We start from the raw sequence: 57671 nt of genomic DNA, 5'->3' as shown, positions 1-57671 counted from the left end.
TATACTCAGGCTGAGATAAGGGAAGCGGACGAGTATGCAAAGAGTCTCGGTCTTGAGCTTCGTCCTTACATTCAGACCCTTGCCCACATAAATCAGATAGTCGACTACGCCGATTATATTGATTACATCGATCTTGAGGATATTTTGCTGGCGGGGGATCCGCGGACGGAGCGACTTCTTGACCATATCCTCTCTACAGTTTCCAAGACCTATTCCACGCGAAAAGTGAATATCGGAATGGATGAAGCCCACATGGTGGGGCTCGGAAAATATCTCGACCTTCACGGATATCAGAACCGCGTCGAGATATTACTCCAGCACCTCGATATGGTGGTTAAGCTATGTAAAAAGCATGGACTTCAGCCGCAGATGTGGAGCGATATGTTTTTCAGACTTTTATCACAGGGTGGTTATGGCGCGGAGGATGAGGAGTCTGCTAAGAAGCTGACGGAAAGCTTTGCAAAAGAGGTGAAGATCCCTGAGGGACTGGAGCTGGTTTATTGGGATTATTATAGTACAGCACCCGACCACTACAAGAGGATCCTTGCTCAGCACAAGGTGATGACAGACAACATTTCCTTTGCAGGCGGTGCATGGCGCTGGATGGGATTTACGCCCTACAATGATTACAGCATTCACGCTACACAAGCAGCTATAAACGCATGCCTTGAAATGGATGTGGATTCCTGCGTTATGACAATGTGGGGAGATGACGGGGCAGAGTGCAGCATGTATGCTGTTTTACTTGTTCTGTACGAGGCAGCAAGGCTTGGCGGAAAACTCCCGGATAAAGGAGCCCCGGAGGAACTTTTCGAAAACGTAACTGGCTACACCACCGAGGATTTCATGCTTCTTGATATCGCGAACCCTGGCAGCAGGGGAGAGAAACGAAACCAGCTATCGAAGATACTTTTGTTCAACGATCCGCTTCTTGGAATATATGACAGCCTTGTTCCATATGCTGTTTCGGATTATTATAATAGAGCTGCAGATAAGCTTTTTGCAGTTATGAAAAATGGCAGCAGAAGGTTTGACCAGGTTTTCGAAATGCAGGCGCAGCTTTGCAGCGTCCTTTCTTTGAAGGCAGACCTTGGAATAAGACTTAGAGACGCATATCAAAATAGGAAAACAGACACTCTGACAGATATCTGTAATAACGTCATTCCTGAACTTATTAAAAGACTTGACGCTTTTTATGAAGCATTTAAGAGTCAGTGGATGCTGGAAAATAAGTCCTTCGGCTTCGAGGTGCAGACCATAAGAATCGGCGGACTGAAGCAGAGGCTGATCGACATTCAAAGTTATCTTGAGGATTATTTAAGCGGAAAGCTGCAGATCATAGAAGAGCTTGAAACCAAGGCACTACCAGTGGGCTATGCACTTCATGGTGAAAGTATTGATTCACCTGAATATAACAGATATCAGAAGCTTGCCACCACCTCCAGACTGACCTGGTGATAAGAATATGAATAGTAGAAATAAGCGACCTGCATCAAAGCAGATCGCTTAATTTTTTACCATAGAAAAAGTCTTTTTCCATTTCATAGAACTCTGTCCACATGTTAAGAGTCCTGCATTTGTCCTTGCGTTCGCATTCATTGGTATCTGTTTCAAGACAGACCACCGGAGAGAAGGTGCCTTCCATTAACTCAATTATCTCACCGACGGAATAATCACCGGGGTCCCGTAAAAGCTTGTAGCCGCCGTGTTTTCCGCTTGCTCCTATAATAAGTCCTCCCTTAACCATTTCCTTGGCAATGATCTCCAGATACTTTTTGGAAATAACCTGTCTCTCTGCAATATCTTTAAGAGGTATATAAACATCGCTGTTCTGCTGGGCCAGATCAATCATGACTCTGAGCGCATATCTTCCTTTTGTTGAAAACATAAATCTCCTCCTTATACATTTGACCTTTATATAAATAATAAGTTATAAGGCATATTCCTGTGGATTATGCTTTGCTTATAGCAGGTGAAAACTAAAGCTTATAATAAAACATATTGACATAGTAGGTAAATAGATTGTATCATCATTTTCAACAAAAGCAAGCAGCAAAAAGCAAACGCAAACTGCAAAAGCTTTAAGCCAAAAAATAATTGGTAAAAGAGAGGAGAATTTTACTATGAAAAAGAATCTACTTACAAAAATGGGAACACTTGTTATATCAGGAGCGCTTATCGCATCTTCACTTGCAGGTTGCGGAGCAAAGGCTGAGTCATCTGACAGTGCATCAGCAGACACAACAATCGCAGAGGAAGAGACAGCAACAGCAGATGCTGCTGAAGAAACAAGCGAAGCTACAGAAGATGCAACAGAGGATACAGCAAAGGTTTACAGAACACTTGATGAGATCAAGGAGAGCGGAACAATCAACATCGGAGTATTTTCAGATAAGAGTCCCTTCGGTTACGTTGATGAAAACGGTGAGTACGCAGGCTACGACGTATACTTCGCAGAGAAGATCGGTGAGGACCTTGGCGTAGATATCAACTACGTGTCAACAGAGGCAGCTAACAGAATCGAGTACCTCCAGACCGGTAAGGTAGACATCATTCTTGCTAACTTCACTGTTACTGAGGAGAGAGCTCAGGAGGTTGACTTCGCACTTCCTTATATGAACGTAGCACTTGGCGTTGTATCACCTTCAGACAAAGTGGTTGAGAGCCTTGACGATGTTACAGCTGATGATCAGATCATCGTAATTTCAGGAACAACAGCTGAGACATATCTTGAGAAAAACTACCCCGATATCAAGCTTCAGAAGTATGATGCATACGCAGAGGCTAAGACAGCCTTCGAAAACGGCAACGGTGTTGCATGGGCTAACGACAATACAGAGGTTATAGCATTTTCACTTGAGAACGAGGGCTACACTGTAGGAATTCCTTCACTGGGTGATGCAGACACAATCGCACCTGCAGTAACAAAGGGCAATGAGACACTTCTTACATGGCTCAACGATGAGATTGAGACAATCGGTAACGACAACTTCTTCCACAAGGATTACGAGGCAACACTTCTTGATACTTACGGTGCAGATTATGAGAACACTCTTGTAGTAGAGGGTGGCAAGGCAGAGTAATCATGGATTTAAACGTGCTTAAATCATACATACCACTATATAACGAGGCACTACTCCTTACTGTTAAAATAGGCTTTATCGGTATCCTGACAGCTTTCGCCATAGGGCTGTCAGGGGCCTGGGCCATCTACTTTAAGATTCCGTTTGTGAAAAAGGTGCTGACAATTTACATAGAGCTTTTCAGAAACACTCCGCTGCTGGTTCAGCTTTTCTTTATCTACTTTGCACTTCCAAAGCTTGGACTAAAAATATCAGCGGAGCTTTGTGGCATCTTAGGACTTGGTCTCATCGGCGGAGCCTATATGATAGAGACCTTTAGAAGCGGTCTTGAGTCCATAGATAAGGTTCAGAGTGAAAGCGCTCTTTCTCTTGGGATGACGGAAGGCCAGGTCTTTTTTGACATAATACTTCCTCAGGCGTTCTCGGTAAGCATGCCGGGAATCATGGCTAACGTTATATTCCTTCTTAAGGAAACTTCAGTATTTTCGACGATCAGCCTGATGGATCTTATGTTCACAGCCAAGGATCTCATAGGAATGTATGCAAAGACAATTGAATGTCTGTTTTTACTTGTGGTTTATTACCTGATAATGCTGCTTCCTGTATCAATACTTGGATCGATCATAGAGAGGAGAGTGCGATATGCAGAGTTTGGGGATTGATGTGCTTTTTAAAGGCACCAATATGATAAGGCTCCTGAAGGGACGCTGGGTGTCGGTGGAGATAAGCCTGATATCGGTTGCCATAAGTATTGTTCTAGGACTTATCGTGGGAGTGCTTATGACAGCGAAGAACAGGATTATACGACTTTTCTTCAGAGTATATCTTGAGATAGTCAGGATAATGCCTCAGATGGTACTTTTATTCATTGTCTATTTCGGAACGACCAGAGTGTTTGGTATGAACATTTCTGCGGAGCTTTCCGCGATCATAGTTTTCGTTTTCTGGGGAACTGCAGAGATGGGAGACCTGGTAAGGGGATCTATAAAAAGCATACCAAGAATTCAGTATGATTCAGCATATGCGCTTGGCATGGATAAATTTCAGGTGCATTTTTTCATAATATTTCCGCAGACAATAAGACGACTTATTCCGCTATCCATAAACCTCGTCACAAGAATGGTTAAGACCACTTCACTTGTGATGATGATCGGAATCGTTGAGGTTTTGAAGGTGGCGCAGCAGATAATCGAGGCCAACAGAAAAGCTTCTCCCAATGCAGCATTTGGGATTTTCGCAGTTGTGTTTTTGTTATATTTCCTGGTTTGCTGGCCGATCAGCAGATTTGCAGTAAAGCTTGAGAAAAGGTGGGCGTAAGATGAGCGAGCTCGTTAAAGTAAAACATTTACATAAAGAATTCGGTAACAACGTAGTACTTAAGGACATAAATCTCTCCGTGAAAAAAGGAGAGGTCGTGGTTATTATAGGTCCTTCCGGCTGCGGTAAAAGTACATTCTTAAGGTGCCTGAACGGTCTTGAGGAGATTCAGGGCGGAGTTGTGACGGTGGATGGACTTCCCGTTGAGCCTGATAAAAAGGACATCAGTAACATTAGGCAGAAAATCGGGATGGTTTTCCAGTCCTACGATCTTTTCCCGCATAAGACGGTTCTCGAAAATACGATACTGGCGCCGATAAAGGTCCAGAAGAGAATAAAGGATGATGCCATAAGAGAGTCATTGGAGCTTCTTGATAAGGTGGGACTTGCAGATAAAAAGGACTACTATCCAAGACAGCTCTCCGGCGGGCAAAAGCAGAGAGTTGCAATAGTGAGGGCGCTTCTCATGCATCCTGATGTTCTTCTTTTTGATGAGGTGACGGCAGCCCTTGATCCGGAGATGGTTCATGAGGTGCTTCAGACCATGCTGGAGCTTGCAAAGTCAGGTTCGACCATGATAATTGTTACACACGAGATGGCCTTTGCAAAAGCAGTGGCAGACAGAATCGTATTTTTTGACAAGGGAGAAATTGTTGAGGAAACGAGGGATGTTAAGGAATTCTTTGAGGAGCCAAAGACGGAGAGGGCGAAGAGATTTTTGAAGACCTTTGCGTATGAGTGATTCTCCTTGCCCTCCCCTCGGGGCGCCCATCGTCCGGGAGACGATGGTTTTGCGCGGACGGAATCGCCTGATGAGGGGATGGCCCATTTAGTGAACTAAGTCACTCAGCTTCTTTCCAAAGAAAAAATCATGCTCTATCTGGGCAAATTCCTTCCACATAGGAAGGGTAGGACAGGATTCCACACGAGGACAATCCTCGGCATCGGGAAGAAGGCATGCTATAGGAGCTATGGGGCCTTCCATAATTTCAATAATTTCACCGACAGTATATTCTTCAGGGGATCTGGTAAGGGCATAGCCGCCATGCTTTCCGCTTGTAGCAGAAATCAGCTTTGCTTTTACCAGGTCCTTTGCAATTATTTCCAGATATTTTTTTGAAACGCCTATTCTCTCGGCGGTGTCTTTTAACGGTACAAGCTCTTCAGAATGCTGCTGCGCCAGGTCTATCATGATTCTGAGAGCATATCTTCCTTTTGTTGAAAACATAGTAACCTCCGTGGATTTTTTTTTCGAATACTTGCTAATTATTACTTCGACCGCCTTAAATGGTGGTTATGGAATTGTATTCACCTATTATTCTATAGGGTAAGTGTAAAAGAAACAATGTGTATTTTTCACAATTCGAACTGGTTATATAAAAAGTATTGAAATTGACTATATTTATATAATCAGAGATGCTGTATAGTGGCACATAAGTTATTAAAAACAACAGGAGACATATATATAAGGTATGAAGGTTGCAGCAATTAATGATTTATCAGGATTTGGAAAGTGCTCGCTTATAGCTGATATTTCAGTTCTGTCGTCTATGGGAGTAGAGGTCAATCCGGTGCCGACGGCACTCTTTACGGCACAGACAGGTTTCCATTCATTTTACATGCATGATACTAAGGACATGGTAAGGCATTGCGCAGAGGAATGGAAGAAGATGGAGGCGGAGTTTGATGGAATCCTGACAGGTTACATTCCCTACGAAAGAGAAGCAGATTACGTTCTTGATTTTGTGGAGACATTCAACAAAAAGGAAACAGTTTTGCTGGTGGATCCGGTCATGGGAGACAGAGGAGAGTGTTATTCAAACTATTCCTACGGACTACTATCCAGGATAAAAAAGATGGTATCGATGGCAGATATTATCACTCCGAATCTCACAGAGTTGTGCATACTTGCAGGAGTCGATGCTGCGCAGATTGTTCGGGATACAGCTAAAGGAAATCATCTTAAGAAAATCGAGAACATAGCAAATAAAGTTAGAGCACATGATAAGCAGAGCGTGGTAGTTACAGGCATTTTTATAGAGAATGACAAGCTGTGCAATATGGTGGTCCATGAAGGTGGAACAAACATAATAGAATGCAGCTACAACGGACGGGGGTATTCCGGAACAGGAGATCTGTTTGCAGCATCGCTTCTCGGAAATGTCCTGAATGGGAAAAACATAACGGATGCCGTTTCAGACACTACTGAGTTTATAAACAAAGCAATATCAGCAACAATGGAAGAGGACGGAAATTATGGAACCGGGTTTGAGAAGATTCTGAGGAATTCAAATTTTTGAGCCTGAGAATTTCTGCAGATGTGATACTTCTAAGACAAAACAGTCATGGCTTATCTCATGACAAAACATAAGGAGGAGAGACACTATGAAAAAAGACAACATTAACTCAAAGACAAGACTTATGGCCTACACAGGAGTTCTTGCGGCACTTACCACCATTTTCACTGCGTACATTTTCCATATACCGGTTGGCGTAAATGGCGGATATGTACACTTTGGTGACACCGTGATTTACCTGGCAGCAGCACTGCTTCCTACGCCTTATGCGATGCTGGTTGGCGCAGTTGGTGGAGGACTTGCGGATCTTCTTACAGCTCCCATGTGGACTATAGCAACCGTGATTATTAAGATGCTGATAGTGCTGCCGTTTACAAGTCGCAAGTCATCACTTCTTAATAAGCGCAATATAGCCGCTCCGATCATTTCCTTTTTCATTTCTGCGACCGGATATTACATAGCAGAGATGTTGCTTTTCGGAACAAAAACAGCCATCCTCTCAGCCTTTGCGGGAAGCTTTGTTCAGTCAGGAGGAAGTGCACTGTTTTTCTATATAGCTGCGGTAGCTTTTGATGGAGTTGGTGTTAAGAAGACAATCTTTGAATATTGAGTTTTAACCGGAGGAGAATGAGAAAATGGCAGACATTTTATATACATACAAGAATTCAGTGTATGCAAACATAACAAACAAATGCAATTGCAGATGCACCTTTTGCATACGATTTCAGAAGGATGGAGTAGGAAGCTCCGATACACTGTGGCACCAGGTAAATCCTTCTAAGGAAGAGGTGCTTGATGCGATAAGAAATTATGATTTTACAGGATTTGATGAGCTTGTGTTTTGCGGATATGGGGAGCCAACCTGTGAGCTGGACATTCTATTGGATGCAGCAAAATTAGCTAAGGAGGAGAAGTCACTTAAGACCCGCCTCAACACCAACGGACTTGGCAATGAGCAGAACGGAAGAAACATAGTTCCTGAGCTTGCAAAAGTAATTGACAGTGTATCAATCAGTCTTAATGCTCCTGATTCTGTGAAATATCAGGAAGTCACAAGACCTCAGTATGAAAGCGGTTTTGAAAAGATGATTGATTTTGCTACCAAATGCAAGAAGCAGATAAAGGATGTAAAGTGGTCAATCGTCGATGTTCTGCCGGAGGAAGACATTGAGAAATGCAGGCAGCTATCTGAAGATACCGGCGTGGAGCTTAGGATACGACACTTTAGTAAATAAATTCATGGACACTCAGTAATCATCATGATAAGTTCACGAGTGTCAAAAATAGATACGTGGACACTAGATAACTAATCAGATAGGTTATCGAGTGTCCATTTTGCTTTGTGAGAAATAGAAGGCACACATGTTAAATTTACTCGGATAAAGTGATTATATTCACCCATTGACAAGGTAGGTGAATAGAGATATCCTTTTAAACAATTGCGAAGACAGATGGACATGCAAGCACGGTCGCCTGGCATATGCTTTTGCGGTGAATAAAGGTTTTACGGCAAGGTAAAACTAAAACTTATATTTGCCTATAAGATTAGTATGCTTTACGCGAAAGACAATGTACCGCATAATCTGTATAAATTTAGAGCAGAGAGCAACAAGCTCAATCTCTATAGGCTTTTTAGATAAGAGGAGAGATGACTATGGAAAAGGATGATGAAAAGATCTGGGAAGAAATCAAAAAGCAGGTTTCGGAAGTAAAGTATGGAACGGTTCTTATAACGGTACACGATGGCAGGATCGTGCAGCTTGAAAAAAGCACAAAGGTTAGATTCTAAAAAGACGCTGTCCGGCAGCGTTTGTCTATAAGGGAGATTATTCATATGGCTAGATCAATTGAAGAACTTGAGAAAAACCACCCTTGCTTTGGTGGATGCAAATTTAATGCGGGAAGAATTCATCTTCCGGTGAGTCCCGGCTGTAACATAGCCTGCAGATTCTGTGACAGAAGCATAAACGATGTGGAGCAGCGACCGGGAGTTACATCTAAAGTAATATCCCCTGATGAAGCAAATGATTTCATAGGAAAGGCAATAGAACTTGTACCGAGTATCAAGGTTGCAGGAATTGCAGGACCGGGAGATACACTGGCAACCGACTATGCGCTTCAAACCTTTGAAAAAATCGGCGAGGCACATCCGGAGCTTCTTAAATGTATGAGTACCAATGGTTTACTTCTAAATGAGAGAGCACAGGAAGTCATAGATGCAGGTGTTGATACTCTTACGGTTACGGTTAACGCAGTAGATCCGGAGATTGAGGCTAAGCTCAATGATTACATCATCTATCACGGTGAGAAGATCGAAGGAGTAGAGGCAGCGAAGATTCTTATTGAAAATCAGTTAAAGGGAATCAAAAAGGTTGCTGATGCGGGAGTCACAATAAAAATCAACACAGTTCTTGTTCCCGGAATCAACGATCATCACATTAGTGAGATCGCAAAAACGGTAAAGGAAGCAGGGGCTATCATCTACAACATCATTCCTCTTATTCCTCAGCATAAGCTTAAAGATATTGAAAGACCTACCTGCGAACTTCTTGAAAAGGCCAGAGAGGATGCAGAGCAGTACATCAAGGTATTCAGGCACTGCGCTCATTGCCGTGCAGATGCTGTGGGAGTTCCGGGAGTATCCGAATACAGCAAGCTTGTTTATCAGAACAGACTGAATGTCAGAAGCACCTTTTCACATGGATAAAAAGTGAGGTTCATCAATGGGAAACGCAGTATATCGCGTGGCAATTGCATCTACGGATAACAGATATGTTGATCAGCATTTTGGAAGAGCGGAGAGCTTTCTCATCGTAGATGTGGATAAGGACGGCAACTACGAAGAGATAGAGCAGAGATTTGTTATTCCTGTCTGCAACGGTGGAAGTCATGATAACGAAAAATTAAAAAAAGGCGTTGAAGCGCTTCTTGATTGCAACTTTGTACTTGCAGCGAAAATCGGACCGGGCGCTTCCTACGAGCTAAAGGATCACGGCATTGCATCCTTTGAAATGCCGGGAGAAGTCGGAGACTCGCTTTACAGGCTGGACGGATATATAAAACTGCTGGAAGAGATGGGCGGAGTACTGGCATAGAGATTTTGAAGACAGAGCATCTGCAAAATTTTGAAAACCGCGTACTGAAACATTGAGAGGTTGTTGTATGGGGAAATATGATTTTGACAAAGTAATCGACAGAAAAGGAACAGCCAGTCTGAAATTCGACTTTGGAATGCAGCGAATGGGCAGAACCGACCTGCTTCCACTGTGGGTTGCGGATATGGATTTTAAGCTTCCCGATGAAATCATAAGTGATCTCAGAAAGCGTGTAGATCATGGAATTTTCGGATATACGGATCCATGTGAAGAGTATCACGAAGCTGTATACAAATGGTTTAAGGATCGGCATGGTCTGGAGATTAAAAAGGACTGGACTACGGTTGTTCCGGGAGTGGTTTATTCCATTGCCATGGCAATAAAGGCTTATACATATGAGGGAGACAGCGTGATAATTCAGGAGCCTGTCTACTATCCCTTTAAGGAAACAATTCTTCTAAATAAAAGAAAGTGTATAAACAACCAGCTCGTAAACAGAGACGGACATTATGAAATCGATTTTGATGATTTTGAAAAGAAGGTAAAGGAAAACAATGTAAAGCTCTTCCTTCTGTGCAGTCCGCATAACCCTGTAGGAAGAGTGTGGAAAAAAGAGGAGCTGAAAAAGCTTGGTGATATCTGCCTTAAATACAATGTGATCATTTTTTCGGATGAGATACACGCGGACTTCATTTATCCGGGATATAAGCATATATCATTTCTAAAGCTTGGCGAGAAGTACATTAAAAATCTTGTGATTGGAACATCTCCCAGCAAGACCTTCAATATGGCAGGACTTCAGGTTGCTAATATCCTGATTCCGGATAAGACATTGAGAGATGCGTTCAGAAGAGAGAATGAAGCAGCCGGTTACAGTCAGCCCAATGCGATGGGACTTGCCGCTACAATATCCTGCTTCAGGAAGGGCGGAGAATGGGTTGATGAATTAAAAGAATATCTCACCGGGAACCTTGCATTCGTAAGAGATTACCTTGAGAAAAATCTTCCTGAGGTCAAGCTCATCGAACCTGAAGGGACATATCTTATATGGCTCGATTTTTCAGAGGTGACAGATGACTATCACGATTTAAAGCACCTCGTAGTTGATGAAGCAAAGCTCTGGCTGGACGGTGGAATAATCTTCGGAAAAGAGACAGCCCTGTTTGAAAGAATAAATATAGCAAGTCCGCGAGTTGTGATAAGGACAGCGCTTGATAGCCTGCACAGGGCTATAGAAGCAAGAAAAGAATAACAAAAAGACTGACCTAAGAAAACCACAGCAAGTAGTAGCCAATTAGGTCGAAGGTCGGAGGAGTAAGTTATGGATTGCAATGGATGCAATAAATGTACAGAAGTGCATTGCAGCATAGATACAAAGTGTCAGCAGCTGGACAGAAATCTTATGGATCAGTGGGGAGCCATAAGCTTTCCAATATATCAGACAGCTACCTTTGCGCATCCGGGTCTGGGGGAGAGCACCGGATACGACTACACAAGAATGCAGAATCCGACAAGAAAGCAGCTGGAATCGATAGTTGCATATCTTGAAAACGGAAAAGACGCAATGGCCTTTGCCAGTGGAATGGCAGCCATAGCAGCCGTCATGGAGCTGTTTAAGCCCGGAGATCATTTCATCATCGATTCGGATCTCTACGGCGGAAGCATAAGACTTTTCAACGAGATAAGTAAAAAAAATGGTCTTACATATTCAGCGGCCAATCTTAGCAGCGATGATGTGACACCTTTTATAAATGAAAATACAAAAGCGATATATCTTGAGACTCCGACCAATCCGATGATGAATGTAACGGATCTTGAAAAGCTTTCGAAGATAGCGAAGGAAAAGGGACTGCTTTTAATAGTTGATAACACCTTCCTTTCACCGTATTTTCAGAATCCACTGGATTTCGGAGCAGACATAGTTGTTCATTCGGGAACAAAATTCCTGGGAGGACATCACGACACGATAGGCGGTTTCCTTGTTGTAAAGGACGAGGAGCTGGATGAAAAACTGAGGTTTATCTATAAGACAACAGGCGCAGGGCTTAGCCCATTTGACAGCTGGCTGATTCTTAGAGGAATAAGAACGCTTGCGGTAAGACTTGAGAGAGCCCAGCAAAACGCTCTGGCCCTTGCAAAGTATTTACAGACAAACATGCATGTGACAAGGGTGATCTATCCCGGACTTCCGGAGCACCCAGGCTACGACATCATGAAAAAACAGGCAAGAGGCTTTGGTGCGATGGTTACCTTCGAAGTGGATTCGGTAGAGTTTGCACACTCAATACTAAACAACGTGCAGCTCATATATTTTGCGGAGAGCCTTGGAGGAACAGAGACACTTATAACCTATCCGGTGACACAGACGCATGCGGATGTTCCAAAGGACGTTCTTGAAAAGAACGGAATAAACGACAGAGTCTTAAGACTTTCAGTCGGAATAGAAGGAATTGCAGATCTTATCTGTGAGTTTAACAGAGTATTTGCGATAGCCGAAGAAGAAGCGAATTAAGAAAATTCAACATAAAGAAAGAGGAGATGAAAAAAATGGCAGAACTGAGACAAATTGCAATCTATGGAAAAGGTGGAATCGGTAAGTCCACAACAACACAGAACCTGACAGCAGGACTTGTTGAGCACGGGAAAAAAGTAATGGTTGTAGGATGCGACCCTAAGGCTGATTCAACAAGACTTTTACTTGGTGGTCTTGCACAGAAAACTGTTCTCGACACCATAAGAGAAGAGGGTGAGGATATTGAGCTTGGCAGAATCATGAAGGAAGGCTTTGGCGGAACAAAGTGCGTAGAGTCCGGCGGACCTGAGCCCGGTGTAGGATGCGCAGGACGCGGAATTATCACTTCAATAAATATGCTCGAGAACCTGGGAGCATATACAGATGATCTTGATTATGTATTCTATGACGTACTCGGCGATGTAGTTTGTGGTGGTTTTGCAATGCCTATTCGTGAAGGTAAGGCAAAGGAAATTTATATTGTAGCTTCCGGTGAGATGATGGCTCTCTATGCAGCTAACAACATCTCAAAGGGTATTCAGAGATATGCAAGAACAGGCGGAGTAAGACTTGGCGGTATCATCTGCAACTCAAGAAACGTTGACAGAGAGCTTGATCTTCTCAGAGCATTTTCAAAAGAGCTTGGCACTAAGCTTCTCTACTTCGTACCCCGTGACAACGTGGTTCAGCATGCTGAGATTAATAAGAAGACAGTTATTGAGTATAAGCCTGATTCAAACCAGGCACAGGAATACAGAAACCTGGCACAGGCAGTAATTGAAAATAAAGACTTCGTTATTCCTACTCCCATGACCCAGGAGAGACTTGAAGAGATCCTTCTCGAGTATGGCATGATGGAGCTTTCAGACGACTACAAGATCTGATATTTGTTCTGTAAAGGAGCTACACAGGTGGCGGGGAGACCTGAGAACAAGGGTAAGAAGATCGTTGTAATCTTCCCTGATACAGGACTTCGCTATCTGTCAACGAACCTGTTTAACGTATAAAAAGAGATCAAGGAGTTTATATGTCATATTTGATAGCGGTGGCATCATCGGACGATGTGAATATTGATCTGACTTTTGGAGCTGCCGAAGGCTTTTCAATATACGAGGTGCAGGGGACAACTTTTGAAAAGAAGGAATACAGAGCTGTTCCGGTCATAGCCGATGAAGGGGCCACAGAAAATAACGAGAACTCCGGCAGTCCGGAAGGCAATGGTGATTGCTCTATAAAGAGTGGAGATGCCTGCGGCTCCGGGAAAGGCTGCGGAGATGGCAAGGGCTGCGGACATGGAGGAGAACCGCTTCCCAAGGTGGAGCTTATAAGTGACTGCAGAAGCCTTGTCTGCAAAAAGATTGGTTTTCAGGCTCAGAAGCAGCTGGAGAAAAAGCAGATATCAAGCTTTGATGTAGCTTGCGGCGTTACGGATGCACTTACCAAGATAACAGCTTATTTCGACAAGATTGATAATCACAAGCCATTTAGTCATAAGTAAAAGCTATAACAATGAAAAGTAAAGCTTATGTCTGGCAATCGGAATTACTTAGTTTTACTATAAACTAAGGCATGATATTATCCTATTAACAAATTTGAAGGGAGATACGAAACATGGCACAGATTAAAGAAAGTTCACTGGAACTTATTGGTAACACACCTATTCTTAAACTTAATGGATACAGCAAGAAAGCAGGAGTAACAAACGCTACACTTCTTGCAAAGCTCGAGTATTTGAATCCTGCCGGATCAGTTAAGGACAGAATCGCCCTTGCTATGATCGAAGAGGCAGAGAAGAGCGGAAAGCTTAAGCCCGGAGCAACAATTATTGAGCCTACATCAGGTAACACAGGAATCGGACTTGCAGCTGTAGCAGCAGCAAAGGGGTACAAGGCGATCCTCACACTTCCTGACACAATGAGTGTTGAAAGAAGAAACCTCCTTAAAGCTTACGGCGCAGAGCTGGTGCTCACTGAGGGAGCTAAAGGAATGAAGGGAGCTATTGCAAAGGCCGAGGAACTCGAGAAGGAAATCGAGGGAGCAATCATCCTTGGACAGTTTGTGAATCCTGCAAATCCTGCTGCACACAAGGCTACTACAGGTCCTGAGATCTGGGAGCAGACAGACGGAAAGGTTGATGTATTTATCGCAGGTGTAGGTACAGGCGGAACAATCACAGGTGTAGGCGAATACTTAAAGGAAAAGAATCCTGACGTAAAGATAATCGCAGTTGAGCCCGCAACAAGCCCCGTTCTTTCAAAGGGAACAGCAGGTGCCCACAAGATTCAGGGTATCGGCGCAGGCTTTGTACCGGATGTTCTTGATACAAAGATTTTTGATGAAGTAATCGCGATCGAAAATGAGGATGCCTTTACAGAGGGCAGAAAATTCGCTCTTTCAGAAGGAATACTTGTTGGTATATCCTCAGGAGCAGCTCTTAAGGCAGCAACAATCATAGCAGAGAGAGAAGAGTACAAGGGCAAGAACATAGTTGTTCTTCTTCCTGACTCAGGTGACAGATACCTTTCAACACCTCTTTTTGCAAATTAAAAAGCGAGGTTAACCGACCGGACAACCGGAGGTTCACTGATAGCACGGAATCATTTGCCGTGTTATTGGTGGACCTTATTTTTTTATAAAAAAGTAGGAAGAGAACTTATGGCAGAAATTTATTCAGGTGTAAGAGAAAGTAAAAAAGGCAGAGTTAACGATTATGGCGGAACAGGAAAAAAGGCTGAGGAAAGCTTTAGAAAGGGTTGCCTGAAGAAAGCGGACAGAAGCTTTGCACAGGGACTTCAGTGCCAGCAGATAAACAGTATGGCTGCACTTATGTCATTGGAGGATGCAGTTTTCATAGCACATTCACCGCAAGGATGCATAGGCTGCACATCCCTGGCAGTTGATATGTACCGTGTAGGTCAGGCCCACAGAGGTGTTAAGCACATTAAGAATCCTCACATAATCGTAACGAATCTTGATCAGAAGAGTGTTATTTTCGGAGGAGAAAAAAAGCTTCGCGACTCAGTGAATAAGGCAATTGAACGCTATGATCCAAAGCTGATATTCGTCTTTGCATCCTGTGCATCGGGAGTTATCGGAGATGATATTGATGCGATCTGTGCTGACCTTCAAAAAGATGCGGAAAAAGCGATAATTGTACCGATACACTGTGAAGGCTTTAAATCCAAGATATGTGCTTCAGGTTTTGATGCTGCTTTTATAGCTATCGAAAAATATATTTTGTCAAAGGAAAAGGTAGCTAAGAAGGATAACCTTGTTAATCTTTTTGCACCTGTATCCATAAGCTATGCAGACCAGAAAGAGATGGAGCGAATGCTGGGGCTTCTGGGAATAGAGACAAACTATATTCCCTTTTACAGCTCACTTGAAAAGATAAGAAAGATACCTTCGGCAGCAGCCTCCACCTCCATCTGTAAGGTATTTGCGGATGAATTCATGAAGGAGCTGGAGACTGTATATGATATTCCATATTCACATACGGTTATGCCAATCGGACTTAGAAACACGGATAAGTGGTTCAGAGGAATTGCAAAAGTAATGGGAAAGGAGAAAGAGGCTGATGAAATCATTGAAAAAGAGCATGAGAGAATTACTCCGCTTGTTAAGAAAATTCGTGACAGATTACAGGGAAAACGAGTCTTTATATGCGGTGGCACAGGCAGAAGCTTCGCGGCAGCAGCTCTTATTGATGACTTCGGTATGGAACTAGTCGGCCTTGAAACTCCTACTTATGATGACGACGCCCAGGTGGATATTGAATATCTGAATGGCATTCACAAGGACTTTGTGGTTGATATAGCCAATATGCAACCCTTCGAACAGGTGAATCTGATTCAGAAAATTAAGCCGGATGTTTTTATCGGCGTTCCGGAATGGGCTGCCAAATTAGGATTACCGACAACTCATGTGCTTGATATGAAGAGACCTACCATGGGCTATGACGGATTGATTTTCCTTGGTAACAAGATAGCAGATCAGTTGGAAAATCCGGGCTTTAATAAGAAGTTGTCAAGGCATGTGAAGCTTCCTTACAAAGAAAGCTGGTACAGCGAAGATGCTTTCAAATATATCGTGGGAGGTGAGGCAAATGTCTGAAATACTAGAGAATCCACGAGGGGGATGTGTACTTGCAGGAATAAATTCAGTACTCGGCGCAATAAATAAAGTTTGTCCTATATTACACTCCGGCCCCGGATGCTGCATGCAGACATGTGCTGCTGAGCAGGGACAGTCAGGTAACAAGAGCTCAGCCTTTGTATCAAGTGTATCCATTCCTTCCACCAACATGCTGGAGAGAGAAGTAGTATTCGGAGGTTTGAATAAACTTCGAACAACCATACAAGGTGCAATTGACATCATGGATGCCGATGCATTCTTTGTTCTTACAGGATGTACTGCAGGAATCATCGGAGATGATATTGTTTCCGTGACAGAGGAATACAGGAAAAAGGGCTATAAGGTATACCCTATCGATACTCCGGGATTTGCAGGTGACAGCAATCTTGGTTATGAAGTCATATGGAACAATCTGATCGATCAGGTCATTAAAGAGAATGTTCCCAAAGATGACAAGCTTGTAAACGTATTCGGAATTGTTCCCTACCATGATCCTTTCTGGAGCGGAAACCTTGAGGAGATATCAAGAATTCTGACAGGACTTGGACTTAAGGTTAATACATTCTTCACAGGACATCAGGGAATAGAAACAATTGAAAACTGCTCAGGCGCGGCACTTAATATCATCATAAATCCATGGCTCTTTAAGGGACCTGCCGTAAAATTCGAGGAGAAGTTTGGAGTAAAAAGTGTCCGATATCCTGGACTCCCGATTGGAGCAACTGATACGGAACGCTTTGTAAGACTTGTTGCAGAGGCTCTTCACTTTGATACTAAGCTGGTGAATGATTTCCTTGAAAAAGAAGAGGATTACGTATACAGCTATCTTGCGCAGTCAATCGGAGCTCTTAGCTGGAAGCGATTCGCTGTAGTAGGAGATGCTTCGAGTGTATGCGGAATTACAAGATATCTTGCCAATGATTACAGCTTTACTCCCAAGCTTGCGGTTATTTCCGAGCCTGTATATGGGGATGAAAACAAGAACAGGATAATAAGTGAAATAACAGGTCTTGAATACGCACAGCCTCCGAAGGTTGTGTTTACAGCAGACCAGTATGAAATCAACAAGGCACTTTTGGAGGAAGAGGAGCTGACACTCATTGTGGGAAGCAGTAATGAGCGTGAAGCAGCATCCTTAAAGGAAGTGCAGTGTATAGCTGCGACATTCCCGTTAAAGGACAGACTGATTTTTAACAGGGCAATAGCAGGATACAGAGGAAGTCTTACACTCACAGAGGATCTTTATGACAATCTGTAAAGGGCGCTGGAATGCCGCATGAGCGGCATTCTTTCATATATTTACGAAGAGGAGATGAAAAATGGCTATCAATTTAAACAACTCCAATGTTGCTACCAGAGAAAACCGTATTGGTTCTATCACCGGTTACATTGGTTCTTTGAAGGATCTGGCAACTCAGAGTGAATGCGGAACACTTAAGGGATGTTCACGCTGCTTTTCACAGTCCAGTTCCTGTTTGTCAAGCTGTGCACTTGGACAGCTGTCAGCTATAAGAGATATAGCGATAATACATCACGGTCCTGCCGGATGTTCTGTGGCAGCAGCCGGAACCTACTACCTTGATAAGGTTATGGCAAAAAAGCGTGGTGTTACAAATAACACAGTTTATGTCGGTACAGACATGAATGAAAATGACACGATTTTCGGTTCGACAGAGCAGCTTAAGAAAATCGTCCTTGAGGTTAATAAGAGATACAGTCCCAAGGCTATTTTCGTTACAAGCTCATGTGCAACAGGTATTATCGGTGAGGATATTGATAGCGTTGTTGAGGATATACGCGATCAGATAGATGTACCTGTGGTAGCTGTGCACTGTGAGGGCTTTAAGTCCAGAATCTGGGCAACCGGTTTTGATATATCAGACCATGCAGTACTTCAGTCTATCGTGCAGCCTCCGAGAGAAGGCGTTAAATCCAATAAGATTAACTTCAAGAATTTCTATGAGAGTGCAAGACCGGAGATCATAGAGATGTTTAAAAACTTCGATCTTGAACCCACCTTCCTGTACTGCAATTCTACAGTTGAAGAATTATCACATCTGTCTGAGGCTCTGGCTACAACCTGTATATGCGGAACCCTGGGTAACTACCTTGGAAATGCCCTTGAAGAAAAGTATGGCGTTCCCTATATAAGATCAATAAATCAGTGCGGTATTGTGGGCTTTGAGACATGGCTCAGAGAAATCGGAAGAGTAACCGGAAGAAGCGAGAAGATTGAGAAATATCTCGAGGAGCAGCGTGCAATTTACCTTCCTAAGATTGAGGAAGTGAAGAAGCAGCTTAAGGGACTTAAGGCTGTTCTTGGAATGGGCCCCGGTTATACATTCGAGGTTTCACGAGTTCTTAATGAGCTTGGAATCGAAGTGGTTTGGGCTCTTGCATGGCACTATGATAAAAAATACGATAATGGAGATGTTCCGCCTTCAATGAAGTATCTTCTCGACAATGATATTGATTTTGAAGCAAGCGTATCCGATCAGCAGAACTATGAGGTTATGAATATCCTTAATAAATATCAGCCTGACCTCTACCTCTCAAGACACCCCGGTTCAACAGTATGGGCTATAAAGAATGGTACACCTGCTGTCTATGTTGCTGATGAGTATATGATTTTCGGATATAAGCATACATTGGATTTTGCTTATTCAATTCTGGATAGTATACAGAACAGAAGCTTTGAGAAGAATCTTGCAAAGAGAACAAAGCTTCCATACACAGACTGGTGGTACAAGCAGAACGTAGGTGAGTTCCTTGTTCATGACAAGGCATAAGAGTAGGAGGCTAAATAGTAATGGCAAAATTATTGGACAAGCAAAGATATAAATGTGCGCTTGCTGCAATGCAGACAGTGCAGGCAATAGACAGAGCTATACCGGTTCTTCATTCAGGTCCGGGATGCGCTCAGAAGCTTTCAGACGGTACAGGCAGCAGTGGATATTTTTCACCAAACATTTTTCCCTGTACAAGTATCAATGAGAAAGATGTTGTATTCGGTGGTGTAAAAAAGCTCCATTCTACAATAGACAACGCCCTCAAGGTAATCGACGCAGATATGTATGTCGTACTTACGGGATGTATTCCTGAAATTGTGGGAGATGATTCAGGCGAGGTTGTTTCCGAATTTGCAGATGCGGATAAGCCTGTTATATATGCGCCTACAGCAGGATTTAAGGGAAACAATTACAAGGGACATGAGCAGGTTATTGATGCTATCATCGATCAGTATCTTGAAAAGCCTGAGGCAAGACAGAAAGGTCTTGTTAATATCTGGGCTGATGTTCCGTATCAGGATCTGTTCTGGCTTGGTAATCTAAGAGAGCTGGAGAAGCTCCTTGAGGAAATCGGACTTACTCCCAATACTATATTTGGCTATAACAGAGGAATTGATAACATCAATAAGATCCCTTATGCTGAGTTTAACCTTCTGGTATCCCCCTGGGTTTCTCTTAAGAATGTCAAGAAGATGGAGAAAAAACTGGGAATTCCTTACCTTCACTATAAGACACTTCCTGTCGGAGCTTTTGAAACAAGTAAGTTCTTGAGAGAGGTAGGAAAGTATGCAAATGTCGACGAAAAGAAGGTTGAAGAAGTAATCACAGAGCATGAGAAATACTACTATTATCTGATTGAACGTTATGCAGATCTTTTCCTGGAAAACCGTGTAATCAACAAGCAGTTCTCTGTTGTGGCTGATGCACAGTATACACTTGGTATCACTAAGTTTTTGACAAACGATCTGGGACTTATCCCTGCAAAGCAGTTTATCGTGGATGATACACCCAAGGAATACAGAGAGGCTATTGCTGAGGAGTTCAAGAACCTGAATTACGGTCTTGAAGCTGAGGCGGTATTTGAGACTGACGGCTACAAGATCCATGAAGCCATAAAGGAGCATGATTACCATGGCTATCCGCTTATTCTCGGTGGATATTACGATAAGGAAATCACGGATGACCTTAAGGGTAACTTCCTTAACATCTCATGGCCTGTAAAGGACAAGATCGTATTTGATGATTTCATTGTGGGATATACCGGTGGGATCAGACTTATTGAGGATATTTATACTGTAGCGTCCCAGAGATTTAACTGATTTATAATGTTTATGCCCTGCCGAAAATGGCAGGGCTTTTGTTATGTAAAGACTTAGTTGGTGATCAGCTTATATGATAATGAATTCTTATTGCTAACCATAATAACTACTTAATTGTGCAATGCAGCGACCAAGAGTATAGTCTTCTTAACAACAAAACAAGTTGCTGACTGGACAACCGGAGGCGAATGACTACTATCATTGGGTAGCTCATTTTCCTTCGGTTTTTTCAGTTTACGGGAATAAATGGTCAGCAAAATTTAAGGTGCAGTATATAGCTGCAAGAAGGAGGAGAAAATGAAGAAATTACAGGCTATCAAATTTATTACCGCAGGAGCAGCTACAATGGCAATGATGGCTGCACTTACAGGATGCCAAAGCTCAGCAGGCACAGGAGCTCAGGCAGCAAATACCACTGAGACAGAAGCAAAGGATGAAGTAGAAGTAAAGGATGAAGTAGAAGTAAAGGATGAAGCAACTGCAACAAGCGATTCAGCAGACGGAGAGGTTAAGACAGTTATTGTAGGATCCGGAATCAATTACAACCCCTTCTGCTACCTTGACGAAAATGGTGAAGCAGTTGGATATGAGTACGACGTACTTGCCAAGATAGATGAGCTTCTTCCTCAGTATGAATTTGAATATCAGTCAATGGCCTTTGATCAGCTGGTACTTTCACTTGAGGCAGGAAAAATAGATATAGCGGCACATCAGTATGAATATACGGATGAAAGAGCAGAGAAGTATCTTTTCTCAGGTGAGACCTATACATCATACATTACATACCTTGCAGTACCTGTAGACAGCGATGTGGACAGCCTTGAAGATCTTGCAGGTCAGAAGATAAGAACCGGCGGAAGAACAAGCGCAACAACTCAGATACTTACAAAGTGGAATGAAGAGCATCCCGGACAGGAAGTTGAACTTGTAACAGCTGAATCAAGCTCTGATGAAGAGGCCGCAGCAGCAATTAAGTCAGGCGCTGCAGCAGCAACTGTTCTTAAGAAGAGTGATGTAATAAAGCTTAATACTAACTTCAGTGATGACGGAAAAGACTTCATTAAATCAGTCGGAGAGCCTATAAACAATTCAAAGACCTACTATCTGTATCGCAAGGATGAGACAGAGCTTCAGGAAGCTATAGACGGTGCACTTAAGCAGCTTAAGGAAGACGGAACTCTTTCAGAGCTTGCTATCAAGTGGGTAGGATACGACGTAACTGAAGAGGAATAATGACTATGGGAAATTATTTTAGTATTGATAGATTTATAAATGTATTTCCTAAAATAATTTCAAATATATCGGTTAATTTCCATATAGTGTTTTGGTCAATGCTTTTTGGCACGATATTAGCAGTCTTGGTTGCAGTCTTAAGGCTTAAGAAAATTCCGGTAATAAGTCAGATTATAAGTGTTTATATCTCGTTCATGAGAGGAACGCCACTTCTGGTTCAGATGATGATCGCATTTTACGGGATTCCACTTTTGCTAGGATCACTTTTCCTGAATGTGTTTGGAATAAACCTGAATAGGATAGAACCGGTAATATTTGTGGAAATCGCGATTATATTGAATGAAGGAGCATTCCTCGGTGAAATATTCAGAGGGGCCATAACCTCTGTACCTTCCATTCAAACAGAAGCCGGATATTCAATTGGGATGACAGGAGCGCAAACTTTTAGCCGAATTGTGCTCCCCCAGGCTTTTAAGGTTGCACTGCCTCATTACGGTGTGGATCTGGTCGGAGTGTTTCAGAATACATCATTGGTATTTACACTCGGCGTAGTAGATGTTTTGGGAAAAGCAAAAACACTTGGTGCGGCTACAGGGCACACTTTGGAAGGATATATAGCAGCGACACTTGTTTATATTACCTTCAGTTTAATTTTGAAGGGTGCTTTTTTACTACTTGAGAAAAAACTGAAGTAAAGGGGAAAATATATGTCATTTAATGTATCAAGTTTTTTAGAATCCCTGATATCTGCTTTTAAATATGCACCTGTGACATTGGAATTGACTGCTATTACATTTGTAGTGAGCCTGATTTTGGGAACCTTTATTGCTACCATTAGGCATTACAGGGTTCCTGTATTATCACAGTTTTTTGCAATTTTTGTCACGATTTATATGGGGCTTCCGATGATGGTAGCCCTTATACTTTACAATCTGATCTTTATGACCTTTTACAATGATTTTGCAGAAGCTTTTCATATAAGCGTTCAGATAAGTGATATAAATCCTATTTTCATTGGCTTTTTTGCACTTATTCTTGGGACATCCTGCTCGATCAGTGAAAGCGTAAGAGGTGCATTCAGGGGAATTGACAAAACACAGTACGAAGCAGGTTATAGTATAGGCCTTACAAAATTTCAGACACTAAGGCGGATTATTTTCCCGCAGATGGTTCCGATACTTTTACCGGGAATGCAGAATTCACTGATCGGATTACTGAAGGCATCAAATCTGGTAAGTGCGATATCCGTAATAGAAATAATGACAGGGGCGCTTCTTCCGGCGCTGCTATATTACAGCTACCTGGAAGGGTACGTCGCAGCAGCTCTTGTTTACTGGATTATCGGTGCATGTATAGAATTACTTGCGGCAATTGCAGAGAAAAACTCCGGGAAATATTTGAAAAGAACAGTTGGTTAAAGCAATCTGATCGGTGGATCAGAGCCGGAGATAAGGAGTGATTACAGGGTGATAGAGTTAACTAGTGTAAAAAAATCGTTTGCAAAACAGGAAGTACTTAAGGACGTTTCACTAAGGGTTAATGATGGTGAAGTGGTGGTCATACTTGGCCCAAGCGGCTCGGGAAAGACAACGCTTCTTAGATGCATAAACTTTTTGGAACGTGCTGACAGTGGTCTTATGAATTTTGGGGGAAATGAGATAGATTTGCGGAAAACAAAGAAAAAAGAGATTTTGTATGTCAGAAGACATTCAGCATTTGTTTTCCAGAATTACGGACTTTTTGCACACAAGACAGCGATCCAGAACGTAATGGAGGGTCTTACACAGGTACAGAAGAAGTCAAAGGCTGACGCAACGAAAATTGCTGAGGATGCTCTTAGCTGGGTTGGACTACTTGATAAAAAGGATTATTATCCTTCACAGCTTTCAGGCGGACAACAGCAGAGAGTCGGAATCGCACGAGCCATTGCCTTAAAGCCTGATGTTATTCTCTTTGATGAACCAACCTCTGCGCTTGATCCTGAGCTTGTGGGCGAAACACTTGAGGTTATAAAGAAGGTTGCAAAGAGCGGAATCACAATGGTAGTTGTTACACACGAAATGTCCTTTGCGGAGGAAGTTGCTGACAGGGTAATCTTCATGGACGGTGGCGTTGTGGTAGAGGAAGGAAAGCCGGACGAGATATTCTATCGTCCGAAGGAGGAACGTACACGACAGTTTTTATCCAGGATCATGCCGGCGGATTCCTATGTAATCTAATAATTTTTAAGTCCAGGGAGCTTTTCGCAGCTCCCTTTTTCAATATCATTGATATGTTCTAACGGGAGAAAAAATGAAATATGACAGGAAATAGAAAACTGGTTAAGGAGATAATCATCCTTATCATACCGGCAATTATTGAATACTCGTTCCAGGCACTTGTCAATTATGCCGATTTTATTATGGTGGGGAAGCTTGGCATAGAGGCATCGGCAACTATAGGAATTACAAATGAAGTTACATTTCTTATAAAGGCAGGAGTAAATGCATTGGGTGTTGGTGTGCTTGCATATATGGCAAAAGAGATAGGCGCAGGAAACAGGGGAAAACTAAGGAATGCAACCCTGCATGCATATTTTCTTGCTTTAGTGGTGGGGATATTTACTACAGCTATCCCTCTTATCATTAGTCCGTACCTGCCGGTATTTCTTGGGGCTGCAGAAGATATAAGAAGACCTGCATCCATGTACTTTTCCATATGCTCATCCATGGGGGTTTTCTTTGCTTTTAATGTGACAGCAGGAAGCATAAGAAAAGCGGATAAGGATATGGTCACACCATTACTGGTTAATGGTTTTATAAACATTCTGAATGTAATACTTAACTGGTTTTTGATTTACCCTGACAAGATAATAAGCTTTTCGGGAATGGAAATAAATATCAGAAGAGGCAATTTGGGTGTTATGGGAGCAGCCTATGCAACTGCAATTGCCACTATGACAGGCGGAATCCTTATGCTGTTTTTCAATGAAAAGCATAAGGATACTGCGATGATAGCAAAGGCTGATATCAAGGACAATTTTCTGAGGGCTGAAGGAAAAGAAATTATAGGGAAGTATATTTTGGTTGGCGTACCTGCTTTTCTGACATCTGTAGTTACAAGCCTTGGGAGAGTCATTTTTACTGCTATGGTAGTTCCTCTCGGAACAGAAATATACGCTGCCCACTCTATTGCATTTACGGCCGAATCTGCTTTTTACATCCCTGCTGTCGGAATGGCCAGCGCTGTTGCATCCCTTTCCGGCAATGTAAGAGGTGAAGGAAATCTAAAAAAACTAAACAGGCAAACCAACATGGTCTGCGTGATTATTGTATTCATTATGATGATAGCAACAGGAATATTACTGATATGTGCCGATGGAATTATTTCATTTTTTACAAATGATGCAGGTGCACTTATTCTGGCGCCGAAGCTCCTGCGTATTGTTGCAATAAATGAGCCTATGTTCGGAATCTCCATAGTCATGCAATATGTATTTAATGGAATTGGGAAAACCAAGATTCCATTGGTGGTATCAGGATTTACGCAATGGTTTGTGAGAGTCCTGGGGGTATTTATATTTGTTCATGTATTAGGATTTGGAATAGAAATAGCGTGGATATGCATGATATCGGATAATATCCTTAGAGCAATACTGCTATATGGCTGGTATTGGGCAGATAATAGAAGGATATTGGCGTGATGAGCAGACTTGATTTTTTGCTACAATAGTAAACAAGGCGAAAACTGGAGGTGGAAATTGGGATTATCTTAGGATAAGGTATTAGCTAAAAAAGGTGTATAATAAAGATAAAAACAGATGTCGATGATTGTTTTTATAGGAGAAATGTTATGTGTAAAGTTGTTGACGTCAAAATTGGTAACAGACAAGTGAAAGTTGCTGATATAAAAAGAAAATATCTGGAAAACATAGCTGAGTCAGCAAAAGAGTGTTCTTTAATCGATAAGATAATATTGTTTGGGTCTAGCATTGAAGACAGATGTACAGAAGAATCTGATATAGATATAGCTGTTTTTGGAAGCCAGCCAAAAGGTAAAGCATTGACATCAAAGCAATTTATGCGATTTGCTGATAAACTCTCTGAGTTCGATGATTTTTTACAGAGCTATGACATTCTTTATTTTAAAACCGGAAAGGAAGATGATTCTGCGATACTTGCAGAAATAAGCAGAGGAGAGGTCTTGTATGTCAGGGAGTAGTTACTCATTAAATATGGGACAGATAAAAGCTGATTTGTTTATAGCTGGTTCAACAATTGATGAAGTAAAGAAGAGAACACCAAAAGAGGGAAAATATCTCAAAGGTCAGGCGGCGTACCATTTGCAGCAGGCCGCTGAAAAATTAATAAAGATACAGATTTATTATGCAGTTAAGCAACCTGATCAGAGAAAGCTATACAAGCATGCAATAAACGAGCTCCTTAACTATGCACGGTCGTTGGGAATAAGTATTATAGTTCCAAAGTATATTGAAGATAAGAAACTGGTGCTTTCTTCCTGGGAAGCTGATGGAAGGTATGACGTTCATATGACAGTTAAGATAACACAGCTTGAAAAAGCATATGAAGAAATAGAAAACTGGTGCGATGATTTACAGAAAAAGGGCTTCAAATAGTTATAGCAATGATGCGAAAATAGCATAAACTTGGCAGTATACATTTATTTGTGGATAGTATGCTGCCCTTTTTATCGATATAATTTTTAGTTGAGGGAGAAATTATTCATACTCCCGATGAATATGATTTTCCGGATTCTTTATATCAGGATCACTGGGAAAATGCTGAAGCATTTGGAGTTGTGGGCGATAACGATGAGCTTATGGCATGCATTGAAGTCTGTCCCGAAGAATGGTCAAACAGACTTAATGATATAGGGAGACGTGAAGTTAGAATTAATTTGGGTTATTTTTTCAATAGAGATGGAAAAAGATGGTGAGAGCTTGGATGTTTATATAGCGTGTAAGTAAGGTGGTGCTTATGGAAAGGAAATCTATTCTGATCAAAGATACAACAAGGGAAGATCGTGAACAAATAGTTAAGAACTCCCTTGATTGTGGTGGAGGATGTGAGAACTGCTCATCATGCTGGCTTGGTGGTGGTAGTCCCTGGGATATATATCAGGACTACATTGACGGCAAAAAAGAAATCCGTGAGATAAACATGGAGTACATGGAAAAATATCGCCAGGACAGACAGATTCATTGAGAGGATTTATGATTTATGGGAAGTGCACCGGAGATAAACAACTCTACAAGTGAAGAGCGAAGAGCATATATAAAAAAGCGTTTTCCATGCATTGCAGACTGCGATATGTGTGGCCTTTGCAAGGTTTTTCATGGAAAAGATGCTGAGACGGCTTATGCTGATTACATCGATGGAAGTAGAGATTTTATGGATGTGTCAGCTGACTATAAGTAATGGTGACTTTTGATCCGCGGAAATAGCATTAACTGGGCAGTATACATTTGATTGAAAGAAACATGAATCGGTACCGCGAGAATGGTTTTGGTCTGTGGGCTGTATGCTTGAAAGATACCGGAGTTAGAGGAGATAAGACTCAGAGGACTGAAGAAAAGAAAAAGTGATGGATAGAAATTTATTAGAAAATCATTATAAAAGAATACTCACAGACAACAAAGAGAGATTTTTGGAAGGCGGTGTCGGGGATGCTTTCCTTTCCAATGCAAAAAATGATAACAGGATGGCTCTGGTCGTTCTTATACGGATTACATCTGAGATAGCGGGCAAGATAAATAAATGTATATCTGAATTACGTGATATAGAGCCGGATTTGTATTATTACCCATGTGAGGATTTTCATATTACGGTCATGGATATCTTAAGAGGGGAAGAAGGCAGGGAGTTGCCACATAATCTGGATGATTACATAAAGTGTATCAGAGAATGCTGTTCGGAGATTGATCCTTTTAAAATCACCTTTGATGGCCTTGTGGCTAGTGATAATGCAATTATGGTAAAAGGCTATTACGATGAACAGTTATTAAGGTTTAGAGAAAGCTTGAGAAATTCACTTGCGGTTAACGGATTATCATTGGAAGAGAGATATAAAACAATTTCTTCGCATATAACAATTTCCAGACTTTATGATAAATATACAAATCCTACGGAGCTTATGGATTATATAGAAAAGCCACATTCATTTGGAGCGATGACAGTTAAAAATATGGAAATCTCGTATCATAACTGGTATGACACACGAAAACAGTTATTAAGCGTGGTGGAATTATGAGAAAAAAGAATGTTTGCCTGAGGCATATTTCAGAAGTTTTTTTTAATTATCATTGACTCTTCCCTTAGGGAACCCCTTAAGGTGGATTTATAAACAAGAAGGAGGTTCTGAAAATGGAGAAGAAAATGACATCCGGAGAAATGGCTAAGAAGGTGGGAGTTACACAAAAGGCGATACGCCTTTACGATGAAAAGGGACTCCTTAAACCAACTGAGTATTCTGAGGGCAATTATCGTTTATATGATGAGGCAGCGCTGCAGATTCTGGAAAAGATTGTTGCTCTGAAGCAGATAGGTTTTTCTCTTGAAGAAATTCGTGACAATTTAAAGAGTGGAGAGGCCAGCGATATTAAAGGTGCGCTGGAAATCCAGCTTCAGAAGATGGAGGAAAAGAAGTATCAGCTTGAGAAAATTACAGACGCAATTAAAAGAACTTTAGCTCGGGGGGAGGATCTTGATTGGGATGATGTCGCAGGTATTGTACAGTACGTGAGTGCAGATCAGTCTGCTGATGAACGTCACTGGGATGCGCTTAAACATACAAAAGGCGAACTTGACTGGTATGTGAGGATTTTTCAGTCGCTTGATCTTCATGAGGAAAATAGGGTTCTTGACCTGGGCTGTGGATATGCGAAGCTATGGAGAAACAACTGGACGGACATTCCAAAGGGAACAAAGATTTCAGGCTATGACATTCATGGAAGCTGGGCAGATGATTTTGCCGGGTTCATTCCTGATAACAAGGATAAATTACCTGAGGGCGTAGAGATAAGACTTGAATTTGCTGATCTGGAGGATGAGAAGACCTGGATTCAAATTGAAGAGAGCGGTGTTTATGATGTGGTTGTAGGCCATTATCTTGATTCTGAGATAAAGGATATAGAGGCAATTGTGAATCATGCCAGCAAAGTCGTAGCTGAGGATGGCCTTTTTTCCTTCAACGGTGGAAATGTTGCGAACTGGAACAATATCTTCAAGGATGTGCTTGAGGCAATTGGAGAAGATACATCATTCATAGATGAAACCATAGCCCGTCAAACGGAGAAACGAAATCAGTACATCGCTATGATGGAGAAGTATTTTGCAAGGGTGGAATCAGTTCTTTTACCTAACTTCTGGCATTATACTGAGCCAAAAGAAATCGTGGCGAAGATGAAGGACTATTACAAAGGCCAGGATAAGACCATCGAAGGATACGAGGAAAAGCTCCTTTCATATTTCAAGGACAAGATTGAAAAAGATGGCGAGTTTGTACTTGAGGCAAGAAGCCAGTTCTGGCACTGCTATAAGAAATATAGCTTCAGTTGAATAAAATTCCCACTTGTTTTCTTCTCCTATGAATAATAAAATTTTTAGAAAGAAATTTTAAGGAATGGGAGAGAAACATGGCACAGAGAACAGATATTCACAAGGTACTAATAATCGGCTCAGGCCCCATTGTTATCGGACAGGCTTGCGAATTTGACTATTCAGGAACCCAGGCGTGCAAGGCTCTCAGAAGTCTTGGCTATGAGATTGTTCTTGTTAATTCCAATCCCGCTACGATCATGACTGATCCGGAGATGGCTGACAGGACTTATATTGAGCCTTTAAATGTGGACCGCGTTGCGGCTGTAATTGAAAAAGAAAGACCGGATGCCCTTTTGCCCAATTTGGGAGGACAGTCTGGTCTTAATTTATGCGCGGAATTATATAAGGCCGGTGTACTTGATAAGTACGGTGTTAAGGTTATAGGTGTTCAGGTTGACGCTATCGAGCGAGGTGAGGACAGAACCGAGTTCAAAAAGACCATGGACATGCTGGGCATAGAGATGGCAAGATCCAAGGCCTGCTACAGCGTAGAGGAAGCTCTGGCTGAGGCGGATGAGCTTGGATATCCCGTGGTATTAAGACCCGCTTATACAATGGGCGGCGCAGGTGGCGGCCTTGTTTATAACAAGGAAGAGCTGCAGACAGTCTGTGCCAGAGGTCTTGCTGCTTCAATCATCCATCAGGTTCTCGTTGAGGAGTCAATCCTTGGCTGGGAGGAGCTTGAGCTTGAAGTAGTAAGAGATAAGGATAATAACATGATCACCGTATGCTTCATTGAGAATGTTGATCCTGTAGGTGTTCACACAGGAGACTCCTTCTGTACTGCACCCATGCTCACAATAGATGAAAAGCTCCAGGAGGAGCTGCAGCGTCAGGCCTATAAGATCGTTGAGCATATCGGTGTCATCGGCGGAACCAACGTACAGTTCGCTCATGACCCCAAGACCGGAAGAATCGTTGTTATCGAGATCAATCCCCGTACCTCAAGATCCTCTGCCCTTGCAAGTAAGGCAACAGGCTTCCCAATCGCACTTGTATCAGCTAAGCTTGCTACAGGTCTTACTCTTGCTGAGCTTACTGATTCAAAGTTCGGAACTCTTGATAAGTATGTTCCCAACGGAGACTATGTGGTAGTTAAGTTTGCACGCTGGGCGTTCGAGAAGTTCCACGGAGTAGAGGATAAGCTCGGAACGCAAATGAGAGCCGTTGGTGAAGTAATGTCCATCGGTAAGAACTTCAAGGAGGCCTTCCAGAAGGCTATAAGATCCCTTGAGAAGGGAAGATACGGTCTTGGTAATGTTAAGAAGTATGAGGAGATGGATAAGGACGACATTCTTCATCTTTTAAAGGATGCTTCCTCTGAGAGATATTTCCTTATATATGAAGCCTTCAAGAAGGGCGTTACCGTTGATGAGATATTCGATATTACCAAGGTTAAGCACTATTTCCTTAATGAGATAAAGGAGCTCGTAGACGAGGAGACAGCTATCGTCAAAGAATTTAAAGGCAGTGTTCCTACCAAAGAGGTTCTTCTTAAGGCAAAGGAGGACGGCTTTGCGGATAAGTATCTCTCAGGTCTTCTTGATGTATCTGAGGATGATATCAGAAATAAGAGAGACGAATTCGGACTCACTGAAAAGTGGGACGGCGTTCACGTATATGGAACAGACGGCGCTGCTTACTACTATTCAACCTATAAGGCAGATGCTAACCTTGAGAATCCCAAGGCTGACGGAGAAGCTGATGCTAAGAAGATAATGATCCTTGGCGGTGGTCCCAACAGAATAGGTCAGGGTATTGAGTTTGATTACTGCTGCGTACATGCAGCTCTTGCACTTAAAAAGCTTGGTTTTGAGACCATCATAGTAAACTGCAATCCCGAGACAGTTTCAACTGACTACGATACATCAGATACTCTGTACTTCGAGCCTCTGACCTTGGAGGATGTTCTTCAGATTTACAGAAAGGAAAAGCCCGTTGGAGTTATCGCACAGTTTGGCGGACAGACTCCTCTTAACCTTGCTGCAAAGCTTAAGGAAGAGGGCGTAAACATCCTTGGAACAACTCCTGAGGTTATCGATCTTGCTGAGGACAGAGACCAGTTCCGTATGATGATGGAGAAGCTTGGTATTCCCATGGCTGAGTCAGGAATGGCTTCTGATGTTGAAGGAGCTAAGGAGATAGCTGCAAGAATCGGCTACCCTGTAATGGTTCGCCCTTCCTTCGTCCTCGGCGGAAGAGGAATGGAGATCGTAAGGGATGAGGAGAGCATGGAAGGCTACATGAAGGCCGCTGTAGGTGTAACTCCTGACAGACCGATTTTGATAGACAGATTCCTTCACAATGCACTTGAGTGCGAAGCAGATGCAATAAGTGATGGTGAGAGAGCATTCGTTCCTGCGGTTATGGAGCATATCGAGCTTGCAGGTATTCACTCCGGTGATTCGGCATGTATTGTTCCATCAAAGCACATCTCAGAGAAGCACCTTAAGACTATCGAGGAATATACACGTAAGATCGCTGTAGAGATGAATGTCGTAGGACTTATGAACATGCAGTACGCTATCGAGGATGATACTGTTTACGTACTTGAAGCTAATCCCAGAGCATCCAGAACAGTACCGCTTGTATCAAAGGTCTGCGGAATTAAGATGGTACCTGTTGCGACAGATATTATTACTGCATCCCTCACAGGAAGACCGTCACCTGTACAGGAACTCATTGATGCAAAGAAGAATACAGAGCCTGAGTACTACGGTGTAAAAGAGGCTGTATTCCCCTTCAATATGTTCCCTGAGGTTGACCCTGTTCTCGGACCTGAAATGCGTTCTACAGGTGAGGTTTTAGGACTTGCAAAGACTCCCGGAGAAGCCTTCTTCAAGGCAGAGGAAGCAGCAAATGCAGCTCTTCCCCTTCAGGGTGCGGTTCTCATTTCTCTTAACGATGAGGATAAGCCCCACGCAGCAGAGCTGGCAGAGGCTTTCGCAAAGGAGGGCTTCAAGATCTACGCTACAGGTAAGACCTATGAGACCATAACCGGTGCCTGCATAGATGCAACCAGGATCCTTAAAAACTATGAGGGCGGAAGACCCAACGTTGAGGATCTTATAAAGAACGGCGATGTACAGCTTGTAATCAACACTCCTATCGGAAAAGGAGCAAAGTACGACGACGCCTACCTTCGCCGCGCAGCCATAAAGGCCCGCATCCCTTACATAACCACTGTTGCCGCAGCCAAGGCAGCAGCTCAGGGTATAAGCGAAGTCAAGAAGGGCGGCTGTGGAAACATCAAGTCTCTTCAGGAATATGCTTAAAAGCAAATAAAGTCTAAAAAACAAAATATAATGGGTGACTGATAAAAGAGTTACCGAAACACTATGAGTGATAGCTACATTTTATATGTGACTATCACTTTTGTGTATTTTACAGGTAAATGCTGATATTTCATAATAGAGATGTAAGAATTACAGAGCAGAAATATTAACGTAAAAACAAACAGATTTATATATTTAAACATTTTATTATGAGGTATGGATTATGGCAAATATACTTGCATTTGGGGATTCAAACACATGGGGACTTATCCCGGGCACCAAGGAGCGTTATCCCTGGGGAATAAGATGGACAAGTCTTGTTCAGGAGGAGCTCTCCGACGACAGAATTATTGAGAATGGCCTTTGTGGAAGGACCACGATTTTCGAGGATCAGCTAAGACCCTTCAGGAAAGGCTCTGATATACTTCCTCTTTTGATTGAGAGTAATTACCCTCTTGATGCGGCGATCATCATGCTTGGAACAAATGACTGTAAGAAGATTTTTAATGCAAACTCCCACACCATAGGAAAGGGGCTGGAGCTCTGCCTTGATGAGTTGGAGAAATACATATCTCCCAATAAAATCCTGGTGGTATCACCCATTAAGCTTGGAAGCGAAGTATACACTCCTGAAAAGGATCCTGAATTTGATAAGGATTCCATTGAGACCAGTAAAAATCTTAAGCGTGAATATGAGAAAATTGCAAAAAGAAGGGGTAACCAGTTCCTTGCTGCCTCTGATTTTGCAGATCCAAGTGCCGTTGATGATGAGCACATGGACGAGGAGGGACATAAGAATCTTTCAGCCGCCATTTTAAGTAAGCTTCAGGAGATGAAGAGTGCATAAATCCAGCAATTATCCTGCATATTTGTGATGCCTGCCGCGCTTGTTATAGATACGGAAAATAGATATAATGATATTGTTATATCAATAAGAATGTGGAGAGAATAATTATGCAGGATAAACTCATTGATCTTCAACACATCACAAAATCTTATGGTAGCTCAACAATACTCGATGATCTTAATTTGTACATCAGAGAGAATGAATTTGTCACACTTTTAGGACCTTCAGGCTGTGGAAAGACAACCACCCTGAGGATAATCGGAGGTTTCGAAACTCCTGATTCCGGATCTGTAATTTTTCAGGGGAATGATATCACTTCTTTGTCTCCGAATAAGAGAGAAGTCAACACTGTATTCCAAAAGTATGCACTTTTCCCGCACATGACCATTGCGGAGAATATCGCTTTTGGACTAAAAATCCATAAAAAATCCACATCGTATATCAATGACAAAATTAAATATGCGCTAAAGCTTGTTAATATGGAGGGCTTTGGAGACAGAATGCCTGATTCTTTGTCCGGAGGTCAGCAGCAGCGAATTGCCATAGCAAGAGCTATTGTGAATGAGCCCAAGGTTCTTCTGTTGGATGAGCCTCTTGGAGCGCTGGATCTAAAGCTGAGGCAGGACATGCAGTACGAGCTGATAAGGCTTAAGAATGAGCTTGGCATAACCTTTGTATATGTTACCCATGATCAGGAGGAAGCCCTCACTATGTCTGACACCATCGTGGTCATGAATCAGGGCTATATTCAGCAGATCGGAACTCCGACAGATATATACAATGAACCTCAGAATACCTTTGTTGCGGACTTTATAGGCGATTCCAATATCCTTGAAGGCATCATGATAAGGGATAAGCTTGTAGAGATTCTTGGCGCCAAATTCGACTGCGTAGATACGGGCTTTGGAGAGAACAACCCTGTGGACGTAGTTATAAGACCTGAGGACATAGACCTCATAGAGCCTGAAAAGGGAACCATAGAGGGCATCGTTACCGATGTTATCTTTAAAGGCGTCCATTACGAGATGTGCGTAATGGCAAGAGGCTTTGAATTTGTAGTTCACTCCACCGATTCCTTCAGTGTGGATTCAAGAGTTGGAATCCATGTGGATCCCTTTGACATTCAGATCATGCATAAGCCTGAGTCTGATGATGAGAAAGCTGTGGAAATATATGAATAATAAATACACCAGATATGTAGCAGCTCCTTATCTTATCTGGAGCGTGGGTTTTATAATCATTCCGCTTTGTCTTGTCCTGTACTATGCCTTTACCAATGCAGATGGGGCATTCACCATTGATAATGTGGCGGATATTATTTCCTATGTAAACATAAAGGCACTGCTTCTTTCCGTTGCCTTTTCTTTGGCTTCGACCCTTTTGTGCCTGCTTATTGCCTATCCGCTGGCAGTTGTGCTTTCGTCTGTTATCAGTACCAACTCATCTATACTGTCCCTTTTGTTCATTCTTCCCATGTGGATGAATTCACTTCTTAGAACCTATGCGTGGCAGAACATCCTTGAGAGAAAAGGCGTTATAAACGGCTTCCTTACAGCTCTGAATCTGCCGCCTCTTTATATCATCAATAAGCCACCGGCTATACTTCTCGGTATGGTCTATGACTTTTTGCCCTTTATGATACTTCCTGTCTATAACTCAGTTTCGAGAATAGACAAGGATCTTATTAATGCTGCAAGGGATTTGGGAGCAGGCTATCGGGATATCTTTTTCCGTGTAATCTGGCCCCTCAGCCTTCCGGGAGTAATCTCCGGCATCACGATGGTATTCGTACCCAGTCTTACCACCTTCGTCATTTCGGATATTCTGGGAGGAGGAAAAATCCTTCTCATCGGTAATGTAATAGAGCAGCTCTTTACCCAGGATTCAGACTGGAACGCGGGAGCGGGACTGTCTGCGGTGCTTATGATCTTCATTGTTATCAGTATGGTGATCACCTCTAAGTATGACAAGGAGGACATAAGATGAAGAAAACTCTTGGACATATCTATCTGACACTTGTACTGATCTTCCTGTATGCTCCTATTGCCACACTCATGATCCTTTCCTTTAATTCCAGTAAATCCCGTGCCCGTTTTGGAGGATTTACCCTCGCGTGGTATCAGAGCCTTTTTGAAAATGAAGAAGTCATGAATGCCTTCAGGACAACAATAATACTGGCGTTTTTATCTGCATTTATCGCAACAGTCCTGGGAACGGCTGCCTGCACAGGTATGGTAGCGATGAGAAAAAGGAGCAGAAACATAATTATGGGAATAACCAATATCCCCATGCTGAACGCCGACATCGTTACGGGTGTCAGCCTTATGCTTCTGTTTATAGCTGCAAGAGCGACCATGGGATTTACCACAGTCCTCTTTGCACATATCACCTTCAATATTCCCTATGTAATCCTGTCTGTAATGCCAAGGTACAGGGAGCTTAATGCAAGCGTTTACGAGGCTGCGCTGGATCTTGGAGCAAAGCCTTTATATGCCTTTTTCAAGGTTGTGCTTCCTGATCTTATGAGCGCGATCGTATCGGGATTTGTAATGAGCTTTACCATGTCACTTGATGACTTCATCATTACCCATTTCACTCAGGGACCCGGATTTGATACCCTTTCCACCAAGATATATTCCGAGATTAAAAAGGGTATAAATCCTGAAATGTATGCACTTTCTACGCTGATGTTCCTGACTATCCTTATTCTGCTGTTTCTGGTTAATTACAAGCCCTGGAGCAAGCAGTCTGTAGGAGAAATAAAGATCAGGACCAGAAAAGAGATCGTGGTAGGTTCCGGAAGGAGAGGTGCGGTATGAAAAGATTCGTTTCCCTTCTTTGTGTGCTTTCCTGCATGACTTCTCTTTATGGATGTGCGCTGAATAATGATGCAGGTAATTCTGATAATGTCGTATATATCTATAACTGGGGTGAATACATTGATCCGGAGGTCCTCACTATATTCACGGAGGAAACCGGTATCGAGGTGGTCTACGATGAGTTTGAGACCAATGAGATCATGTTTCCCAAGATCAAGGCCGGTGCTGTGAAATACGATCTGGTGTGCCCCTCTGATTATATGATCAAAAAGATGATAGATAATGATCTTCTTCAGGAAATCGATTTTAATAATGTGCCAAACTATGTGAATATCGGAGATGACTACTGGAAGCTGGCAGAGGACTATGATCCAGGGAACCGCTTCTCGATGCCCTATGTATTTGGAACAATCGGGATTCTTTATAACAAGAATATGGTTAAGGAAAAGGTCGACTCCTGGGACATTCTCTGGGATCCCAAATACAAGGACGAGATTTTGATGCAGGATTCCGTCAGGGATGCTTTCATGGTGGCGGAAATGAAGCTTGGATATTCCATAAACACTACAGATGAAGATGAGCTCCAGGAGTCTAAGGAGCTCCTTCAGAAGCAAAAGGAACTGGTTCAGGCCTATGTGGTTGACCAGGTTCGTGACAAGATGATAGGAAACGAGGCGGCCCTTGGGGTAATCTATTCCGGAGAGGCTATTTTTACCCAGCGTGAAAACCCTGACCTTGAGTACGTAATCCCTAAAGAGGGAACGAATTTCTGGATGGATTCATGGGTTATTCCGAAGAATGCAAAGCATAAGGAAAATGCGGAGAAATTCCTGAATTTCCTGGCAAGAGCGGATATCGCATGTATGAATTTTGATTATATCACCTATTCAACACCCAATACGGCTGCGAGAGAACTGGTTGAGGACGAAGATATAAAAAATTCACCGATAGCCTTCCCGGATTTATCAAAATATCACCTGGAGATTTATGTCAGTCTCGGGGAAAAGGCAGATCGCCATTTAAGTGATCTTTGGAGAGAAGTAAAGTCATATTAAAAAGGCTGTAATTGTATATTGTAAACATGATTTATGGTATAATTATCTAAACGAATAGAGACGAAAAATGATTATCTATAAGAAGAGATGTTATTAAAAAAATTCTAATGCAGGAGGTAATTGACATGGCTATTATAGATAAGATTTTCGGGGAGCACACTGACGTGTACAAATCCCCTTCAGAGGACGAGCTGCAGATGGAACAGACCGGAACCAAGGAGAAGAAGCCGAAGGCTGAGATTTCCGAACAGGATACGGTTAAATTTACAGAGCATGACAGATTTTGGGAGGGAATGAGGTAAGCTCTATAAGTTATCATTAGTGAATAAGTCAGCCTGTCATAGACGGGATTTATGAATGTTATTTTTAACACGTTGACACTGTAGTGTGACAGTGCTATGATTCTTTCAAGATTTATATTAAGATAGAGGTTGCGTATTTTATCAGTACGGATTCTGATGCGACAGGCGCAGGTGAGGAGTTTGGAAAGGACAATACGCCGAAGGATGAGCTTTCCTGTAGGGCTTGTACCTGGGCATACAGTTAAGAGCTGTATGACTGTCATCGTAAGATGGGGAGCTATCGGGCTAATTTGATCAATGATGATTTTTAAAGCTAACTCTCCGTGCGATGAGTTAGCTTTAGTTTTGTGGGGTATAAAACAAAAAAGGAGACAGTTTTATGGCAGTTTTTAAGGGAGCAGGTGTTGCCATTGCGACACCATTTAATGAAGATGGATCAGTTAATTATGAGGAGTTCAAGAGACTGATTGATTTCCAGATCGACAATGGAACAGATGCCATTATTGTATGCGGAACCACCGGTGAGAGTGCTACCATGTCAGAAGAGGAGCACATGGAGGTTTCAAGATTCTGTATTGAATATGTAAATAAGAGAGTACCTGTAATTGCAGGTGCAGGTTCTAACTGTACCAAGACAGCAATTGACCTTTCTGTCGATGCAGCTAAGGCTGGTGCTGATGGAATTCTTTCAGTTACTCCTTACTATAACAAAGCTACTCAGGACGGACTTGTTCAGCACTTCACAGCTATTGCCAAGGCAGTGGATGTTCCGATCATTCTTTATAATGTTCCCAGCCGCACAGGCTGCAATATCCAGCCTGCTACAGCAGCCAAGCTTTGCAAGGAAGTTGACAATATCGTTGGTATCAAGGATGCTGCAGGTAACCTTGCTCAGACAGCCAAGATGATGCAGCTCGCTGACGGTGCCATCGACCTATACTCAGGTGAGGACGGACTTGTAGTTCCGATCATGTCACTTGGCGGAATCGGTGTTATCTCAGTTCTTTCAAACGTAGCACCTAAGGAAACTCATGAGATGTGCCAGAAGGCTCTTGACGGAGACTTCACAGGGGCAGCAGCTATCCAGCTCAAAGCACTTCCTCTTATCGATGCACTTTTCTCAGAGGTTAATCCTATCCCTGTTAAGGCAGCTCTGGAGATGATTGGCTTTAAGGCAGGCCCGCTTCGTCTTCCTCTTACAACAATGACTGAGGCTAACAGAGTGGTACTCGAGAAAGAGCTTAAGAAATTTCTTGGAAAGTAAAATATAAATGATCCTTATTCGGAAGGCTTGGGTAATTTAAGCCTTCTCCCTTTGGGAGAAGGTGTCAGAGAAGCTGACGGATGAGGGGAGAGGACTTGGTATGATTAAAGCTATTATGCACGGCTGCAATGGCCGTATGGGACACGTAATTGTAGACCTTGCATCCGGTGATGACAAGATCGAGATCGTAGCAGGAGTTGATGCTTACGGTGATAACACCTACAGCTTCCCTGTTTTCGATTCTATTGAGAAATGTGACGTAGCTGCTGATGTTGTAATTGATTTTTCCAATGCATCAGCTGTAGATAACCTTCTTGAAGTATGCGCTTCAAAGAATCTCCCGGTAGTTCTTTGCACAACAGGTCTTTCAGATGAGCAGCTTGCTAAGGTTAAGAGCACTTCTGAGAAGGTGGCAGTTCTTAAATCCGCCAACATGTCAGTAGGTATCAACATGCTTATGAAGGTGCTTAAGGAGATATCACCTGTACTCGATGCTGCAGGCTTTGATATCGAGATTGTTGAGAAGCACCACAATCAGAAGCTTGATGCTCCCAGCGGAACAGCGCTTGCTCTTGCTGACAGCGTAAATGATTCTCTTTCAGAAAAGTGTGAGTACGTATACGACAGAAGCACAAGACGTGAGAAACGTCCCAAGAAGGAGATAGGTATCTCCGCAGTTCGCGGTGGCACAATTGTTGGTGACCACGACGTTATTTTTGCCGGAACAGATGAGGTTATAACTCTTTCACACAGAGCATATTCCAGATCCGTTTTTGCAAAGGGAGCCATCGAAGCAGCTAAGTTCCTTGCAGGGAAAGACGCGGGCCTTTATGATATGAGCAGTGTAATAGAATGATAAAAAACTGCCTTCTCCCTTTGGGAGAGGGTGTCAGCGAAGCTGACGGATGAGGGAATATGAGACTTAGACCCTGTATAGACATTCACAACGGACAGGTTAAACAGATAGTTGGCAGTAGCCTTAGAGACATGGGGGACTCCGCAACGGAGAACTTCGTGTCTACTCAGGACGCTGCTTTTTTTGCACGCATGTATAAGGAAAAGGGCCTTCACGGAGGGCATATCATAGTCCTTAATGCTGCTGACAGCCCTTATTATGAGGCATCGGTTAACCAGGCTCTGTCCGCACTTAGAGAGACTCCGGGATTCCTTCAGGTAGGAGGCGGAATCACAGCTGAAAATGCCTGGAAATTCCTTGACGCCGGTGCATCCCATGTCGTCGTAACAAGCTATGTATTTAAGGATGGCAGGGTGAATTATGACAATCTTCAAAAGCTCCTTAACGAAGTTGGTAAGGAACACCTGGTTCTTGATCTGTCCTGTAGGAAGGGCGTAGTTGTAGCAGGTGAAGGTGCCTTAAGCCATGATGCAGACAAATATTACATTGTTACCGACAGATGGCAGAAGATGACTGATGTGGAGGTGAATATGGATACTCTTGATGAATTATCCTCATACTGCGATGAATTTCTTGTTCATGCGGTGGACGTAGAGGGTAAGCAATCGGGAATTGAAGCAGAGCTTGCAACCCTTCTTGGTAGCTGGGCAAAGCTTCCTATCACCTATGCCGGCGGAGTTCACAGCTTTGATGATCTAAAGCTCCTTAGAGAATGCGCTGACGGCAGACTTGATGTGACAGTTGGCAGCGCTCTGGAAATATTCGGAGGTGCCATGTCAATTGATGAGATATCTGAGTACTGCCGCGTTCATGAGTGATTTTTATCTGAGAAATACAGAATAAAAGGGCTATTCTTTTTTTATATTTATTTAATTTATAATGTCGCCTTTTACCTTTATAATTCGTATATAGGTATATAGAGGTAAATAAAAACATCCAGTGTTTTTTATAAAGGAGGCAATTATATGGGTACTAATAAATTAAACGATGATGCTAATCTTGATGAATTAAAAGCAAAAGAGAAACTTGATGGACTTGCTTTAAATGATGATGAGCTTGATGATGTATCAGGTGGACAGATTGTTAATATGGCTAGGGGTATCAACGTGGTCAGAAATAGAAAGCAGCAGATTTTGTCTACAAATGGGAAAAATCTATAATAATCAGAAGGACTGTCACCTATGACGGTCCTTTTTATTGCAGTAAAAAACAGCCAGAGCGATGCTCTGGCTGTTTTGCACATCTGGTTTAAAGTGAGAATCTTGCAACGAAATCCTGAAGCTCCTGAGCGTTCTGTGCAAGTCTGTCGGAGGCCTCTGCAACCTCGTGGGTTGATGCGGTCTGCTGCTCGGATGCAGCGGATACGTTCTGGGTCTCATCAGCTACGCTGACACTCATTTCTTCAATCTTCTGGATGTTGTTAGCAATAGTAGTAGTTCCACCGGAGAGCTGATCTACGATCTCGCTCATGCGGGCACTCTGCTCGGATACGGAATGAACCTTGCTGACGATTTCATTGAAGGTGTTACCGGCTTCATTAACAACCTGGGAGCCTTCAATAACGCTCTGAGCACCTTCACGCATGGATTCAACGGCTTCTTCGGAACTTTTTGTAATGTCTTCAATAAGAACGGTGATATTGTTTGCAGCTTCGTTGGACTGATCTGCCAGCTTACTGATCTCACTTGCAACTACGGCGAAGCCTTTACCCATTTCACCGGCCCTTGCAGCCTCGATTGATGCATTCAGTGAGAGGAGGTTGGTCTGGCTTGCGATTTCTGCGATAGTATCAACGAAGGAATCAATATTCTTAAGCTTGTCGCCAAGACCTTCAACCATTGTAGCTGTATTCTCAACGGAATCCTTGATGGTTTCCATCATTGTGGTTGCGCGTGTCATGTCAGCTGCACCCTTGGTTGCTGCTTCATTTGTTGCGTTGATCATGTCACTGGAAGCAACGATTGCATGCTGGAATTCTTCCATGTTGCTTACAAATGCCTGAGTCTCATCACTTGCTCCTGAAACTGCTGTAATCTGACCACTGCAGGAATTAGCAACGTTTGTACAGGAGTTTGCAACCATTTCGCTTGCCTGTGCTGACTGTGAAGCACTTGCTGAAAGCTCTTCTGATGCGGAAGCAACATAAGCGGTTGTATCTGAAATCTTACCCATAAGTTCACGGATGTTATGGTGAAGGGTATCAAGGGCTTCGGCAATAAGACCAATCTCGTTCTTGCTCTTTGTAAGAGGACGAATCTTGCGCATAGATTCGTTGTCGCTGAAATCGCTGTTGGACATCTTTCCCATTTCTTCTGCGATGAGGATAATGGGCTTTGTGATTCTCTTACCAATGTAGTATGCTACGATAAGACCGATAACGCACATTACAACAAGTACGATAATAGATTTAAGGATACTGTTGTTAAGTGCCTTTGCTGCATGCTCTGAATACTCAGCTTCAAGTGCATCAATATGATCTACCCATACGCCTGTACCCATAACCCAGTCAAAAGGCTGGTAGTAAGCTGTGTAGTTGATCTTAGGAAGAGGCTCGGTTTCATTTGGCTTTGCAAACATAAGCTCTGTATATCCACCGCCGTCCTGCATACCATTTTTGATCATTTCCTGAATGAACTTGGTACCATTGGGGTCTACTGAATCCCATCTGGACTGTCCCTCAGTATCACGGCCAAGAAGAACTACGTTTATACCTGTAGAAGTATCTACCCAGAAATAGCCGGATCCATCGTTATATTTCAGGTCTCTTATGATGTCAGCAGCTTCCTTCATGGCTTCTTCTTTTGTCATAAGGCCTGCTTCGTATCTGGAATTCATGATAGCGCATACACTCATGGCTTCCTGAGTCTCATTCTTGAGTTCAGTCTTGATATCTTGAAGGAGTCTTTCTCTATACTGAGTTGTCTGTTCTTTAGTTGTAGCAATAGTGCTATTGATGGTGAAAAGTTCGACAATTAAACCTGTAAGAATTACAGCACCGCCGATGGCAATTAAAAGCGAATACAATAAAGACATATTTCTGGTAGGTCTGCCCATTTGTTATCCCTCCTCTGTGACGGATATGTTTTTTGATTGTACACATCTAAATATATCATTGAGGGATATGGAATAACAATTAATAGAGTATTAAAATTTAGTAAAGATAGTAGGATAGAAGAGGAGTAGTGCGCGACGCTCAAAAAACCCATCCGTTACCGGATGGGTTCGTTGATTAATCATTTGTACACTTGCTGATTCTATATATTAAGAATAAGGCACATTGTATTCTTGATTAAATGTTTGCCGTTAATCAAAGCTTGTTAACGTTAACGGCCTGAGGTCCTTTTTCACCCTGGATTACATCGTAATCAACTGCAGCGCCTTCGTCGAGAGACTTGAAGCCCTCCATGTTGAGTCCTGAATAATGTACGAATACATCATTGCCTGCCTCATCAGAAATGAAGCCGTAACCCTTCTGGTTGTTGAACCACTTAACTGTACCCTTGTTCATAGCTTACCTCCACTAAAAAATAAAAAATAGTTCTTATCGTCAAACGAGTACATCAATTGACGATATGTTGTATTAAAACAACATAATTAGGATATCACAATGAGTGTTAAAAGTAAAGGAATTATTAAAATATTCGCGAAAAAAATCACAATTTATCTAAGCTTTTACCGCATCCCTTTACTTTAATTGTTTAGTGTGCTAAAATATGAAAGCTAAGAAATGAAATTGACGAAATATAGTACATATTATACCTTGTTTTATTTCATTTCTTGCAAGACTTGGGGGCGTATTTATTCTTTCGAAACTATGGAGGGTAACATGAACAAGAAAATTCGTACAGAAGCGGTGGATCATTTATTTGAGGCCATTCTGTCACTTAGCGATAAGGAAGAGTGCTATAGCTTTTTTGAGGATCTCTGCACAGTGAATGAACTTATGTCTCTTTCACAGAGATTTGAGGTTGCAGCAATGCTCAGGAAGCATAAGACCTATCTCGAGATAGCAGAGAAGACCGGAGCTTCTACAGCTACAATAAGCCGTGTCAACAGATCTCTCAACTATGGCGATGATGGATATGCACTTGTATTTTCTAAGATGAAGTCGGAAGAGAACTAAGGAACAAACGAGATTTTGAGTTTGTGATTTAAGCGTAGCAGTTAGCTGTTACGCTTTTTTTCTTCTATATATAAAGTAAAACAGGACTATCAAAATGATAGTCCCGTTTCCATAATTCTTAGTTTGCAGAAGCTCTCTCCTTTGCCGTCTCAGCAGAAGTTTTCTCTGCTGTCATCTGGCATTGACCTTGGAAAACAGCGTTTTCATCAATTACCAGAGTCTTGGCTGATAAGTCACCAATGAGCTTGCCGGTGTCGCTGATCTCGACCTTTCCTGTGCTCGCAGTTACGTTTCCGTTGATCTCTCCTGCGAGGAAGAGGTTAGTAGCTGAAACAGCTCCGTTAATCTTGCCTTCCTGACCAACGATGAGAGAACCATTTACAGATACGTTACCATTAATGGTGCCATCGACACGTGTGCTTTCCTTAGCGCTAAAGGGTCCATCCAGAATGGCTCCGGCTGCAATAAATGAAGTAATGGGTTCTGCAGCTACGTCCATTGAACCATCTGCCTTTGAGTTGTTAAATAGTGCCATTGTTAGCCTCCTTAAAAGAGGGATATTTAAATCCCTTTATCTATAATAATGGATTTCGATTATCCATTTATCTCAATAAGATCTTCAGGATTTATAAATACTCCGTCCTTTTGAAGCTGGAATCCCAACTTTGTATTATCACTTCCCACAACAAAGAGGGTTGCTCCTCTGACTACGGTATCGCCTTCGTGAACAAGACTTTCACCGCCGTTTCTGTAAATTGAAACATAGCCGTTGCCGTGATCGATTGTTACTGAATTGCCATATTTTAAATCGCCTGCTACGGAAGTAACAGTTCCTGATCCTGCGGATGTAATGGTTGAGCCCTCTTCAGCTGAGAGGATAAGAATGGGATTATAGGCTGATGTGTCAACAGGGGTTGTCTCAGTATTCTCATCGCCTTCGCCATCCTCGTTTTCTTCAGGTTTAACGGCATTGCCGTCAGCATCAATGAGGCCTTCGATGGCTATATCGCCGGAGTTCGGATCGTCATAACTTGCCACCATGGAAGCTGTTCCCGAGATGGGAAGAAGTGATGGTACACTTAACTGTTCCGCCTCGGCAGCTGTAACCTGCTCGGCTTCTACCTTTTTATTAAGAGCCTGGCTTAAGTTTGTTACTTCAGTCTTAAGCTCAGCATTTTCTTTTGCCAATGCAATGTTCTCATCGGTTTTTTCACTGATCAACTGATCCTGCTGTGCAGAATATTTTTTTAATGAAGAAACTGTGATTGCTGAATGAATTTGAAAGCATAGTAATGCTACGAATACTGCAAAGATGGAAAACGCCAGCACCTGAGTAGCTACGTGCCCAAGATGAAAGCCGCCGCTGCTTCCGTCTGAATCCCCGGATATGATCATGATTGTGTAATGGCGTTTATGCCTGTGTTTTTTTGGTTTATTTAGATCTGCCATAAAAAACTCCCCGTTTAAAACTCACGGAATATAATACCATAAAACGTTATAGTAGGCAATTTCACAATGATGGACACCACAATTGTGATGAAGGATGGTATGATCATAGATGTTAAGAAAAATCCGAATCCTGTACCTGCTGAGGAATTAAATGATCTGTGATTATATTTTGAAGAAAAAAGAAAACAAGAATCGTATATGTGGACTCTTTGTGGCATGCATTTTGGTTTTGAATCTGCTATGTCCGATAAGTGGTCTTGCAGCATATAAGCCCGGTGGAATGATAGTGTTCCATTCATACTCTGACTACAACGCAGGAGATAGCCGCATTTTCCTGTATGACTTTAAGTCAGATACCCTCAAATGCTTAAGTGAAAACTGGAAGGATATAGTAAATCCCATGAACGCCTGCTTTAGAAATGATGGTAAGGCGTTAGTTTTCATGGGACAAAATAGAGACGGCGAGTGGGATATTTTCCAATATGAGCTTGGTGCTGATAAGCCGGTCAATATTACGGAGGGGAATGACCTTGATGACGAGGATCCAAAATACGGTTCAAAGGGAAAATACATTATTTTCAAGCAGAGTAATCCATCAGGAAAAGGAACCCGAATTGTTCGATATAGCTGCAGCTCGGGGAAGACGAAGGTGATTCTCAAGGGCTCATCCGAAAAGTCCATGCCTTATTACAGCAAAAATGGAAAGAAGATTTATTACACAGAAGGCAAAGGCCGAAAGACATCTATTAAAGCGCTCGATGTCAAAAGTAAGGAAATCTCCATGCTTTACAGTAAGGACGGCGTGCAATCCTATTATCCCATCACCGGTGGCAATGGGAAATATCTCTATTTTTCAAGAGGCTACAGTAAGAAAAATCGCGTAGACCAGATCATCAGATACAATCTGAAAACCGGTAAAGCGAAATCCCTAAAGTGCAACAGCAGGCATTTCGACTGCTCTGATGCCTGCTATGTTTCTTCGAAATATATCATTATCAGCAGCACTAAGAGCGGCAAAGAAGGCGGGTACGACTTATATCTTGTTAATGTCAAAAGCGGCGGGATGACCAGCTTGTCAAACTTTAATAATCATATAAACACTCCCATGGAGGAACTTGGATGTGATTATTTTGAAAGCTGATGGCATTTTTGGCGTTATTATTGTATGATTTTAAAAGCTTTTTACAAATGTAATTGTGTTCCATGAAAAGACATTTTTATCAGGCAAAAAATAAAAGGAGACAGTATGAAAATGGTTAAATTTAGTGAGATCGAATACAAGCGACCGGATATGGAGGCGCTTAAAAAGGCTTTGGAAGATGCTACTGCAAAAATCCGTGATGCCAGGAGTTATCAGGAAGTCAGAGACGCATACTATTCACTGCAGGAGTATGAGCAGGAAGTCGAGTCAATGTTTACTCTGGCTTATGTTCGCAATACCATCAATATGAGGGATGAGTTTTATGATGCAGAGGTTAAACTGCTACAGGAAGATTATGCAAAGATGATTCCTCAGTATAACGCTTATGAGAAGGCTCTTACAGAGTCACAGTTCAGACCTGAATTTGAGGCTGAATTTGGTGCTCAGCTCTTAAGAAAACTGGATGCTTCTTTGATGACAAGCGATGAGAAAATCATTTCTGAGACAATCCGCTGCGATCAGCTTAAGCAGGAATACAGCAAGACCGCTGCTGAGGCAGTGACTGACTTTAGAGGAGAGGAGTGCAATTTTTACGGACTCCTTAAGCACATGCAGAGCACAGACCGCGCAGAGCGCAAGGAGGCCTTCGAGGCATGGGCAGCACTTTATGAAAAGATCAGTCCCGAGCTCGAGGCACAGTATGGAGAGCTTGTAAAACTTCGTAATGAGATGGCTCTGAAAATGGGCTTCAAGAATTACGTCGATATGGCGTATATCGATAGAAACCGCTTTGATTACAAGCAGGAGGATGTGGCAAAATTCCGAGAGCAGGTAAGGGCGATAATCACACCTGCTGTTGCAAAGCTGCGCGAGGTACAGAAGGAAAAGCTCGGTGTGGATAAGCTTTACTACTATGACGAGGAGCTGAACTACCCTGATGGAAATGCTGCACCTATCGGAACTGCAAAGGAGCTCATAGACAAGGCACAGAAGATGTACAGAGAGATGAGCGCCGAGACAGGTGAGTTCTTTGACTTCATGAAGGAGTATGATCTCTTTGACTTAGAGACCAGACCCGGCAAGCACATGGGCGGTTACATGACAGCTATGCCTCTTTTCAAGGCACCCTTCATCTTCAGTAATTTCAATGGTACCTCTGCAGACGTTGATGTACTTACCCACGAGGCAGGGCATGCATTCCAGGGATATCTTTCTATGAGATCAATTGATGTGAACGCACTTCGCGCTTCAACAGCTGAGATCAACGAGATTCATTCCATGTCCATGGAACACTTCGCATACCCCTGGATGGAGCTGTTCTTTGGCGATAAAACTGAGAAATATATTACCTCACATCTTATGGGTGCACTTTCCGTAATTCCTTACCTGGTGAGTGTTGATGAGTTCCAGCATGAGGTTTATGCACATCCTGACTACACAGCAGCTGACTGGAAGAGAACATGGCATGAGATTGAGCAGAAATACATGCCCTGGCGCGATTATGATGGAAATGAATTCCTGGAGGCAGGTGGCTTCTGGATGCAGAAACAGCATATCTTCCTCTATCCTTTTTACTATATTGAATATGCTATGTCAGCGATCTGTGCATTCCAGTACTATGGCCGTATGAAGGAGGACAGACAGAAGGCATGGAATGATTACCTCAGTCTCTGCCGCGCAGGTGGAACCAAGGGCTATTTGGAGCTTCTGAAAATCGGTAATCTCCTTAGTCCTTTTGAAGACGGTACCGTTGAGAAGAGCACAGCTCATGTGATCGAGGAGCTTTCAAAGCGCTACACAGCATGAGAAAACCTGAGCTGAATTCTGCCGTTTACATTACTTCTGAAAAAGACTATAATATATAGGATTATCGCATGCAGGGGCATGTATATTTGAAATACTATATAAAGTGAGGTTACATTATGGCATTATTAGAACAGTGGCGCGGTATGGCTTATTCAGAAAAAGCTGATAAGGCACAGCTGCAGAAACTTTGGACAGATTATTTTCAGAAGGAAAAAGATATTTACGCAATCCTTCTTAAGAATCCTGATGAAGTAGTTAAGGGCACAGTTAAGGAACTGGCTGAAAAATATAGCGTTGATATCATGACAATGACAGGATTCCTTGATGGAATCAATGATTCACTTAAGGAGCAGAACCCTATCGATGATATGGAAGAGGATACAGAGGTTCAGCTCGGCTTCGATAAGGAGCTTCTTTACAAGAACATGGTAGCAGCAGGTGCTGACTGGCTTTATGGTCTTGAGGAGTGGAACGACATCTTCTCAGAGGAGAAGCAGAAGGAACTTTACAAGGAGCAGAAGGCTTCACAGACAGTTCGCAAGGAGAACAAGGTTTATCCTAACGATCCCTGTCCGTGTGGAAGTGGTAAGAAGTACAAGAAGTGCCACGGTAAAGGAAAGTTCTAAGTGAACTAACCCTCATCCGTCCGCTGATGCGGACACCTTCCCCCTGAGGGGGAAGGCATTTTTTATTTTTTGGGCTTCCCCCTTTGGGGGAAGGTGCCCGAAGGGCGGATGAGGGTAAAAATATAATAACTGTGCCCGGTTGGCACGGAAAAGGAGAAAAATCATGACAAAAGAAGAATTTAAAGAAGTGTATCGCCATTCATTGGCACACATCCTTGCAAAAGCCGTAATCGAGATTTACGGTAAGGAGACACAGTACGCAATTGGTCCGCAGGTGGCAGACGGTTGCTATTATGACTTCGTTTTGCCGGGGGCTGTGACAGAGGATGATTTCAAGACCATCGAGGATAAGATGCGCGAGATCATCAAGAGAAGAGAGGATTGGACAAGAAAAGAGGTTTCCAAGGAAGAAGCTCTCGAAATCTTTAAGGATCAGAAGTTTAAGACAGAGCTTATCAATGATCTTCCTGACGGAGAGACCATCACTACCTACAACACAGGTGATGATTTCATCGATCTTTGCCGTGGACCTCACGTTGAAAACTCTCAGGAGCTGATGAATGTTTCCTATAAAATAAAGGCTGTATCAGGCGCTTACTGGAGAGGCGATGAGAAGAGAGATTCCATGACAAGAATTTATCTCTATGCATTCCCTACAAAGGATGAGCTTAAGGCTCACCTTAAGATGATCCAGGAAGCTTTAGAGCGCGACCACAAGAAGATCGGTGCTCAGCTTGATCTTTTCATGTTTGACGAGACAGCTCCCGGAATGCCTTACTGGCTTCCCAGAGGCTGGAGAATGTACCAGAAGCTCCTTAAGTTCTCAAGAGATATTCAGGAGAGACATGGTTATACAGAGATCGCAGCTCCTCTTATCGATAACAAGAAGCTGTGGCTTATCAGTGGACACTGGGCTCATTACATCAACAACATGTTCATCGTACCAGGAATCGCAGGTCATGTTCAGGCTGACACAACTATTCCTGATGTAGCAGAGAGCATGGATGAGGATGCAGCTAAGACTCCTGTTAAGATCGAGAGAGGCTCTGTTATCTACAACAGAGAGGCCCTTGATACAATGGGCGCTAAGCCTATGAACTGTCCTAACGCTATGATGACTTATAAGAGAACAGTTCACTCTTACAAAGAGCTTCCTATCCGTTACAGTGAGTACGATGTACTTCACAGAAAAGAGAAGTCAGGACAGATGAACGGTCTTTTCCGTGTTCAGGAGTTCAGACAGGACGATGACCATACATTCGTTATGGAGTCACAGATCCAGGATGAGATTGCAGATATCATCTCAATCGCAGACGAGATCTACAAGACATTCGGTGTTACATACAGAGCTGAGTTCTCAACCCGTCCCGATGATTTCATGGGTGATATCGAGGTTTGGAACAGAGCAGAGGCTGCTATTAAGAGCATTCTTGATAAGAAATATGGCGAAGGTGGCTATGAGATCAACGAGGGCGACGGCGCTTTCTATGGGCCTAAGATCGACCTTCAGATAAAGGACGCACTTGGAAGAGAGTGGCAGTGCGGTACAGTACAGCTTGACTACCAGCTTCCTCACAACTTCGGCCTTACATATCAGGCTCAGGACGGAAGCCTTGAGATGCCTGTTGTTATCCACAGAGCTATCTATGGTTCACTTGAGAGATTCATTGGTATCATCATCGAGAACTTCAAGGGTGCGTTCCCGTTCTGGCTCAGCCCTTATCAGGTAGGTATCGTTCCTATCCGTGTTGAGCACAACGAGTACGCTAAGAAGGTAGCTGACCTTCTCTTCGAGAACGGCATCGATGTTGAGGCTGATTACTCCGACAACAACATGAAGGAGAAGATCAAGAAGTTCAAGAACTACAAGGATCCTTATATCATCGTTCTTGGTGATAAGGAGGCAGCAGAGAACACTGTTTCAATCAATGTTCGTGGTTCTAACAAGCAGATTCAGAATGTACCTCTTGATAAGTTTGTTGAGATGTGCAAGAAGATGAATGCAGAGCACACACTTGAGCTTATTGATTCTGTAGAGTAAAAATATTAGCCTTCCCCCTACTTTAGGGGGAGGTGTCAGCGAAGCTGACGGATGAGGGTTTGATGAACAACCTTAATAATTTAAAAAATAAGTGGGGCATTGCTCAAAGAGGGATCGGAATAATTTTGTATCTGGTGTCTGCCGGAATGCTGGTATTTTCGACTTACCTTTGCTTTAGCCCCGATATATGGTACGACGAGCTCTACAGTATACAGTTTGCTTTAAAGAGCGTATCTGAGATGGTTAAGTTAACAGCGGCGGATGTTCACCCGCCGCTGTATTATGTTATCGTGCATTATCTGATAAGAGGATTTGGCTATATAGGAGGTGCCCTTGGTGTTACAATAGGGACAGATACTCTTGCGGGCAATATGCCTGTCATATACGCCAAGATGGCAAGTGTCATTCCGCTTGTGATCCTCTTTATATACGCGGTGACGATCATCAGGAAAAGGTACGGAACACTTATAGGCGGACTGTTTAGCTGCGCAATGATCGCTATGCCTCAGATGGCGGATTACTCCGTTGAGATCAGAATGTACAGCTGGGTAATGCTTTTTGTGACAGCCATGTGCATACATGCAGAGCCTTTCCTTGAAAATGATAAGGATAAGCAGATAAAAGGCTTAAAATGGAGCAAGGCTTTCCCTGTCTTCATATATGGACTTCTCGCCTGCTATACGCAGTACTATGCCGCTGTTGCGGTGGCTTTTGTGTATTTGTTCCTTATAGTATGGTCTGTAAGGAAAAACATCTATCAGCTTGGGATACTTTTGATAAGCGCCAATTTCACAGCGGTAGCTTATTTCCCCTGGATAGGCGTCGTGTTGTCACAGGCAAAGTCCGTATCTTCAAATTACTGGATACAGCCTCTTAGTCTTAGGAGCTTTGGCGGCATTATCAAGTACCTTATGAAGCCCGGATTTTTCAATGAAAAGCTGGCAACAATCCTTGCTGTAGTAATGTTTATTCTGGTGGCATTCGCAGTGGTTATAAACATCAGGGATGCCTATATGTGGCTGTGCTTTATGCCGGTTATTGGAATTATTGCCTTCGGCTTTGCAGCTTCTATATTGCTAAGGCCCGTGTTCACATACAGATACATGATCCCCGGAATGGCAGCGCTGTGGCTTGGAGTTCTTATAGCATCGGGAAGGCTTCTGAATGTTTTTGGAAAAGATGCCGGAACAGAAGAGAAAAAGGCTAAGTCCTTTGAGAAAGCTCTCTTTGCAGGTGGGTTACTGCTCACTTCACTCGTAATCGTATTCTGTATCAGGGATTATTGGGCTTTCCGTGGAAATGAACTCTACAAACGTGTTAATATGGTAGAAACGGAGAAGTTCTGGAATTCTATAAATGCAGAGACTTCCGGGGAAAAGACGATACTGGTCTGCAATTTCGATCAGGTATCTGCTATATCGCTGTACTATGCAAACGGCATGAGAGATGTAGTGGGAGAGCAGGGAGAAGAGCCTCCGGTAATGGTTTATCTCTACGGAGCTATGACGGATGAAGTTCTGGGGAACACATTCCCCGGGATACTGAGCGTAACGGAGCCCTGGGAGGTTTGGGAGCTTGTGGACAGCGGAAGCAGAGTCCTGTTCCTTGGAAGTTTTAACTCAAGAGAAGATATTATAAAGGAGTGGGAGGAATCACCCCGTCCCTTATCAAGTGAAAACAAGGGTAGCTATCTTCTTGAGAGATATTGGTTCGATGTGTTTGAAGTAACTAAGAAGTGACATCTATAAGGAGCGTATATTGCGAGTAAAAAGACTGTTATCCATAATTGGTGGGATTGTGATAATCGCCCTGGCTGGAACAGGGATAGATTCTCTTGCATCTTCAGGAGCAAGTGCCACCTTGAATGAGATTGTAAGCGGAGAGGATGGTACTGCTACAGGTGTAAGTGACGGAGATGCAGAAAACGCTGTTAGCACTATCAGGAGCCTTCCTGAAGCGCTAAGCTGTACCTTTATCCTGCCTGACGGCTTTCAGCCATCTGATACGCCGGGCGTTTATGTGAATGAGTTTTATCCTTTGGAGTCAGCTAATGTTACTTACAAGGTATCGAATATACCTCAGGAAAAAGAGCTGACCAATGCCCAGAAGGCAGCGGGGGAGAGTGCTGATGCAAGTGAGTATGAGATGCTCTATAATGAGCTTACGGCTGAGAAGTTTGAAGAGCTTCAGAGAAACAGCTACGAGGCTTTGTATGGGGTGGATCCAAAGCTTGCTATGTGGGGCTTCGAGAAAAGAGAGTTTGACGGTTTTCCCGGTTATGTTATAAATACGGCCCACACCCTTGAAAATACTCAGACAATCCGTCAGGTGACAGTGATTATCCTTTCGAGTAATAAGGTTTTCACTGTGGTCTATTCAAGAGCAGATGATGATGATTTTGAGGATGATATCAATCAGAGTCTTGAGACTATACATGTTATTAGAAAGTAACTCCCATTTCGGATCCCTCTTTCCAAATTGAAAAGATTGAGAAAGTAAGTGGTTCTTAAGAGAAGTTTTTAGGATATTTAAATCCCTCGGAATTCCGGGGGATTTTTTTATCTTATAGAAAATTACTTCTTAATTTCCCAAATAAGATAAAAACCATACAGGTGCATGCAGTCTGTCTGCATTTTTTCGTAAGCAATCGCTGTCAGGCTCTGCCTAAATTACGTCATGAAAATATTGAAAATATTAAATATTGCAAATCGCAATATAATTATGATTTGAGATTAAATTGTGAAAAAACTGTGTCCTTACTGGATTTTCAAGATAAACGTAATTATAAACATTCTATAAATTTTATTAAATGCCGTAATAGCACAGTTTAAGCGCCTTGACAAATTCGGGGGGGGTGATAGAATTGAAATTGTCACGAAGGAACGGTTACGTTAAACCGTAAATTTTAAACTTATGAAGGAGGGTCTCTTATGAAGGGATTAAAACAATTTGGAGCGATGGCACTTGCTGCTGCGCTTACAATCACATTGGTTGCACCAATTAGTGCAAGCGCCGCAATCTATATGGATCAAGATGGCGCAACTGGAAATAAAACCTATACAAACGAAGATACAAAAGAAAGCTTTACAGAGTCGGCTGATTTAGAGTTTGGCAATGATATTGCTTCAGCGCTTGCTAAAACCCCGAAGGTTTATTACATTTCAACTAACGACTACGCAGATATTAAACTTAGTACAACAATTGATGTTGCAAAGTTTACTGGTTTTAAGAGTAATAAGAAGAAGGCTTTGAAGGTAAGAGTTGAGAAGACTGAAGAGGTAACGAAAGGCAACAACGCATGGGTGACTGATTCATATGCATATGCGAAGAAAGAAAATGGAACATGGAAATATTACTACAAGGATGTAAATAATGAATGGAAATCAACTGATGTAGATGGGCTTGAGAAACTTGGAGAAAATAGTGGAAAGTATACGATTAGACTTTATGCAAATAAACCAGGAACCTATAAGATTAAGTACAACGCAGTTGATGCTAATGGAGCTACTATAGCTAAAAAGACAATTAAGGTTGTTGCAAGAGATGATAGCCGTGCTATTAAGTCAATTACATACGGCGGAAAGAATATCTTACCTGATACAGATGGAGATGGAAGAGATGATTATACAAACTACTATAGCGTAACTAAGCGTAGTGTTTATACTACTAAGAAAAAAGGTAAGCTGGTAATTACTGCGAATAAGGATTTTAAGATTAAGAAGATTGAGATTGGAACACCTGTTCTGGATACACGAAATCTTGAAACTACTAATCCTACAGGAACACAAACATATGGAAATAAGCCTATAGACCTCAACGGAAATGGCAGAACAGATGATACTGTTAAGGGTGTGTATGAAGGATCTGTTTCTATGACCTGGAAGAAGGTTAAGAATAAGAAGACAATAAAGCTTAGTAAAGTTGAAGATAATGAAGCAGGAAATTATAACAAGAGCTGGAAAAGTGGAAAAACAGAGGTTCTTACGGAAAAGGGTAACTTTGCACCTACAACTATTCGTGTAACTGTTTATGACAAGAAGAATAAGACAACAAGTACAGAACAATATCTAATCTTTCTTCGTGTTAGAAAGTAAACGTAACATGAAGTAAATCAATAAGCTTTATATCAGGCTTTCTAATATGATTACATCCATCATAAAGAAAATTGTACAGACTCGTGACAAAGGTCTCTTACAGGCCTGATATAATAATACCCCCGGGACGGTTAATCGCCCCGGGGTTTCTTATGTGTGCAAGTTAAAAAGGTGGTGAAAGGAAAATCAAAATGAACAGATTCTTTATGCCAAGTGCGAATTGCAGGGAATTCCTGTGCGCTCTTTTTATTCAAGCGAAGCACCAAGCAGTTGATAATTTCCCATTTAAGCAGAAAGTGCCCGGGCTCTCCTATAATGATGGAAACTCTGGGGGGTATGGTTCTGTCTTTAAATCTATCTCCTGAAAATAATTAATATTGACGTAAGACTTTACGGCCTGCAGATCATTTTTTTGACCTATGTTACGTCAGGAGGGTTTAAATCTCATAGATTGATTGAATTTTTCAATCTCTACAAATTGCAGATTCCATAAATTCACTATGAAATTCAGCCAGAATTCTTGTTTATAAGCATACAGGTGCATTGTGAACGTAATTGAGTTAATTTTTGCATATAATCTATACACCAGTAGCACAAAAACTAAACATACTGACGTAACTTACTTTTGCCCCGGAAATCATAAAATTAGGCGCACAGCATATTCTGTGCGCCTTTATCTTATTTCCGGAGCTTTGCCTGCTCTTCGTGGTACTTCTTGAATTTCTCAGCTGTCGGGCAGGAGCCTGAACCGCTGTGACATGAAGAACCGCTGGGACACCCGATGCATCCACCTTGTTTCTTCTTTTTAATAATGTATCTGATATCAAAAATAATGATAGCAGCGATTATCAAAACTATTATTATGTTTGTCATTTAAATCACTTCCTTAAAAAACTATATTGAGAACTGTTCTCAATTCAAAGTAAGTATATTCTCATAACCTTTTCATGTCAAGAAGATTTGTTAGCGATTGCAAACAAAAAGACAGAAGTAGTCCGCATCAAAAATCCGGACAACAGAATTTATATGATATCCCTGATCCTGGAATAGCTTTCCTCTGAAGGAATTCTGTGAATCGCAGTATCGGTGAAAACGTTGGCCTTTAGCAGATCCTGCTTGTCGGGGTGCTTCTGGCCTTCGTCGAAGATTGCTATCATGCGGTCGATGAGATCGTCATCTACTTTACCGCGCATGGCTTCATAACGATCACGGATGGGAGCAGGCATGCTGCCCTGGCAGAAGAATGAGCCAAGGAATACGTTGTCGTTGGGAAGCCAGACTTTCCCTATGGATTCCATGGAACGATAATAAGCAGGGTCATTGCCCATGCCACAGGTTCCGAAAAAAGCTATATTTTTTCCGTGAAGAGAAGTGATAAGATCTATGATCTCAAGAGAGCAGGTGCCTCTGTTAACCCAGTAACCTATGAAATAGGTCTCGGCATCATGCCTGCCGTTCCAGCTTCTGATATTGATCTCTTCCTTAGAGTCAGAAGGGAGGGCATAGAAAATCTCATCCGCTATTTTCTTTGTATTTCCAGTCTCACTGGCATAAACTACTAAATACTTGAGCATGAGTCCCTCGGGTAACAATCAGGACTTTTTCAGAAATGTATTACCGCACTTGGGACACCTGATTTCTATGCGGCCCTTTCCTCGGGGAACTCTGATTTTCTGGCTGCAATTAGGGCACTTATAGATGTGAAAAGCCTTATTCTGTGTCCAACTGTATTTAAAATTTCTGAAGAAGTCTAAAAATTTGTCGGTAATTTTTACATAAGCCTCGTTCTCGCGGTAACGGGCAGGTATATTCTTGGAAAACAGACGAAAATAGCTGTAAAATAACAGAATTACTGCAATGTAATATAAAAAGCCAAGCGGTGTCACGAATGACAATATAAGCAGGATTACTGCGACCGCAAGGCAACTCCTTGTAAGTCTGTCAGTTCCGTACGCTCCGTATCTTCCCTGAAAAAAACGATAGAGAAAATCTTTCATTAAGTAAGCTCCATGGTTCGGCTGTTTTCATGTGACAATAAGCTGAACTACAACAACAGTTAAATAGCTGACAAACCCCCTCAATATAAACAAAGTATAATTTTCAAGCGTTGAAAATGCAATTAATCGCATATAAATTTCTCTTAAAAAAGCATTAATGCCTTATTATGCAAACATCAACAAAAATAAAGAAAAGTGATATAATCCTGTCTTTGACAGTTCAACAACAATAAATAACGCCGAAAACCTTGAATCATCTGGCTTTCGGCGTTATCTTTGTGCTTCTTGAAATATAGTAATATTACCTTTGCTTACTCTGTTTTTCTATTGTTCTCATATCAGCTTTGGTGATGAATTCGTAGTCAGTTCTGAATCCGCATGTTCTGTGGAGAGCATCAGTCAGTTTGTCTCGAACATAAGTAGGCATGTATCCCTGACCTTTTATGTCTGCAAAATTCATAGATTTTAATTTATCCAGGATTTCTTCACAGGTATACTTGCTTTCAAGCTGCTTTTCCAATAAACGATATACAAGTAAT

Annotated in this window: 59 protein-coding genes, 1 pseudogene and 1 riboswitch (1 of these 61 running past the window's edge); of the genes and pseudogenes, 50 read left to right on the top strand and 10 right to left on the bottom strand. The window is 42.4% G+C overall.

Annotation, left to right across the window (positions count from 1 at the left end; genetic code table 11):
• Window positions 1-1458, top strand: the 3' portion of a protein-coding gene (locus tag G601_RS0117960; protein WP_026666143.1) for a beta-N-acetylhexosaminidase. Its footprint begins 189 nt before the window's first position; only the last 1458 of its 1647 coding nucleotides appear in the window; its start codon lies beyond the left edge, outside the window; the stop codon is at window positions 1456-1458.
• A 34-nt stretch (window positions 1459-1492) separates the two neighbouring features.
• On the opposite strand, the gene G601_RS0117955 is transcribed toward G601_RS0117960, so the two are convergent.
• Entirely contained in the window at window positions 1493-1888 is a 396-nt protein-coding gene (locus G601_RS0117955; protein WP_026666142.1) for an RrF2 family transcriptional regulator, read from the bottom strand.
• 235 nt (window positions 1889-2123) lie between these two features.
• Here G601_RS0117955 and G601_RS0117950 point away from each other — a divergent pair, with 235 nt between their 5' ends.
• Genes G601_RS0117950 through G601_RS0117935 form a run of 4 tightly spaced genes read left to right on the top strand, consistent with a single transcriptional unit; the run spans window position 2124 to window position 5142 of the window.
• Window positions 2124-3083 (top strand): transporter substrate-binding domain-containing protein, encoded by a 960-nt coding sequence (locus tag G601_RS0117950; protein ID WP_026666141.1) that lies wholly within the window; start codon window positions 2124-2126, stop codon window positions 3081-3083.
• A gap of 2 nt (window positions 3084-3085) precedes the next feature.
• Window positions 3086-3745: an amino acid ABC transporter permease gene (locus G601_RS0117945; RefSeq protein WP_026666140.1), complete on the top strand. Its 660-nt coding sequence runs from the start codon at window positions 3086-3088 to the stop codon at window positions 3743-3745.
• On the top strand, window positions 3726-4400 hold the full coding sequence (locus tag G601_RS0117940; protein ID WP_026666139.1) for an amino acid ABC transporter permease: 675 nt from the start codon (window positions 3726-3728) through the stop codon (window positions 4398-4400). The genes G601_RS0117945 and G601_RS0117940 overlap by 20 nt, the downstream gene beginning before the upstream one ends.
• A 1-nt stretch (window position 4401) precedes the next feature.
• Window positions 4402-5142 (top strand): amino acid ABC transporter ATP-binding protein, encoded by a 741-nt coding sequence (locus G601_RS0117935; protein WP_026666138.1) that lies wholly within the window; start codon window positions 4402-4404, stop codon window positions 5140-5142.
• An 87-nt stretch (window positions 5143-5229) separates the two neighbouring features.
• On the opposite strand, the gene G601_RS0117930 is transcribed toward G601_RS0117935, so the two are convergent.
• On the bottom strand, window positions 5230-5628 hold the full coding sequence (locus tag G601_RS0117930; RefSeq protein ID WP_026493256.1) for an RrF2 family transcriptional regulator: 399 nt from the start codon (window positions 5626-5628) through the stop codon (window positions 5230-5232).
• Window positions 5629-5872: 244 nt separating this feature from the next.
• Between G601_RS0117930 and G601_RS0117925 the strand changes: the two genes are divergently transcribed.
• The 37 genes from G601_RS0117925 (at window position 5873) to G601_RS0117735 (ending at window position 41015) form a co-directional block, all read left to right on the top strand.
• Complete coding sequence (locus G601_RS0117925) at window positions 5873-6700, top strand: bifunctional hydroxymethylpyrimidine kinase/phosphomethylpyrimidine kinase (protein ID WP_026666137.1); 828 nt, start codon at window positions 5873-5875, stop codon at window positions 6698-6700.
• A gap of 85 nt (window positions 6701-6785) precedes the next feature.
• Window positions 6786-7307: a TIGR04002 family protein gene (locus tag G601_RS0117920; RefSeq protein ID WP_035791056.1), complete on the top strand. Its 522-nt coding sequence runs from the start codon at window positions 6786-6788 to the stop codon at window positions 7305-7307.
• A 25-nt stretch (window positions 7308-7332) separates the two neighbouring features.
• Entirely contained in the window at window positions 7333-7932 is a 600-nt protein-coding gene (locus G601_RS0117915; RefSeq protein ID WP_026493259.1) for a TIGR04100 family radical SAM protein, read from the top strand.
• Window positions 7933-8351: 419 nt separating this feature from the next.
• On the top strand, window positions 8352-8486 hold the full coding sequence (locus G601_RS25870; protein ID WP_196808918.1) for a YezD family protein: 135 nt from the start codon (window positions 8352-8354) through the stop codon (window positions 8484-8486).
• Between the two features lie 45 nt (window positions 8487-8531).
• Window positions 8532-9404, top strand: a complete 873-nt coding sequence (locus tag G601_RS0117905; protein ID WP_026493260.1) for a radical SAM protein — start codon at window positions 8532-8534, stop codon at window positions 9402-9404.
• Between the two features lie 16 nt (window positions 9405-9420).
• On the top strand, window positions 9421-9792 hold the full coding sequence (locus G601_RS0117900) for a NifB/NifX family molybdenum-iron cluster-binding protein (RefSeq protein ID WP_026666135.1): 372 nt from the start codon (window positions 9421-9423) through the stop codon (window positions 9790-9792).
• A gap of 67 nt (window positions 9793-9859) precedes the next feature.
• The gene (locus tag G601_RS0117895) at window positions 9860-11044 is read left to right on the top strand and encodes a MalY/PatB family protein (RefSeq protein WP_026666134.1); all 1185 of its coding nucleotides are present in this window, start codon (window positions 9860-9862) and stop codon (window positions 11042-11044) included.
• Between the two features lie 69 nt (window positions 11045-11113).
• Window positions 11114-12304, top strand: coding sequence for a trans-sulfuration enzyme family protein (locus G601_RS0117890; RefSeq protein WP_081673606.1), 1191 nt, complete (start codon window positions 11114-11116; stop codon window positions 12302-12304).
• A gap of 35 nt (window positions 12305-12339) precedes the next feature.
• Entirely contained in the window at window positions 12340-13188 is an 849-nt protein-coding gene (nifH, locus tag G601_RS0117885; protein ID WP_026493263.1) for a nitrogenase iron protein, read from the top strand.
• A 143-nt stretch (window positions 13189-13331) separates the two neighbouring features.
• The gene (locus G601_RS0117875) at window positions 13332-13802 is read left to right on the top strand and encodes a hypothetical protein (RefSeq protein WP_026666132.1); all 471 of its coding nucleotides are present in this window, start codon (window positions 13332-13334) and stop codon (window positions 13800-13802) included.
• A 113-nt stretch (window positions 13803-13915) separates the two neighbouring features.
• Window positions 13916-14851, top strand: a complete 936-nt coding sequence (gene cysK, locus G601_RS0117870) for a cysteine synthase A (protein WP_026666131.1) — start codon at window positions 13916-13918, stop codon at window positions 14849-14851.
• A gap of 108 nt (window positions 14852-14959) precedes the next feature.
• A complete protein-coding gene (locus G601_RS0117865) occupies window positions 14960-16417 on the top strand; it encodes a nitrogenase component 1 (protein ID WP_026666130.1) in 1458 nt (485 codons plus the stop codon).
• Window positions 16410-17696: a nitrogenase component 1 gene (locus G601_RS0117860; protein WP_026666129.1), complete on the top strand. Its 1287-nt coding sequence runs from the start codon at window positions 16410-16412 to the stop codon at window positions 17694-17696. Before G601_RS0117865 ends, G601_RS0117860 begins: the two co-directional genes overlap by 8 nt.
• Window positions 17697-17757: 61 nt before the next feature.
• A complete protein-coding gene (locus G601_RS0117855) occupies window positions 17758-19227 on the top strand; it encodes a nitrogenase component 1 (protein WP_026493268.1) in 1470 nt (489 codons plus the stop codon).
• Between the two features lie 20 nt (window positions 19228-19247).
• Window positions 19248-20546, top strand: coding sequence for a nitrogenase component 1 (locus G601_RS0117850; protein ID WP_026493269.1), 1299 nt, complete (start codon window positions 19248-19250; stop codon window positions 20544-20546).
• A 297-nt stretch (window positions 20547-20843) separates the two neighbouring features.
• Window positions 20844-21779 carry a transporter substrate-binding domain-containing protein gene (locus G601_RS24010; RefSeq protein ID WP_051206014.1) on the top strand — a complete coding sequence of 312 codons (936 nt, stop codon included), beginning with the start codon at window positions 20844-20846 and terminating at the stop codon, window positions 21777-21779.
• A 5-nt stretch (window positions 21780-21784) separates the two neighbouring features.
• A complete protein-coding gene (locus G601_RS0117840) occupies window positions 21785-22474 on the top strand; it encodes an amino acid ABC transporter permease (RefSeq protein WP_026493270.1) in 690 nt (229 codons plus the stop codon).
• A 12-nt stretch (window positions 22475-22486) separates the two neighbouring features.
• The gene (locus G601_RS0117835; protein WP_026493271.1) at window positions 22487-23197 is read left to right on the top strand and encodes an amino acid ABC transporter permease; all 711 of its coding nucleotides are present in this window, start codon (window positions 22487-22489) and stop codon (window positions 23195-23197) included.
• A 48-nt stretch (window positions 23198-23245) separates the two neighbouring features.
• Complete coding sequence (locus G601_RS0117830) at window positions 23246-23998, top strand: amino acid ABC transporter ATP-binding protein (protein ID WP_026666128.1); 753 nt, start codon at window positions 23246-23248, stop codon at window positions 23996-23998.
• An 80-nt stretch (window positions 23999-24078) separates the two neighbouring features.
• Entirely contained in the window at window positions 24079-25461 is a 1383-nt protein-coding gene (locus G601_RS0117825; protein ID WP_026666127.1) for an MATE family efflux transporter, read from the top strand.
• A gap of 149 nt (window positions 25462-25610) precedes the next feature.
• Entirely contained in the window at window positions 25611-25979 is a 369-nt protein-coding gene (locus tag G601_RS0117820) for a nucleotidyltransferase domain-containing protein (RefSeq protein WP_026666126.1), read from the top strand.
• Between the two features lie 13 nt (window positions 25980-25992).
• Window positions 25993-26394 carry a hypothetical protein gene (locus G601_RS0117815; protein ID WP_026666125.1) on the top strand — a complete coding sequence of 134 codons (402 nt, stop codon included), beginning with the start codon at window positions 25993-25995 and terminating at the stop codon, window positions 26392-26394.
• A 361-nt stretch (window positions 26395-26755) separates the two neighbouring features.
• The gene (locus G601_RS0117805) at window positions 26756-26983 is read left to right on the top strand and encodes a hypothetical protein (RefSeq protein ID WP_026666124.1); all 228 of its coding nucleotides are present in this window, start codon (window positions 26756-26758) and stop codon (window positions 26981-26983) included.
• Window positions 26984-26998: 15 nt separating this feature from the next.
• On the top strand, window positions 26999-27196 hold the full coding sequence (locus G601_RS0117800; protein WP_026666123.1) for a hypothetical protein: 198 nt from the start codon (window positions 26999-27001) through the stop codon (window positions 27194-27196).
• A gap of 166 nt (window positions 27197-27362) precedes the next feature.
• Window positions 27363-28028, top strand: a complete 666-nt coding sequence (locus G601_RS0117795; RefSeq protein WP_026666122.1) for a 2'-5' RNA ligase family protein — start codon at window positions 27363-27365, stop codon at window positions 28026-28028.
• 113 nt (window positions 28029-28141) lie between these two features.
• On the top strand, window positions 28142-29335 hold the full coding sequence (locus tag G601_RS0117790; RefSeq protein WP_026666121.1) for a MerR family transcriptional regulator: 1194 nt from the start codon (window positions 28142-28144) through the stop codon (window positions 29333-29335).
• Window positions 29336-29412: 77 nt separating this feature from the next.
• On the top strand, window positions 29413-32652 hold the full coding sequence (gene carB, locus G601_RS0117785; protein ID WP_026666120.1) for a carbamoyl-phosphate synthase large subunit: 3240 nt from the start codon (window positions 29413-29415) through the stop codon (window positions 32650-32652).
• A 223-nt stretch (window positions 32653-32875) separates the two neighbouring features.
• The gene (locus G601_RS0117780) at window positions 32876-33499 is read left to right on the top strand and encodes a GDSL-type esterase/lipase family protein (protein WP_026666119.1); all 624 of its coding nucleotides are present in this window, start codon (window positions 32876-32878) and stop codon (window positions 33497-33499) included.
• 107 nt (window positions 33500-33606) lie between these two features.
• Window positions 33607-34680 carry an ABC transporter ATP-binding protein gene (locus tag G601_RS0117775; RefSeq protein ID WP_026666118.1) on the top strand — a complete coding sequence of 358 codons (1074 nt, stop codon included), beginning with the start codon at window positions 33607-33609 and terminating at the stop codon, window positions 34678-34680.
• Window positions 34673-35485, top strand: coding sequence for an ABC transporter permease (locus G601_RS0117770; protein ID WP_026666117.1), 813 nt, complete (start codon window positions 34673-34675; stop codon window positions 35483-35485). Before G601_RS0117775 ends, G601_RS0117770 begins: the two co-directional genes overlap by 8 nt.
• Window positions 35482-36318 (top strand): ABC transporter permease, encoded by an 837-nt coding sequence (locus tag G601_RS27470; protein WP_026493282.1) that lies wholly within the window; start codon window positions 35482-35484, stop codon window positions 36316-36318. The genes G601_RS0117770 and G601_RS27470 overlap by 4 nt, the downstream gene beginning before the upstream one ends.
• Window positions 36315-37373: an ABC transporter substrate-binding protein gene (locus G601_RS27465; protein WP_026666116.1), complete on the top strand. Its 1059-nt coding sequence runs from the start codon at window positions 36315-36317 to the stop codon at window positions 37371-37373. The genes G601_RS27470 and G601_RS27465 overlap by 4 nt, the downstream gene beginning before the upstream one ends.
• Window positions 37374-37498: 125 nt before the next feature.
• Window positions 37499-37675 carry a hypothetical protein gene (locus tag G601_RS26305; RefSeq protein ID WP_155829604.1) on the top strand — a complete coding sequence of 59 codons (177 nt, stop codon included), beginning with the start codon at window positions 37499-37501 and terminating at the stop codon, window positions 37673-37675.
• 115 nt (window positions 37676-37790) lie between these two features.
• Window positions 37791-37963, top strand: a riboswitch (Lysine riboswitch).
• Between the two features lie 91 nt (window positions 37964-38054).
• Window positions 38055-38939 (top strand): 4-hydroxy-tetrahydrodipicolinate synthase, encoded by an 885-nt coding sequence (gene dapA, locus G601_RS0117750; protein WP_026493284.1) that lies wholly within the window; start codon window positions 38055-38057, stop codon window positions 38937-38939.
• 100 nt (window positions 38940-39039) lie between these two features.
• Window positions 39040-39795 carry a 4-hydroxy-tetrahydrodipicolinate reductase gene (gene dapB / locus G601_RS0117745; RefSeq protein ID WP_026493285.1) on the top strand — a complete coding sequence of 252 codons (756 nt, stop codon included), beginning with the start codon at window positions 39040-39042 and terminating at the stop codon, window positions 39793-39795.
• Between the two features lie 59 nt (window positions 39796-39854).
• Complete coding sequence (gene hisA / locus G601_RS0117740) at window positions 39855-40673, top strand: phosphoribosylformimino-5-aminoimidazole carboxamide ribotide isomerase (protein ID WP_026666115.1); 819 nt, start codon at window positions 39855-39857, stop codon at window positions 40671-40673.
• Window positions 40674-40820: 147 nt separating this feature from the next.
• Window positions 40821-41015, top strand: coding sequence for a hypothetical protein (locus G601_RS0117735; RefSeq protein ID WP_026493287.1), 195 nt, complete (start codon window positions 40821-40823; stop codon window positions 41013-41015).
• 88 nt (window positions 41016-41103) lie between these two features.
• On the opposite strand, the gene G601_RS0117730 is transcribed toward G601_RS0117735, so the two are convergent.
• Complete coding sequence (locus G601_RS0117730; RefSeq protein ID WP_081673605.1) at window positions 41104-42909, bottom strand: methyl-accepting chemotaxis protein; 1806 nt, start codon at window positions 42907-42909, stop codon at window positions 41104-41106.
• A 253-nt stretch (window positions 42910-43162) separates the two neighbouring features.
• Window positions 43163-43363, bottom strand: a complete 201-nt coding sequence (locus G601_RS0117725; protein ID WP_022761586.1) for a cold-shock protein — start codon at window positions 43361-43363, stop codon at window positions 43163-43165.
• Window positions 43364-43681: 318 nt separating this feature from the next.
• Between G601_RS0117725 and G601_RS0117720 the strand changes: the two genes are divergently transcribed.
• Window positions 43682-43978, top strand: a complete 297-nt coding sequence (locus G601_RS0117720) for a YerC/YecD family TrpR-related protein (RefSeq protein ID WP_026493289.1) — start codon at window positions 43682-43684, stop codon at window positions 43976-43978.
• A 118-nt stretch (window positions 43979-44096) separates the two neighbouring features.
• Here the strand turns inward: G601_RS0117720 and G601_RS24005 are convergent, their stop codons facing one another.
• Both G601_RS24005 and G601_RS0117710 read right to left on the bottom strand, forming a co-directional pair.
• Window positions 44097-44513, bottom strand: a complete 417-nt coding sequence (locus G601_RS24005) for a bactofilin family protein (RefSeq protein ID WP_051201125.1) — start codon at window positions 44511-44513, stop codon at window positions 44097-44099.
• Window positions 44514-44572: 59 nt separating this feature from the next.
• Window positions 44573-45427, bottom strand: coding sequence for a murein hydrolase activator EnvC family protein (locus tag G601_RS0117710; protein WP_026666114.1), 855 nt, complete (start codon window positions 45425-45427; stop codon window positions 44573-44575).
• A 169-nt stretch (window positions 45428-45596) separates the two neighbouring features.
• Between G601_RS0117710 and G601_RS0117700 the strand changes: the two genes are divergently transcribed.
• The 7 genes from G601_RS0117700 to G601_RS0117670 all read left to right on the top strand — a co-directional run bounded on the left by G601_RS0117700 (window position 45597) and on the right by G601_RS0117670 (window position 55135).
• On the top strand, window positions 45597-46568 hold the full coding sequence (locus tag G601_RS0117700; protein ID WP_207638067.1) for a TolB family protein: 972 nt from the start codon (window positions 45597-45599) through the stop codon (window positions 46566-46568).
• Between the two features lie 105 nt (window positions 46569-46673).
• Window positions 46674-48374, top strand: a complete 1701-nt coding sequence (locus tag G601_RS0117695) for a M3 family oligoendopeptidase (protein ID WP_026666112.1) — start codon at window positions 46674-46676, stop codon at window positions 48372-48374.
• A gap of 116 nt (window positions 48375-48490) precedes the next feature.
• Entirely contained in the window at window positions 48491-49000 is a 510-nt protein-coding gene (locus tag G601_RS0117690; protein ID WP_026493292.1) for an SEC-C metal-binding domain-containing protein, read from the top strand.
• Window positions 49001-49163: 163 nt separating this feature from the next.
• On the top strand, window positions 49164-51041 hold the full coding sequence (locus G601_RS0117685) for a threonine--tRNA ligase (RefSeq protein ID WP_026666111.1): 1878 nt from the start codon (window positions 49164-49166) through the stop codon (window positions 51039-51041).
• A gap of 62 nt (window positions 51042-51103) precedes the next feature.
• Window positions 51104-52780 (top strand): glycosyltransferase family 39 protein, encoded by a 1677-nt coding sequence (locus G601_RS0117680; RefSeq protein WP_026666110.1) that lies wholly within the window; start codon window positions 51104-51106, stop codon window positions 52778-52780.
• 19 nt (window positions 52781-52799) lie between these two features.
• A complete protein-coding gene (locus G601_RS0117675) occupies window positions 52800-53492 on the top strand; it encodes a hypothetical protein (RefSeq protein ID WP_035791054.1) in 693 nt (230 codons plus the stop codon).
• A 479-nt stretch (window positions 53493-53971) separates the two neighbouring features.
• Window positions 53972-55135 (top strand): hypothetical protein, encoded by a 1164-nt coding sequence (locus G601_RS0117670; protein ID WP_026666108.1) that lies wholly within the window; start codon window positions 53972-53974, stop codon window positions 55133-55135.
• 678 nt (window positions 55136-55813) lie between these two features.
• Here the strand turns inward: G601_RS0117670 and G601_RS0117660 are convergent.
• From G601_RS0117660 to G601_RS26560, 4 genes and pseudogenes are all read right to left on the bottom strand, one after another.
• The gene (locus G601_RS0117660) at window positions 55814-56008 is read right to left on the bottom strand and encodes a FeoB-associated Cys-rich membrane protein (RefSeq protein ID WP_026666107.1); all 195 of its coding nucleotides are present in this window, start codon (window positions 56006-56008) and stop codon (window positions 55814-55816) included.
• Between the two features lie 149 nt (window positions 56009-56157).
• Window positions 56158-56709 carry a flavodoxin family protein gene (locus G601_RS24000; RefSeq protein ID WP_051206012.1) on the bottom strand — a complete coding sequence of 184 codons (552 nt, stop codon included), beginning with the start codon at window positions 56707-56709 and terminating at the stop codon, window positions 56158-56160.
• Window positions 56710-56727: 18 nt separating this feature from the next.
• A complete protein-coding gene (locus G601_RS0117650) occupies window positions 56728-57132 on the bottom strand; it encodes a hypothetical protein (RefSeq protein ID WP_026493298.1) in 405 nt (134 codons plus the stop codon).
• A 301-nt stretch (window positions 57133-57433) separates the two neighbouring features.
• Window positions 57434-57671 (bottom strand): annotated as a pseudogene (locus tag G601_RS26560) (IS1634 family transposase); the annotation flags it as partial.

Origin of the sequence: Butyrivibrio sp. FC2001 (assembly GCF_000424125.1) — a bacterium.
In the GTDB taxonomy this organism is placed as follows: Bacteria; Bacillota; Clostridia; order Lachnospirales; family Lachnospiraceae; genus Butyrivibrio.
This window is presented reverse-complemented; position numbering and strand designations above follow the sequence as displayed.

What these genes read in the sequence shown, in the direction of transcription:
- G601_RS0117920 (WP_035791056.1), top strand. Translation starts at nt 6,786, where the DNA reads ATGAAAAAAGACAACATTAACTCAAAGACAAGACTTATGGCCTACACA.
- G601_RS0117900 (WP_026666135.1), top strand. Translation starts at nt 9,421, where the DNA reads ATGGGAAACGCAGTATATCGCGTGGCAATTGCATCTACGGATAACAGA.
- G601_RS25870 (WP_196808918.1), top strand. Translation starts at nt 8,352, where the DNA reads ATGGAAAAGGATGATGAAAAGATCTGGGAAGAAATCAAAAAGCAGGTT.
- hisA (WP_026666115.1), top strand. Translation starts at nt 39,855, where the DNA reads ATGAGACTTAGACCCTGTATAGACATTCACAACGGACAGGTTAAACAG.
- dapB (WP_026493285.1), top strand. Translation starts at nt 39,040, where the DNA reads ATGATTAAAGCTATTATGCACGGCTGCAATGGCCGTATGGGACACGTA.
- G601_RS0117725 (WP_022761586.1), bottom strand. Translation starts at nt 43,363, where the DNA reads ATGAACAAGGGTACAGTTAAGTGGTTCAACAACCAGAAGGGTTACGGC.
- G601_RS0117945 (WP_026666140.1), top strand. Translation starts at nt 3,086, where the DNA reads ATGGATTTAAACGTGCTTAAATCATACATACCACTATATAACGAGGCA.
- G601_RS0117790 (WP_026666121.1), top strand. Translation starts at nt 28,142, where the DNA reads ATGGAGAAGAAAATGACATCCGGAGAAATGGCTAAGAAGGTGGGAGTT.
- G601_RS0117875 (WP_026666132.1), top strand. Translation starts at nt 13,332, where the DNA reads ATGTCATATTTGATAGCGGTGGCATCATCGGACGATGTGAATATTGAT.
- G601_RS0117690 (WP_026493292.1), top strand. Translation starts at nt 48,491, where the DNA reads ATGGCATTATTAGAACAGTGGCGCGGTATGGCTTATTCAGAAAAAGCT.
- G601_RS0117840 (WP_026493270.1), top strand. Translation starts at nt 21,785, where the DNA reads ATGGGAAATTATTTTAGTATTGATAGATTTATAAATGTATTTCCTAAA.
- G601_RS0117820 (WP_026666126.1), top strand. Translation starts at nt 25,611, where the DNA reads ATGTGTAAAGTTGTTGACGTCAAAATTGGTAACAGACAAGTGAAAGTT.
- G601_RS0117770 (WP_026666117.1), top strand. Translation starts at nt 34,673, where the DNA reads ATGAATAATAAATACACCAGATATGTAGCAGCTCCTTATCTTATCTGG.
- G601_RS0117780 (WP_026666119.1), top strand. Translation starts at nt 32,876, where the DNA reads ATGGCAAATATACTTGCATTTGGGGATTCAAACACATGGGGACTTATC.
- carB (WP_026666120.1), top strand. Translation starts at nt 29,413, where the DNA reads ATGGCACAGAGAACAGATATTCACAAGGTACTAATAATCGGCTCAGGC.
- G601_RS0117660 (WP_026666107.1), bottom strand. Translation starts at nt 56,008, where the DNA reads ATGACAAACATAATAATAGTTTTGATAATCGCTGCTATCATTATTTTT.
- G601_RS0117795 (WP_026666122.1), top strand. Translation starts at nt 27,363, where the DNA reads ATGGATAGAAATTTATTAGAAAATCATTATAAAAGAATACTCACAGAC.
- G601_RS0117685 (WP_026666111.1), top strand. Translation starts at nt 49,164, where the DNA reads ATGACAAAAGAAGAATTTAAAGAAGTGTATCGCCATTCATTGGCACAC.
- G601_RS24010 (WP_051206014.1), top strand. Translation starts at nt 20,844, where the DNA reads ATGAAGAAATTACAGGCTATCAAATTTATTACCGCAGGAGCAGCTACA.
- G601_RS0117955 (WP_026666142.1), bottom strand. Translation starts at nt 1,888, where the DNA reads ATGTTTTCAACAAAAGGAAGATATGCGCTCAGAGTCATGATTGATCTG.
- nifH (WP_026493263.1), top strand. Translation starts at nt 12,340, where the DNA reads ATGGCAGAACTGAGACAAATTGCAATCTATGGAAAAGGTGGAATCGGT.
- G601_RS0117670 (WP_026666108.1), top strand. Translation starts at nt 53,972, where the DNA reads ATGAAGGGATTAAAACAATTTGGAGCGATGGCACTTGCTGCTGCGCTT.
- cysK (WP_026666131.1), top strand. Translation starts at nt 13,916, where the DNA reads ATGGCACAGATTAAAGAAAGTTCACTGGAACTTATTGGTAACACACCT.
- G601_RS0117720 (WP_026493289.1), top strand. Translation starts at nt 43,682, where the DNA reads ATGAACAAGAAAATTCGTACAGAAGCGGTGGATCATTTATTTGAGGCC.
- G601_RS0117855 (WP_026493268.1), top strand. Translation starts at nt 17,758, where the DNA reads ATGGCTATCAATTTAAACAACTCCAATGTTGCTACCAGAGAAAACCGT.
- G601_RS0117835 (WP_026493271.1), top strand. Translation starts at nt 22,487, where the DNA reads ATGTCATTTAATGTATCAAGTTTTTTAGAATCCCTGATATCTGCTTTT.
- G601_RS0117825 (WP_026666127.1), top strand. Translation starts at nt 24,079, where the DNA reads ATGACAGGAAATAGAAAACTGGTTAAGGAGATAATCATCCTTATCATA.
- G601_RS27465 (WP_026666116.1), top strand. Translation starts at nt 36,315, where the DNA reads ATGAAAAGATTCGTTTCCCTTCTTTGTGTGCTTTCCTGCATGACTTCT.
- G601_RS0117940 (WP_026666139.1), top strand. Translation starts at nt 3,726, where the DNA reads ATGCAGAGTTTGGGGATTGATGTGCTTTTTAAAGGCACCAATATGATA.
- dapA (WP_026493284.1), top strand. Translation starts at nt 38,055, where the DNA reads ATGGCAGTTTTTAAGGGAGCAGGTGTTGCCATTGCGACACCATTTAAT.
- G601_RS0117935 (WP_026666138.1), top strand. Translation starts at nt 4,402, where the DNA reads ATGAGCGAGCTCGTTAAAGTAAAACATTTACATAAAGAATTCGGTAAC.
- G601_RS0117930 (WP_026493256.1), bottom strand. Translation starts at nt 5,628, where the DNA reads ATGTTTTCAACAAAAGGAAGATATGCTCTCAGAATCATGATAGACCTG.
- G601_RS0117800 (WP_026666123.1), top strand. Translation starts at nt 26,999, where the DNA reads ATGGGAAGTGCACCGGAGATAAACAACTCTACAAGTGAAGAGCGAAGA.
- G601_RS0117680 (WP_026666110.1), top strand. Translation starts at nt 51,104, where the DNA reads ATGAACAACCTTAATAATTTAAAAAATAAGTGGGGCATTGCTCAAAGA.
- G601_RS27470 (WP_026493282.1), top strand. Translation starts at nt 35,482, where the DNA reads ATGAAGAAAACTCTTGGACATATCTATCTGACACTTGTACTGATCTTC.
- G601_RS0117735 (WP_026493287.1), top strand. Translation starts at nt 40,821, where the DNA reads ATGGGTACTAATAAATTAAACGATGATGCTAATCTTGATGAATTAAAA.
- G601_RS0117895 (WP_026666134.1), top strand. Translation starts at nt 9,860, where the DNA reads ATGGGGAAATATGATTTTGACAAAGTAATCGACAGAAAAGGAACAGCC.
- G601_RS0117775 (WP_026666118.1), top strand. Translation starts at nt 33,607, where the DNA reads ATGCAGGATAAACTCATTGATCTTCAACACATCACAAAATCTTATGGT.
- G601_RS0117890 (WP_081673606.1), top strand. Translation starts at nt 11,114, where the DNA reads ATGGATTGCAATGGATGCAATAAATGTACAGAAGTGCATTGCAGCATA.
- G601_RS0117710 (WP_026666114.1), bottom strand. Translation starts at nt 45,427, where the DNA reads ATGGCAGATCTAAATAAACCAAAAAAACACAGGCATAAACGCCATTAC.
- G601_RS26305 (WP_155829604.1), top strand. Translation starts at nt 37,499, where the DNA reads ATGGCTATTATAGATAAGATTTTCGGGGAGCACACTGACGTGTACAAA.
- G601_RS0117860 (WP_026666129.1), top strand. Translation starts at nt 16,410, where the DNA reads ATGTCTGAAATACTAGAGAATCCACGAGGGGGATGTGTACTTGCAGGA.
- G601_RS0117850 (WP_026493269.1), top strand. Translation starts at nt 19,248, where the DNA reads ATGGCAAAATTATTGGACAAGCAAAGATATAAATGTGCGCTTGCTGCA.
- G601_RS0117815 (WP_026666125.1), top strand. Translation starts at nt 25,993, where the DNA reads ATGGGACAGATAAAAGCTGATTTGTTTATAGCTGGTTCAACAATTGAT.
- G601_RS0117865 (WP_026666130.1), top strand. Translation starts at nt 14,960, where the DNA reads ATGGCAGAAATTTATTCAGGTGTAAGAGAAAGTAAAAAAGGCAGAGTT.
- G601_RS0117950 (WP_026666141.1), top strand. Translation starts at nt 2,124, where the DNA reads ATGAAAAAGAATCTACTTACAAAAATGGGAACACTTGTTATATCAGGA.
- G601_RS0117730 (WP_081673605.1), bottom strand. Translation starts at nt 42,909, where the DNA reads ATGGGCAGACCTACCAGAAATATGTCTTTATTGTATTCGCTTTTAATT.
- G601_RS24005 (WP_051201125.1), bottom strand. Translation starts at nt 44,513, where the DNA reads ATGGCACTATTTAACAACTCAAAGGCAGATGGTTCAATGGACGTAGCT.
- G601_RS0117695 (WP_026666112.1), top strand. Translation starts at nt 46,674, where the DNA reads ATGAAAATGGTTAAATTTAGTGAGATCGAATACAAGCGACCGGATATG.
- G601_RS0117925 (WP_026666137.1), top strand. Translation starts at nt 5,873, where the DNA reads ATGAAGGTTGCAGCAATTAATGATTTATCAGGATTTGGAAAGTGCTCG.
- G601_RS0117650 (WP_026493298.1), bottom strand. Translation starts at nt 57,132, where the DNA reads ATGAAAGATTTTCTCTATCGTTTTTTTCAGGGAAGATACGGAGCGTAC.
- G601_RS0117805 (WP_026666124.1), top strand. Translation starts at nt 26,756, where the DNA reads ATGGAAAGGAAATCTATTCTGATCAAAGATACAACAAGGGAAGATCGT.
- G601_RS0117905 (WP_026493260.1), top strand. Translation starts at nt 8,532, where the DNA reads ATGGCTAGATCAATTGAAGAACTTGAGAAAAACCACCCTTGCTTTGGT.
- G601_RS24000 (WP_051206012.1), bottom strand. Translation starts at nt 56,709, where the DNA reads ATGCTCAAGTATTTAGTAGTTTATGCCAGTGAGACTGGAAATACAAAG.
- G601_RS0117915 (WP_026493259.1), top strand. Translation starts at nt 7,333, where the DNA reads ATGGCAGACATTTTATATACATACAAGAATTCAGTGTATGCAAACATA.